Origin of the sequence: Proteiniphilum sp., from assembly GCF_040307845.1 — a bacterium.
In the GTDB taxonomy this organism is placed as follows: Bacteria; Bacteroidota; Bacteroidia; order Bacteroidales; family Dysgonomonadaceae; genus Proteiniphilum.
In genome coordinates this window covers 1-41,871 of the sequence record NZ_JAWRIS010000059.1, presented here as the reverse complement: position 1 = coordinate 41,871, position 41,871 = coordinate 1, and the positions used below count along the sequence as shown (strand labels likewise).

General features: G+C 45.5%; 31 protein-coding genes and 1 pseudogene. 15 read left to right on the top strand and 17 right to left on the bottom strand.

All coding sequences use genetic code 11. The features are described from left to right. Positions 1–51: 51 nt before the first annotated feature. The 13 genes from sov (at position 52) to ABV001_RS14280 (ending at position 19,586) form a co-directional block, all read left to right on the top strand. Positions 52–7,116 carry a T9SS outer membrane translocon Sov/SprA gene (gene sov / locus ABV001_RS14340; protein WP_502929899.1) on the top strand — a complete coding sequence of 2,355 codons (7,065 nt, stop codon included), beginning with the start codon at positions 52–54 and terminating at the stop codon, positions 7,114–7,116. Between the two features lie 384 nt (positions 7,117–7,500). After that, on the top strand, positions 7,501–9,063 hold the full coding sequence (locus tag ABV001_RS14335) for a sensor histidine kinase (protein WP_352423448.1): 1,563 nt from the start codon (positions 7,501–7,503) through the stop codon (positions 9,061–9,063). A 1-nt stretch (position 9,064) separates the two neighbouring features. Continuing rightward, complete coding sequence (rprY, locus tag ABV001_RS14330) at positions 9,065–9,781, top strand: response regulator transcription factor RprY (protein ID WP_323423503.1); 717 nt, start codon at positions 9,065–9,067, stop codon at positions 9,779–9,781. Positions 9,782–9,922: 141 nt separating this feature from the next. Continuing rightward, the gene (locus tag ABV001_RS14325) at positions 9,923–10,666 is read left to right on the top strand and encodes a CDP-alcohol phosphatidyltransferase family protein (protein ID WP_352423447.1); all 744 of its coding nucleotides are present in this window, start codon (positions 9,923–9,925) and stop codon (positions 10,664–10,666) included. Between the two features lie 72 nt (positions 10,667–10,738). Then, positions 10,739–11,611 carry a YicC/YloC family endoribonuclease gene (locus tag ABV001_RS14320; protein ID WP_352423446.1) on the top strand — a complete coding sequence of 291 codons (873 nt, stop codon included), beginning with the start codon at positions 10,739–10,741 and terminating at the stop codon, positions 11,609–11,611. A gap of 44 nt (positions 11,612–11,655) precedes the next feature. Beyond that, positions 11,656–12,216 carry a guanylate kinase gene (gene gmk, locus ABV001_RS14315; protein ID WP_352423445.1) on the top strand — a complete coding sequence of 187 codons (561 nt, stop codon included), beginning with the start codon at positions 11,656–11,658 and terminating at the stop codon, positions 12,214–12,216. Between the two features lie 245 nt (positions 12,217–12,461). Further along, on the top strand, positions 12,462–13,376 hold the full coding sequence (locus tag ABV001_RS14310) for an alpha/beta hydrolase (RefSeq protein WP_352423444.1): 915 nt from the start codon (positions 12,462–12,464) through the stop codon (positions 13,374–13,376). Positions 13,377–13,519: 143 nt separating this feature from the next. Beyond that, positions 13,520–14,413, top strand: a complete 894-nt coding sequence (locus tag ABV001_RS14305) for a transporter (protein WP_352423443.1) — start codon at positions 13,520–13,522, stop codon at positions 14,411–14,413. Positions 14,414–14,648: 235 nt separating this feature from the next. Continuing rightward, positions 14,649–15,884: an alginate export family protein gene (locus ABV001_RS14300; protein WP_352423442.1), complete on the top strand. Its 1,236-nt coding sequence runs from the start codon at positions 14,649–14,651 to the stop codon at positions 15,882–15,884. 343 nt (positions 15,885–16,227) lie between these two features. After that, the gene (locus ABV001_RS14295; protein WP_352423441.1) at positions 16,228–17,589 is read left to right on the top strand and encodes a PepSY-like domain-containing protein; all 1,362 of its coding nucleotides are present in this window, start codon (positions 16,228–16,230) and stop codon (positions 17,587–17,589) included. A gap of 93 nt (positions 17,590–17,682) precedes the next feature. Next, on the top strand, positions 17,683–18,540 hold the full coding sequence (locus ABV001_RS14290) for a hypothetical protein (protein WP_352423440.1): 858 nt from the start codon (positions 17,683–17,685) through the stop codon (positions 18,538–18,540). A 57-nt stretch (positions 18,541–18,597) separates the two neighbouring features. Next, the gene (locus ABV001_RS14285) at positions 18,598–19,413 is read left to right on the top strand and encodes a DUF4377 domain-containing protein (RefSeq protein ID WP_352423439.1); all 816 of its coding nucleotides are present in this window, start codon (positions 18,598–18,600) and stop codon (positions 19,411–19,413) included. Between the two features lie 23 nt (positions 19,414–19,436). Continuing rightward, entirely contained in the window at positions 19,437–19,586 is a 150-nt protein-coding gene (locus ABV001_RS14280; protein ID WP_352423438.1) for an HU family DNA-binding protein, read from the top strand. A 44-nt stretch (positions 19,587–19,630) separates the two neighbouring features. Here ABV001_RS14280 and ABV001_RS14275 read toward each other — a convergent pair whose 3' ends face one another. Beyond that, positions 19,631–22,273, bottom strand: a complete 2,643-nt coding sequence (locus ABV001_RS14275; protein ID WP_352423437.1) for a carboxypeptidase-like regulatory domain-containing protein — start codon at positions 22,271–22,273, stop codon at positions 19,631–19,633. Positions 22,274–22,382: 109 nt separating this feature from the next. Further along, on the bottom strand, positions 22,383–23,240 hold the full coding sequence (locus tag ABV001_RS14270) for a GLPGLI family protein (protein ID WP_352423436.1): 858 nt from the start codon (positions 23,238–23,240) through the stop codon (positions 22,383–22,385). 166 nt (positions 23,241–23,406) lie between these two features. Between ABV001_RS14270 and ABV001_RS14265 the strand changes: the two genes are divergently transcribed. After that, positions 23,407–24,978, top strand: a complete 1,572-nt coding sequence (locus tag ABV001_RS14265) for a sensor histidine kinase (protein WP_352423435.1) — start codon at positions 23,407–23,409, stop codon at positions 24,976–24,978. Positions 24,979–25,088: 110 nt separating this feature from the next. Then, a complete protein-coding gene (locus ABV001_RS14260) occupies positions 25,089–25,769 on the top strand; it encodes a response regulator transcription factor (RefSeq protein ID WP_352423450.1) in 681 nt (226 codons plus the stop codon). On the opposite strand, the gene ABV001_RS14255 is transcribed toward ABV001_RS14260, so the two are convergent. The 15 genes and pseudogenes from ABV001_RS14255 to ABV001_RS14185 form a co-directional block, all read right to left on the bottom strand. Continuing rightward, the gene (locus ABV001_RS14255; RefSeq protein ID WP_352423434.1) at positions 25,770–27,407 is read right to left on the bottom strand and encodes an ABC transporter ATP-binding protein; all 1,638 of its coding nucleotides are present in this window, start codon (positions 27,405–27,407) and stop codon (positions 25,770–25,772) included. A gap of 10 nt (positions 27,408–27,417) precedes the next feature. Next, on the bottom strand, positions 27,418–28,539 hold the full coding sequence (locus ABV001_RS14250; protein WP_352423433.1) for a nucleotidyltransferase domain-containing protein: 1,122 nt from the start codon (positions 28,537–28,539) through the stop codon (positions 27,418–27,420). Beyond that, positions 28,536–28,805 carry a PqqD family protein gene (locus ABV001_RS14245; RefSeq protein WP_352423432.1) on the bottom strand — a complete coding sequence of 90 codons (270 nt, stop codon included), beginning with the start codon at positions 28,803–28,805 and terminating at the stop codon, positions 28,536–28,538. The genes ABV001_RS14250 and ABV001_RS14245 overlap by 4 nt, the downstream gene beginning before the upstream one ends. Positions 28,806–28,859: 54 nt before the next feature. Further along, entirely contained in the window at positions 28,860–29,300 is a 441-nt protein-coding gene (locus ABV001_RS14240) for a S24/S26 family peptidase (protein ID WP_352423431.1), read from the bottom strand. A gap of 2 nt (positions 29,301–29,302) precedes the next feature. Next, positions 29,303–30,184, bottom strand: coding sequence for a hypothetical protein (locus tag ABV001_RS14235; protein WP_352423430.1), 882 nt, complete (start codon positions 30,182–30,184; stop codon positions 29,303–29,305). Between the two features lie 42 nt (positions 30,185–30,226). Further along, positions 30,227–31,285, bottom strand: a complete 1,059-nt coding sequence (locus ABV001_RS14230; RefSeq protein WP_352423429.1) for a hypothetical protein — start codon at positions 31,283–31,285, stop codon at positions 30,227–30,229. Positions 31,286–31,362: 77 nt separating this feature from the next. Next, the gene (locus ABV001_RS14225) at positions 31,363–31,500 is read right to left on the bottom strand and encodes a hypothetical protein (protein ID WP_352423428.1); all 138 of its coding nucleotides are present in this window, start codon (positions 31,498–31,500) and stop codon (positions 31,363–31,365) included. Positions 31,501–31,706: 206 nt separating this feature from the next. Next, on the bottom strand, positions 31,707–32,687 hold the full coding sequence (locus ABV001_RS14220) for a Gfo/Idh/MocA family protein (RefSeq protein ID WP_352423427.1): 981 nt from the start codon (positions 32,685–32,687) through the stop codon (positions 31,707–31,709). 68 nt (positions 32,688–32,755) lie between these two features. Beyond that, positions 32,756–35,221: a cytochrome c biogenesis protein CcsA gene (locus ABV001_RS14215; protein ID WP_352423426.1), complete on the bottom strand. Its 2,466-nt coding sequence runs from the start codon at positions 35,219–35,221 to the stop codon at positions 32,756–32,758. Positions 35,222–35,236: 15 nt separating this feature from the next. Further along, entirely contained in the window at positions 35,237–36,157 is a 921-nt protein-coding gene (locus ABV001_RS14210) for a TIM barrel protein (protein WP_352423425.1), read from the bottom strand. 13 nt (positions 36,158–36,170) lie between these two features. Further along, positions 36,171–37,550, bottom strand: a complete 1,380-nt coding sequence (locus ABV001_RS14205; protein WP_352423424.1) for a Gfo/Idh/MocA family oxidoreductase — start codon at positions 37,548–37,550, stop codon at positions 36,171–36,173. 271 nt (positions 37,551–37,821) lie between these two features. Further along, positions 37,822–39,384 (bottom strand): SUMF1/EgtB/PvdO family nonheme iron enzyme, encoded by a 1,563-nt coding sequence (locus ABV001_RS14200; RefSeq protein ID WP_352423423.1) that lies wholly within the window; start codon positions 39,382–39,384, stop codon positions 37,822–37,824. A gap of 134 nt (positions 39,385–39,518) precedes the next feature. After that, on the bottom strand, positions 39,519–40,685 hold the full coding sequence (locus tag ABV001_RS14195) for a Gfo/Idh/MocA family protein (RefSeq protein ID WP_352423422.1): 1,167 nt from the start codon (positions 40,683–40,685) through the stop codon (positions 39,519–39,521). Between the two features lie 65 nt (positions 40,686–40,750). Then, positions 40,751–41,662, bottom strand: a pseudogene (locus ABV001_RS14190) (MFS transporter). Positions 41,663–41,684: 22 nt separating this feature from the next. Then, positions 41,685–41,871: transposase (locus ABV001_RS14185; protein ID WP_352422292.1), on the bottom strand; the 187-nt coding region annotated here is incomplete at its 5' end.

Sequence of the window (41,871 nt, the reverse complement as noted above, 5' to 3'; positions counted from 1 at the left end):
CCCAATCCCTCTGTCTCCCCGTCTCCCAATCTCCCACTCCCTCCGTCTCCAATAGTCCGGACCACAGTACGATATGACCATCAGACAAACCTTTATATCATTGAACGGATGATTGGCGACATAGTGATCGACACACCCCTTGTTTTGACAACGACAGAGTATATGGAATACAGCCTGAAACAGATGCAAACCCACCATTTCAGGGAACTTAACGCTTCAGCCGATAACAGTCTCCCCCCCCTCCGCCCCACTCCACTTTCACGTCGACGTGCCGGAAATAACCAAGGTGTCAACATTTTTGGTCCCGGTGGAATACGGCTTACTACCCAAGGCTCCATGGAGATATCGACCGGGATAAAAAGGGATGTCACCGACAATCCCACCCTGCCGCAAAGGGCACGGAAACGCAACCGGTTCGATTTCGACCAGCAGATCCAACTCAATATGAACGCGCAGGTAGGCGATAAAATCAATTTCGATATCAACTACGACAGCGACGCCACTTTCGATATGGATGCCCGGCAGATAAAACTGGCCTATCAAGGCGATGAAGATGAGATCATCCGTAATATCGAGGCAGGGAATGTGAGTATGACCACCACCAATTCACTTATCAACGGCGGGACGGCACTCTTCGGTATAAAAGCAGACCTGCAGTTCGGCAAACTGCAGGTCAATACCCTGTTCTCCCAGCAACAATCGGAAACGCAGACGGTGAACAGCCGCGGTGGAGTACAGACCACGCCGTTCGAGTTCAATGCAGATCAATATGACGGGAACAGGCACTTTTTCCTGGGATACTACTTCAGGGAATCATACGACCATGCCTTGAGCAAGTTACCTTATATACAATCACCGGTATCGATTACCCGGATGGAGGTATGGGTCACTAATAAGCAAGGTAACTATGACCAGGTAAGAAATCTGGTGGCATTTGCCGACCTGGGGGAATACAACACCATACACAACCCATTTTGGACACCGCAGGGAGGGGAAGAGTACCCGCATAACCGGGTCAACACCTTATACGATCAACTTGTCACCGCTTATGCCGGTGCAAGGGATATCACCACCACCGATAATGTTTTACCGGGCAACATACTCCGTGGCGTCGATTACGAGAAACTCGAAAATGCACGTCTTCTTAATCCGTCGGAATACACATTCCAGCCGCAGCTAGGGTATATATCGCTTCAAATGCCGTTGCAGGCGGACGAAGTACTGGCAGTCGCTTTTGAATACACCCGCAACGGAGAGGTGTACCAGGTGGGTGAATTTTCGAACGACGTGGGGGGCGGGGCGCTCTTCGTAAAATTGCTGAAACCGGTTTCACTTTCTCCCAGGGCATATACATGGGACTTAATGATGAAAAATATTTACTCGGTGGGCTACAGTGCTTATGATTTGCAGAAAGAACATTTTAAGTTACAGATTACCTATCAGAGCGATACCACCGGTGTCTATCTGAACTATCTCCCCAACAGCGGTATCGAGGAGAAATTGTTGTTACAGGTGATGAACCTCGACAGGCTCAATTCACGCAATGATCCCTACCCCGACGGTATCTTCGATTTTCTGGACGGTTATACCATTGATAGCCGGAACGGGCGCATTATCTTCCCGGTTACGGAGCCATTCGGTTCGCACCTGCGGGAGAAGATCGGTAACGATGTCATAGCAGACCGGTTTGTCTACCAGGAGTTATATGACTCCACACTCACCGCTGCACGGCAGGTGCCGGAAAAGAACAAGTTTCGTATGAGTGGAGAATACAGAGGTTCATCAGGGGCGGAGATCAACCTCAACGCGATGAATGTACCGCGGGGATCGGTACGGGTGACCGCCGGCGGCATTCCCCTCACCGAAGGAGTGGATTACACCGTGGATTACCTCTCCGGTATAGTACGTATCATGAACCGGTCAATCATCGATGCGGGCACACCGGTAAGTGTTACACTCGAAAACAGAATGGCATCACAGATGCAACGCAAAACACTGATGGGGGTGAACCTGCTTTACAACTTCTCCAAAAATTTCTCCGCCGGTGCCACGCTGATGCATTATTACGAGAAACCAGTCGTGATGAAGACCGCTTTCGGTGATGAGTCGGCAAAAAATACCCTGTGGGGATTCAACCTGGATTATAAAAAAGAATCTATCGCGCTGACCAACCTCCTCAACATGCTGCCGTTCGTGGAAGCAACCGTCCCCTCTCAACTCTCGACCAGGCTGGAATTCGCCCATCTGATCGCCGGACATTATAAGAACAAATACACGGGTGGTTATTCCTATCTCGACGATTTCGAGTCTTCCGCCTCGGGAATCGACCTGCGCAACCCGTACGGATGGACACTTGCCGCCACACCCTATAACAACACCTCTACCGGATTATTTCCCGAAGCAGCCCTCTCCAACAATGTCGAATATGGCAAAAACAGGGCACAACTGGCGTGGTTCTACATCGACGGCATGTTTACCTACCGGAACTCCGGACTTACCCCTGCCCATATCAGGAACGATGTGGATCAACTTTCTGACCACCGTGTAAGGGAGATCTACGAGCGGGAGATCTTCCCCGGCAGGGACGCTTATTTCGGACAACCTGCCACTATTCCGGTACTCAACCTCTCCTTCTATCCCAACGAACGGGGACCCTACAATTTAGACACTCATGTGGACAGCGAGGGCAGATTACTCAACCCGCAGGGTCGCTGGGGCGGCATTACCCGCCGGATGGATGTCCGGGATTTTGAAATGGCCAATATCGAATACATAGAATTCTGGCTGATGGATCCTTTTGTGAACGATACATTGGGGACTTCACGCGGGGGCGACCTATATTTCAACCTCGGGGAGGTATCGGAAGATGTGTTGAAAGACGGCAAGAAATTCTTTGAAAACGGATTACCCGTCGACGGGGACACCACAGCCATAGGTTACACAGTATGGGGAAAGTATCCCAAACGCCAGTCCACCGTCTATGCCTTTGATAATTCCGGAGGCGACCAGTCCCGCCGGTTACAGGATGTGGGACTGAACGGGTTGAGCAGCGAGGAAGAGAAATCATACCCCACTTATATTGATTATCTGGAAACGCTGCGTACCCACTTGTCGGCTGAAACCCTTTCACTGATGCAGGACGACACCCACTCACCGCTCAACGACCCGGCGGGTGACAACTTCCGCCATTACAGGGGAGCGGAGCAGGACAGGCAACAGTTGGGCATCCTTGAACGATATAAGTATTTCAACGGTACGGAAGGAAATTCACTCTCGCCGGAAGATGGCAATTCTTACTCCACCGCTTCACGTGCCACACCCGATATCGAAGACATCGACAATGACAACACCCTCAATGAGAATGAGTCTTATTATCAGTATAAAGTCTCTCTCCGTCCCGATGCAATGGAAGTGGGCAGTAATTTCATCGTGGATAAACGGGAAACAAGCGTACGGTTGCGGAACGGTAGGGACGGAAAAGTCACCTGGTACCAGTTCAAAATACCTATCCGGGAATATCAGGTAAAGACAGGCAATATCGAAGGGTTCAATAACATCCGTTTTATGCGTATGTTTCTTACCGGATTCGAAGAACCACAGTTCCTGCGTTTTGCCACATTGGACCTGAAACGTAGCGAATGGCGGAACTACCGGAACGACCTCGCCTCAGGGGGAGCAGTTACCGGATCGGGCAATATGGATATTTCCACGGTCAATATTGAGGAGAACGGCCGCCGCACACCGGTCAACTATATCCTTCCACCCGGCGTCACCCGCATACTCGATCCGGGGCAACCCCAACTACGACAGGAAAATGAACAGTCGCTCTCGTTGAAAGTAACCGATCTCGATCCGGACGACTGTCGCGCGGTCTATAAAAACAGCCTATACGACCTGCGCCGGTACAAACGCCTGCAGATGTTCGTCCATGCGGAACGGATACCCGAAGATCCGGGCACGTTGCAGGATGGTGATCTCTCTATTTTCCTGCGGTTAGGGTCAGACTACAGGAACAATTACTACGAATATGAGATTCCGCTGCGGCTCACCCCGGAGGGACAATACAGTTCCAACAACGTGGCGGATCAGGAGAAAGTATGGCCGGGCGAGAACATGTTCAACTTCCCGCTTTCACTGCTAACCGACCTGAAATTAGCCCGTAACGCTGACAAAGAGCATGATGACAATGTCTCCTTTTTTGTTCCTTATTCCCGTCCCGATCCGGAGAAGCCGGAAAACAGGATCACTATCACCGGCAATCCGTCACTGGCCGAAGTGAAAGTGGTGATGATCGGTATCAGGAACAACGCGGACAATCCCCGATCGGCAGAAATATGGGTGAATGAACTGCGAATGAGCGAATTCGACGAGAAAGGGGGTTGGGCGGCACAGGGAAACGTGCAACTGGCACTTTCCGATATAGGAACGGTCAGCTTCTCCGGCCGGAAAGAAACAGCCGGTTTCGGCGCGCTCAACCAAAGCCTGTTGGAACGGCGCGATGACGATTATACATCGGTACAATGGGCATTAAACATGGAGATAGGACGCTTCCTGCCTAAACAGGCCAAACTGTCGGTGCCCCTCTATTTCTCCTACTCGAACCAGCTTACAACTCCCCTATATGACCCATTCAACCAGGACATCCTGCTCTCGGAATCCCTTGAACATTCCACTACAGCTCTTCTGCACGACTCAATACGGCGGATCGCTACTACCGGAATAAAAGACATAAGCCTTAGCCTCACCAATGTGAAGATGGATATCAAAAGTAAACAACCGATGCCCTATGATCCGGCTAATTTCAGTTTCACCTATGCACGCAACGAAACCCAGCGCCGGAGCCCCGATACCGAATATGCGAATCAAAGAGATTTCAGGCTACAGGCTAATTATGATTACACACCCCAGACAAAGACATGGGAGCCGTTCAGAAACAGCAATGCGAATTCCGCCTGGACAAAACCGCTCCGGGCATTCAACTTCAACTACCTGCCCAACAATATCAGGCTCAGTTCCGATCTGGTACACCACTATGAAGAGGTGCAGCTACGCGACCTGAATGCGTATACTGAAGGGGGCTCACAAGCGGAACAGAAACAGTTGTCGTTCAGCAGCAATTTCTTCTGGAATCGTGATATCTCCATCACCTGGGATCTGACACGTAACCTGAAGACTGCTTTCCGATCGGGAACCATCGCCGAGATCGAGGAACCCTATCTGCAGGTAAACAAAGAGATCAACAGAAGCGATTATGCCATATGGAAAGATTCGGTAATGCAGAGTATCCGGGAATTGGGAAAGCCATTGAATTATTCACAGACGACAGATGTAACATATATCCTTCCATTCGCCCATATTCCGGGGCTCGACTGGATAGGTTCCAGTGCGGCATACCACTCCCGTTACCGTTGGGAACGGGGCGCCATGATAGAGGACGAGAGAATAGGCAATTTCTTGCAGAATAACCTTTCTTTCACACTCAACAACCGCTTCAACCTGGTATCCCTCTATAATAAAATCCCCTATCTCCGGGAGACGAACAGCCGCTTTGCCGGTGGAGGGCATACACGCCAGTCCGACAACTCATCCGGTATATGGAACAGCACCCGGCAGGATATTCCCCGGTATGCAGCGCAGGCACTGATGATGCTCCGGAGTATAAGCATCAATTGGGGATACAGGACACGTAGCGACATTCCCGGATTTGAAGGAATGATTGGCGACTTTTTCGGGCAACGTCAAACGCCAAATGGGCTGTTACCCGGCCTGGGATTTGCCTTTGGCTTTGAGGGCGGTGAACGGTTCGTGGAGAAATTAAAAAACGATAATCTTCTTGTCCTGAACGAAAACAATATCAACCCGGCCATCTACAACAAAACCCATAACCTGCGGCTCGACGCTTCCATAGAGCCGTTACCGGGATTAAAAATCGACCTGAACGCGTTATATGAAAAAAATCACCGGACAGAGATCCAATACATGTTCGACGATATGCCCAAAAAGAGAGGCGGCAGTTTTGCCATGACCGTGCAGACCCTCTCATCGGCATTTGAAACTTCTAACGCAAAAAACAATTACCACTCACGGACATTCGAGAAATTCCTCAGGAACCGGCACATCATCGCTGAACGCACAAGACAACAATATAGCGGAACAAACTATCCTGACGGGGGATTTTTTGCCGGAAGCGGATATGAAGGAAAACCGTTCGACAGTACTGTCGGCGATGTGGGCCTCAACTCGGCCGACGTGCTTATCCCCGCTTTCCTGGCAGCATATACAGGCAAAGACCCGGCATCGGTGAAACTCACACCTTTCCCGGATATCTCCGCACTCCTACCCAACTGGCTTATTTCCTATGACCTGATGAGACTCCTGCCTCAATTGAAAGAGCAGATGCAATCGCTCACCCTCACCCATCAGTATCTCTCACAGTACAGGGTTGGATCATTCGAGTCATTTATGAGCTGGGTACCTTTGGGCGATGGGAGTGATTTGGGATATATACGCGATGCGGTCTCAGGTTCACCTATCCCCTCCACTCCTTTCAATATATCTTCAGCAAACATCCAGGAGAGTTTTAATCCATTGATCGAAGCACGGGGAGTATGGGACAACAACCTGAGCCTCCATTTCAGGATTAACAAAAGCAGGGCACTCAACCTCAATATCGCTTCCGCCCAGATCGTGGAGACGAGCGACCGCGATTTTGTGACCGGCCTGGGATACCGTATACAGCACTTCAACCGCGTCATCGGCTTCGGATCCAATTCCATGCAAAGAGAACGCCGCCGCTCCTCTCCACAGGTATTGACCGGCGAACAGCCCCAAACAGAGAGGACCTCATCGTTCAACAACGATTTGAATATCCGCCTCGATATTTCCCGGAAAATCACTCATGCACTGATCAGGAGGATCGAAGAAGAATTTACACAAGCCACAAGCGGCATACGAACCACTACCATCAGCTTTTCTGCCGATTACGCCTTGAGCAGGTTGGTCACTCTGCGTGCATTCTTCGACAGGATGGTGCATAGGCCCCTCGTTTCATCAGGCTCCTATCCCACTTCGACTACCAGCGCGGGAATAAGCCTCCGGTTCAGTATGGACCAGTAATCTGGAAGTGACTGAGTGGTTAAGTGCTCAGGTGCCTGAGTGGTTAGGTGCCCAAGTGCCTGAGTGGTTAGGTGCTCAAGTGGGAAGGTAGGAAGGTGAAACTGTCCCAAATCCTGGCTCTTGGTTCCTGGTTCTATAAGTCTTGGTTCCTGGTTCTACAAGTCTTGGTTTCTGGTTCAGAAGCCAGTTAAACAAATCCTAAAAAGGGAACTCTATCCTCGATATTCTATTAATTTATGTTGTAAAAGGCAGTCTCTTACGATTTTTTTTAATTTTAAGGACAAATGTTAAACAAAAAAGAGGTTTATTTGTTAAATTAATGACGAAGAGAAACGATCTTTGAAATAAGATTATCACTAAAACGGAGGTAAGTAAAAGAAGTGTATGAAAAAATCAACTATCTGGTTGCTTGCTATTGTGATGTTCACGGCGTTCTTAATATTGCTGTTCCTGCAGGTAAGATATATGAAAACTACTCTGGATATCCGTACCCAGCAGTTTGATGAGCAGGTAAACAGAAGCCTGTATAATGTGATGAAAGAACTGGAAAAGGACCAGACCCGAAGATATCTGGAACAGGACATGATTGATTCAGAAAACAGGTATTCACAATACAACGGCCCGCAGATTTCACAAAGCATCACGAGTGAAAGTAGTAGGACTACCACAATTACCCATCCCGACGGAAGTGAAACAAGAATCGAACTGAGCAGCACTCAGCAGTCGTTACGTCCGCAACAACAGCGGGAGAGCGTGTTCTTGTCCCCCAACCGGGGCTCCAGTACCATCTCCAGAACGCAGTACGACATGCAGCAAGCATTGAACAAGCGTTATTTGCACGAACGTTCGTTGCTGGATGAAGTAATTCTGGACATAATGAGCCGTGCCAGCGACGAGCCGATTGAAAAAAGGGTAGATTTCGACAAAGTGGAACGAGACATCCGATACCAACTGGCATACAACGGGTTGAATGTACCGTTCAGTTTTCAGATTGTGGATTTCAATAATAAAGTGGTCTACTCCTCGCCCGGGTTTTCCACAAAACAGAAAGACGCGGTCTATCAGCAAATTCTGTTTCCAAACGACCCATCGGCAAAGTTAAACAGGATGAGGGTCTATTTCCCGACGAGAAGCAATTATGTGTATGGAGAACTCACTTTCTTTATCCCATCGCTTATATTTACGATTATCCTGTTGATAACGTTTATATTTACGGTGGCATCGCTTTTCAGGCAGAAGCGTTTGTCTGAAATGAAGAATGATTTTATAAACAATATGACGCATGAACTGAAAACACCTGTCTCTACCATCTCATTGGCAGCACAGATGCTTAAGGATGAATCGATACTGAAATCACCAGAAGTGTTCAAACATGTCACCGGGGTGATTCACGACGAGACCAAAAGGCTCAGTTTTCAGGTAGAAAAAGTACTGCAGATGTCACTTTTCGACAAGCAGAAAGCCACCCTGAAAATGAAGGAAATAGATGCAAATGACCTGGTGGTGAGTGTGGCCAATACTCATGTGTTGAAAGTGGAAAAACTGGAGGGGACTCTCGATATCGATCTTCAGGCAGAAGAATCTACTATCAAAGTGGATGAGATGCATTTCACCAATGTGATTTTCAATATTCTCGACAATGCGCTGAAATATAAGAAGAAGGATGTCCCGCCGGAATTAATGATCCGGACACGGAATGAAGGGAACAAAATCATTATCACCATCGAAGATAATGGAATCGGAATGAGAAAGGAGGACTCAAAAAAAGTATTCGACCGGTTTTACCGTGTGCCCACCGGCAACCGTCACGATGTGAAGGGATTCGGCCTGGGTCTGGCATACGTAAAAAAAATCGTGACTGACATGAACGGCACTATCCGTGCCGATAGTGAATTAGGAAAAGGAACGAAATTTATAATAAGTTTACCCGTAATAACACAAAAATGATATGGAAGAGAAGTTAAAAATTTTTTTATGCGAAGATGACGAAAATCTTGGCATGCTACTGAGAGAATACCTCCAGGCAAAAGGGTTTGACACCGATCTGTTTCCCGATGGGGAAGCCGGTTTTAAAGGATTTGTAAAGACAAAATATGATCTTTGCATTGTGGATGTAATGATGCCTAAAAAGGACGGTATCACGCTTGTAAAAGAAATAAGAACCATCAATACGGAAATACCCGTCATCTTTCTGACCGCAAAGAACATGAAGGAAGATGTGTTGGAAGGATTCAAAGCAGGCGCTGACGACTACATCACCAAGCCATTCAGTATGGAAGAGCTGGTACTTCGTATCGAAGCCATCATCCGTCGTGTGAAAGGCAAAAAGAGCAAAGAACAACAGATTTACAACTTTGGGACAATGTCTTTTGACACGCAAAAGCAAATTCTTACTATTGGTGACACGCAGACAAAACTGACCACCAAAGAGTCTGAGTTGCTTTCACTCCTCTGTGCACATGCCAATGATATCCTCGAGAGGAATCATGCCCTGAAACAAATCTGGGAAGAGGACACCTATTTTAATGCACGCAGTATGGATGTGTATATCACCAAGTTACGCAAGTTACTGAAACCCGAACCCAATATTGAAATCATCAATATCCACGGTAAAGGTTACAAGTTGATTGTACCCACTGACGAAAATGAAGGTGGAGAACAATAACAACGTGATTATCTGAATAAAAACGACCGCCCCAAAAGGAACGGTCGTTTTTTATTCAATAAAAATACCCTTCACAAATTCGTAACATTAAATTTATTAACTACATTTGCATGACGTACGGAAGAGATTAAAATAAAAGTCATGAAAGAAAATAAAAAAGAGATGGCGAAATCACTCCGGTTAATTGCTACCGGACGCCAGAGGACAAATATACTTCGTGAGGGAGAACAAAAAACTATTGCCTATTTGGTACAAAAAGTCCCTTCGTGGATATCTTCCGACGGACTCACCATTTTTGGATTTTTCGGTAACATAACTGTCGCTGCCAGTTTTGTATTGGCTGCCTTCGTGAATCGCTATTGGCTGCTGCTATGCCTCCTGGGATTTGTCATCAACTGGGTGGGAGATTCACTCGACGGTAGGTTGGCTTATTACCGGAATAAACCCCGCAAATGGTATGGTTTCTCTCTGGATATAACGGTAGACTGGATCGGTACCATCCTGATCGGATTCGGTTTTATGATGTATATAAACCTTGTGGATTATATCAACAGCGCATGGTTGTATGTAGGCTTCTTCTTCGTTGTAATGTACGGATGGGAGATGGTTACCGCCCAGTTACGCTATAAGATTGGCGGGCAATATTCCATTGACTCCGGTATTTTTGGCCCGACTGAAGTACGGTTGATATTGGCAACCATTATCACCATTGAAGCATTTGTTCCCGGTACCATACAATACCTCGCTACTATCGCCTGTGTGATATTGCTTGTCTCAAACCTGGTGGAAATGCGCAAGCTCCTACGGCTCGCCGATGAACAGGACAAAGCCGATCGGCGCTTGAAGGAAAAAGAGTACAAAAAAAAACACATTGAGAATGCATAACCGGTTTGTCGCAACTTTCTCCGTGCAAACAGGACAGAATATGCCGGAAATCCCTACCTTTGTGTAAAAAAGATGACACATTCAATGACGGGATACGGCAAAGCCGTGGCTGAACTCCCGAATAAAAAAATAACTATTGAGATAAAGTCTTTAAACAGCAAGCAATTTGATTTGTTTACACGTCTCCCTTCCGCTTACCGTGAAAGGGAGATTTCCTTGCGAAATTCACTATCCCGCCGGCTGATACGGGGAAAAGTGGATCTCTCCATGAATATAGAGGTGATTGCCAAAGATGTGACATCAAAGATCGATCACCACGTATTAAGCCAGTACCACCGTGAAATCACGGAATTGGCAGGTGAATTGAATATACCTCAACCCCAGGAATGGTTCCCGGTACTGCTACGGCTCCCGGATGTAATGAAACAGGAACAGGAAGAGTTAAGCGATGAGGAATGGGACATCATTGAACAGGCTGTCAACCGGGCAGTGGATGATGCCATCGCTTTCCGCCGGCAGGAAGGGGAAATGCTGGCACAGGTATTGACAACGAAGATCAGCAATATCCGTTCCCTGCTGGAAGCCGTGGAACCTTTTGAAGAAGAACGGATCGAAAAAGTCAAGGACCGTATCCGTGAGGGATTAAACAGCCTGGAAGGTATTGACTACGATAAAAATCGTTTTGAACAGGAGATGATTTACTACATTGAGAAATTGGATGTGAATGAAGAAAAAAACCGGCTGGCCCATCACCTCGATTATTTCATCGCCACACTGAAAGAGAAAGATCCCCAGGGGAAAAAACTCGGATTCATCGCACAGGAGATTGGCCGTGAGATCAATACCCTGGGGTCGAAATCCAATCAATCGGGTATGCAACGGATCGTGGTACAAATGAAAGATGAATTGGAACAAATTAAAGAACAAATTTTAAATGTACTATAACTACCGGTAAGGCTTTGAAGCCAATACCGAAAAACGGAACGACAATGGCCAAACTGATCATTTTCTCGGCTCCTTCGGGTGCCGGGAAATCAACATTAATAAGATTCTTGCTGGAACAGGGGCTGAATATCCGGTTTTCTATCTCTGCTACCAGTCGCAAACCACGTGGGGAAGAGAAAAACGGTGTTGAATATTATTTCCTCACACCGGAAGAATTCCGCAAACGCATTGCCAATAACGAATTCCTCGAATACGAAGAAGTATACGAAGATAAATTCTACGGCACACTGAAGAGCGAAGTAGACCGTATTCTTTCCGAGGGGATAAATGTTATTTTTGATGTGGATTGCATTGGCGGATTAAACATCAAAAAGATATATGGCGACCGGGCCTTGACTATTTTTGTCATGCCCCCATCGGTGGAGACACTACGTGAACGGCTTGAAAAACGGGGAACCGATACTCCTGCCGTCATCGAGCACCGACTGTCCAAAGCAGAATACGAGATGGGGTTTGCCTCTCAATTCGATGTCACTGTCCGTAATGAAGATTATGATCAGGCAAAAACGGAAGTACTGGAACTGGTTACAAATTTTATTCAATAGTTATTCGGCTTCGCCGTTATTCTATTCTATTGTTATTCGGCTTCGCCGTTATTCACTCGCTTCGCTCGTGTTATTCAATAGTTATTCATGCTTCGCATGCAATGCGACCGAATAACAACTGAATTACAACTGAATTACAATTGAATAACAACTGAATTACAATTGAATAACAACTGAATTACAATTGAATAACAATTGAATAACAACTGAATAACAACTGAATTACAATTGAATAACAGCTAAAGATGAAGAAATTACTACCGATAGTCCTGTGTTTCCTGACCGTGACCCTCTTCGGTCAAACGGTACGGGTAGAGACTCGCCTCTATGCCGAAAAGGAAGGGCAGGAACTGAAAATGGATATTTATACATGCGATTCGGCCACTGTGCAGCCACAACCCTGTCTGGTATTTGTCTTTGGTGGCGGGTTTAAAAATGGGACCCGGGATGCGGAATTCTATCATCCTTTTTTCAACTATTTTGTAGAGAGAGGATTCACCGTGGCCTCCATCGACTACCGCTTGGGGATGAAGGACCAAAAAGCACCGGGCATATTCAATAACAAGCCCATACGAAACGCTATCGCTATAGCGGTGGAAGATCTTTATTCGGCCACCAACTACCTGTTGGAGAATGCGGAAGAGCTGCATATCGATCCATCGCTTATTATTATCAGTGGATCAAGTGCAGGTGCCATCACCGTCCTGCAGGCCGATTATGAGAATAGGGATAACCATCCCTCTGCCAGTGTGCTGCCGGACGATTTCCGTTATGCGGGGGTGATCTCCTTTGCCGGCGCCATTTTCAGTACAGAAGGAACTCCGTCATATACACAACCACCGGCTCCCACCCTTTTCTTCCATGGCAGTGCTGATAAGCTGGTTCCTTATAACAAGACACGCTTCTTCAATATTGGGATGTTCGGCTCAAAACCATTGGCAAAAAAATTCAGGAGGGAACGGTATCCTTACTTGTTTTATAGTATGGAAGATATTGGACATGAGGTGTCGGAATATCCCATGCAGGAATTCCTACCGGAGATCGACCGCTTTATCTCCGATTGGGTGTTCGATAAGAAACAGTGGATGAAGGATATCCATTTCAAGGATCTGCTCCGAACGTCGGATACCTCCACCACACCGGGGAACTATTATGAATAATTACCAACTACTAATTAGTTAAAACGGTTGATTGTGTAAAGAGGAAAGGCTGAAATGATGTGGTGATGTAATGATATGTTCCAATATGCCAATATGAATAATTACCAATCAGTCTTGACTCTTGGTTCTGAAATTAAAAATATATGCGAAAATATATAGAAAAATACCTGCTCCCCATTGCAATGGTGGTGGGAATTACATTTCACATGCAATTGGCGGTACTTTCTCCTGCTATTCCCTACCTGCTTGCAATGATGCTCTTCATCACCTATTGCCGGGTGAGGATGAGCGACATCAGGCCTACAAAATTCCACTATATCCTTCTTTCCATTCAATATGTGGGGAGTGCACTTATCTACCTGGTACTTCGTCCGTTCAATGAAATCCTGGCACAGGCAGCCATGATTTGCATGCTGACGGCTACGGCTACCTCAGCACCCGTCGTGACCGGAATATTGGGTGGAAACATCGCTGTGACCGCGGCCTACGCTCTTATCAGCAACCTGTCCTTAGCCTTTATCGCACCGATTTACCTGTCCCTTGTGGGTAAGGGGGGAGACACCATCTCTATGTCCGCCTCTTTCTGGTATATCTTCCGCAGTGTTATTCCCATCCTGGTTCTGCCATTCCTACTGGCATTGCTACTAAAAAAAATGGTACCACGGGCACATAAAAGGGTCCAATCGGCGCAGATAGTTTCCTTCTATCTATGGGCGGTAGCACTCACCATCGTGATCGGCAATATTACTTACTATGTACGGATGCAAGGCTCCGACCACTATCTGCTGGAGATAATTATCGGCGTTGTTTCACTGGTGATTTGTTTGCTACAATTCTATTTTGGCAGAAAAATCGGTCGCCGCTTCGGACAAACCGTAGCCGGAGGACAGGGCCTGGGACAGAAAAATACCGTACTCGCCATCTGGCTTACGCAAACCTATCTGAATCCGCTCGCTACACTCGGCCCCGGCATGTATGTGATCTGGCAAAACCTGGTCAATTCATGGCAGATATGGAAGGAGAAACGTAAAAATTGATGTGATGATTTACTGACCTGATGATTGAAGATACAACACTTCTCAACTTCTTCACTTCTTCACTTCTTCACTTCTTTAATTTTTCACTTTCCATTTTTAATTTTTAATTTTTCACTTTTAATTCACTATCTTTACCGCCAACAATAAAATCGATAAAAACAAACTCTCAACTCAAATTATCATGCAAAAAATCATCACTCTTGCACTTTTGCTAACTTTAGTCTTTCCTCTTCAAATGAATGCACAAGAGGAAGAAAAAGGAGGTGATTTCTCCATCGATATCAATCTCCGCCCCCGGTTTGAATACCGTAACGGATATGCGTATCCCCGTTTAGAAACCAACGAGCCATCAGCATTTATCTCCAATCGCGCACGCATCGGTCTTAACTTCGACAATGGATTCCTTTCGGCACGGGTAGCCGCGCAGGATATCTCTATCTGGGGACAGAAGCGGCAAAACGATAACGACGGTGCACGCACTACCATGCATGAAGCTTGGGCACAAATGCGGCATAACGGCTTCTTTGCCAAAATAGGGCGCCAGTCGCTCAGCTATGACGACGGACGCATCCTCTCTGAATCGAGCTGGACACCTACCAGTATCTGGCACGACGCGGTGAAACTGGGTTATGAGAACCCGATGAACACGCTGCATCTGGCATTCGCCTACAACCAGTCCCGTGAGCAAACCAACGAAGGTACTTTCTATGAACCGGTAGGACAACCCTATCAAAACATGCAAATGGCATGGTACCAACATCGCACACCTGCAGGATTCACAGCATCGGTGCTTTTTATCAATCTTGGCTTTGAAACCGGCGATCCGGCTACAACGGACACACCGGCAAACAGCGAGAAGGTCTATATGCAAACCATGGGAACCAATATCGGTTATAAAACCAAAATATGGAACGTCATGGGAACGTTCTATTACCAGACAGGGACCAACAGCAATGACGAAAAAGTAAGCGCCTACATGCTGGCTCTGAGAGGCCGTTACGCACTCCAGCCACGACTTGCCCTCTACGGTGGCACGGAATTCCACCCCGGTCAGGATCCCGACTCGAAAAAAATAACCCGCATGGACTTGTTATACCGTTCCAACCACGGCTTTATGGGTTCCATGGATTATTTCAAGGGCTATGACTACTACGGCGTATGGGATAAATATATTGGTGTGAACTGGAATGCCTGGAAGAAACTCGGTTTAGATCTAAGGTATCATCACTTCTCTTCAGAACGCTCCATCGATGTGAACGGAAAGGACAGGAAAGCGTTAGGCTCTGAAATAGATTTCACCTTCACCTACCCCATCCGCAAGTACATCATGCTGGAAGGAGGATATTCTTTCATGCTCGCCACCGATGCGATGCCCATCGCCAAAGACCGTTCCGGCACTCCCGACTCATGGCAGGACTGGGCCTATGTGAGCCTCACTATCAATCCCACCATTTTTAAAGGCAGGTTTTAAGAAGTAAATTTAAAGATCCATTATCATTCGAAATAAAAACTCCCGCTGGCGGATCGCTATTTGAGAGGAATAACTATTCAAGTTATATAAAATGAAAATGAAAATAGTGATCTCTAATAAGATTAAGTATAACCCGTTGGCGGAATTAAATTAGTGTATATTTAACTTCTTAATTCCGCCAACGGGTTACATTGGTAAATTTGTAGAAGATTATTTACTTGGGTAATAAATACGAAGTAAATTTTATTTGTTAAATACTAATTTTGGAGCAACGTTTTCTCACAATACCCATCTTACTTATATGCGCAAGAGTAAACAGTAATAAAAACAATAAATAATCATTATGAAAAAACCATCTTACATCCTACTATCGGTGCTGATGCTCATCGTGGTGGCATGCGACAGTGAGGACGCATTTACCCCCACCCCAATTGATCAGGGCAATTTGCCAAAGAAGGTACAGGAATTTCTGGGCAAACATTTTAATGGTAGTGAATTTATGTCGGCACAATTTCAAACGGCTTATGGTGTCAGCTATTATGATGTGAAACTAAAGACAACGCAAATTGGTTTTGACGTGGATGGGGAGTGGATGTGGATGATAACGCCCCTGGGGTTGCCGGAATCGGCACAGGGCATACTCGACAGCGATGTATTGAAGGAACTGAATCAGAAGGCGCCCAATTCGAATATTGTGCGATTGGATAATCGCTACAATAGGGAAATAGATCTTGTGATGGATGATGGCAAGTATTATATAGAGATGGAAGGAGATGAAGGAAAAGTATTGGCAGAATTGGCAAAAGATGACGAGCTACCAAAGGCAATGAGCGAGTATATTGAGCAGTACGCTTATGGTATCACACGCGGAGTTTATGTAGATGTTATGCCTGAATACACATACCCCAAAAAACTGAAGTTTACGATGCTTAAAGGGGATATTTACAGATATAAGTTTGGTTTAGACACTTTTGTGGATTTTGACAAAGATGGTAACTGGTTTTATTTGCAGGAAGAAGAAACAGCTGCGCAGCAAATAATTGCCGACCGATTGATTATGGCAGTGCCTGAGAGTGTATTAAACAAATTGAAGACAGTGGATCAGTGGATTGTTCCGCGAATCAGGAAAATCAATCTGTTTAATGACAATAAGGATTATGGCTTTAACAAGATATATGGCTTCACGCTCGATGATGGAAGATTTGTGGCGATCAACTCTGAAAATGAGGTGCTGGAGATTCCATATAATACCGTAAGAGACTATATCGACAAAGGATTTAATCCCGGAAGGGAATACAAAGTTTACGCACATGTTAATACCGGTGGTGCTTTCTTATTCAGATATTCTTTTGTGATTACGGGATGGAGCAGCGACCCCTATCTCGCCATCAATCTTACCACCAATGCACAGGGCGAGATGCGAAGAATCAGTTCAGGCGTTGTGTCTACCGATCATACCCGTGTGACGCCGCTGCCCCGTGCCGTAGTTGAGATGTTGTCCCATCCAATTGCCGATTATCTGGATGAGCATTATCCTGATTGGAAAGCTGTGTCGATTGATTGTGCATATTCAGAAGGATATGGTCCCGAAATTCCTCAGCAGACAATCAACGTGATGATGTCTGTGCCCAATAATCTCAAAACTGCGGTGTTTGATTATGCTACGGGTGAGTTTATTGAGGAGTATCTGGCGATTCAGAGATAGGGCTGAATAAGGTTGAGCAATTATATAGAAGACCATTACATATTTACGATGATAAATATAACCCTTCTGTATATTCGATTAAAAATGAATGTTATGAAAGTTAATTTTTACGTTTTAAGTGTTTTTGCGATTATTTTCATGTTTGCCTCATGTGGAAAAGATGACGCAGAGAAAACACCCTATGATTTGTCATTCGCCAGAACAAAATATGATATGACAACACGCGGGAACTCGGTTCCAATTATGTCTGGCAACGGAGATTATGAAATTATTTCATCCGATGAAAATACGATAACTGTAACATATGATCCATTTGGCGGTAGTGATTTTGGCAGCATATACGTTAAACCCCAAAAAACCGGAAAGGCTGACATAACAGTAACTGATAAATTGACCGGACAATCAGAAAAATTGAACATAACGATACATAATGCCTACTTGTCTCTTTCTGTATTAGGTATGGAAGCGAAGGCAATTATCAGTGATGTTGAACATAAAACGGCTATTGAGAATGATTTAAAGAACAAATTTTCTTTCTCTGACAACGAAATATACATTTTAGTTGACAATAGTTCTTCTACTTTATATAAATTCTCATCCTCTGAAAAAGCAAAAACTGGGGAGTATATTAATATGGGTAATTATTCATTAGAAGAAGAATCCGGCCAGTATTTTCTGTCCTTTGAATTTATGGATCATGTAAACAAATATATAGTGGACAGTAGGGCCTTTACGCCTCTTTTTCCTTTCTTTGATTTTAAGGTGGATAATGGAACTCGGTTGTTAAATTCACTCCCAATGGATAAAGAATATCCCTTATTTGAATACTTTACAGATGAATACAAAACTGAATATCCTGATTTGGTTTCTGCGAGAATAGCGTATATCTTTTTGATTGATTATCCGTGGGAAGTCGACGTACCGGTAAAACTACTATTGGAGGAACAATAGAAAACCCTATCTGCTTTTGAATATCAAATGTTTAATTTTTAATTCCGCCAACGTATTATGAATAAACTTATCATTCCATTTATTTTAATCGTCTCCCTCCTTGTCCCGGGTTGTAGCGATGATGAGACAAAAGACGTTGTCAAGGAAATCAACATGTCAATTTCTTCTGAAACAGGCGTAATGTATGATTTGTTCGATGAAAACAAAACATATCCCATGGAGTGTATGCTTGTTATGTCGGAAGACAATCCCGGAGTATGGGAAACTCTTGGTTTTAACACCATTGAAGGCTTCACATACGAAAAAAGCCACGAATATGAGCTGCGCATAAAGAGAACCATACTTGCCAATCCTCCTATGGACGGCTCCAGTCACAGATATTCACTTGTCCGCATTCTTCAGGATAAGCTTGTTGTAGAACCGGAAATTCCTGTTGACAAAGAAATCAAATCCGAGAAAGACATAGCGTATCATGACTTGTGTCCCATTGATAAATATGAGATAAACCAGGAATTTATTGTGGATGGGAATGGTCAAATATTCTATGCCGGCGGCTCACCTTTACCGTCTTACAATATGGCTCAAATTTATTTGGAAAATATTTTGGATAGGGCAAGTCCAGATTGGGTGAAATTCCAAAGTGTACCCTACATGGCAGTCTATTCTTTTGTTTTGTCGCCTTTGAGCGGTGAAATCCGATTAGTCCGCAATGAATCATCCAGTTTAATGTTTAAGAATGTCATTCCTGAAAGTGAGTTTACTCATATCACTCAATCCATAATGTCAGGCCAGGAACTTCAGTATGTGTTAGTACTCTCTAACGTCTATAAAAAGGGTCTTCAAAAATTAGAATTTACTATAAAAAAACAATAACATGCCATACATTGCTAATAGATATGAGAATTAAAAATCGACCAGTACGGATGGGAATGGATACTGCCGAAGAAGTAACGGCAGCCACCGTCAAGAAAGCGGGTGTCATCTTCACGCCCGGCAAGAAACTGCGTGAAATGCTCGATATGGCGAAATTTACAAAAGTACAGTAAACAATCTGAAAGGAGTAGCCACTCGTTGATTTTAGCAATCAAAATCACAAATTCATTATCATTCGAAATAAAAACTCCCGCGGGCGGATCGCTATTTGAGAGGAATAAACAGATAACGGCTGATAGACTGTATAACGGTAATTACGGTGATTCAACAGGTTATTCAATTGGAGTTGCAATGTCAGCCGGGGAAGTTTATAGGCAGCCGTCAAATCCACAAAAACAAGGTTTACGGAGTGGTCCGGAGTGATTTCATTACGGAAATACTCTGCCGAGGCCGACAGGTCGAATCGTCGATGCATATAATAGAAAGTCCCCTTGTGGCGCATATTCCACAAGCGATCTGATGACGCCGCTTCCGGTGAAACCCGGATATCTTGTCCCGCTTTGCCGGAATTATTTTCGAAAGAGGAAGATTGTCGTTGTAACTCTCCGGTATATGCCACTTCTATCTGTTGGATTGGAGATATGCTGAAAGAGGGTTTCAATATAAGCGTGCGGAATGAAAAAGGTATCCATACACCTTCCCTTATCTGTACGGAACGGTTGTACCAGTAGGATGCCTCGGCAGACACTTTGGTATTGAGATCAAAAAATCCTTTCGAAACTACCATATTGACGCCATAAGATGAGTCATGATGCGGTATATAGTGTCGTGTCCACCGGAATATATTGTCCGTGACACGTTGCTCCATCGTATGGTTTATCCGGCCACGTGATGCCGTGATATCCGCGGTCACGAAAAATTCCCTCAATGTATTTTTATACTCCGTCCGTAATGTGTAAAGTTGCTTGTTGGTAACCGGTATGCCCGTTTCATTCTTAAATGTGGTCCGATAGTCAGTGAAATAGAGTTGCGGGTAAAATGCCGCGATATCATTGAGTTCCTTGCCATATCGCACCGATAAACGGGCATTCCAGGCATAATTTAGCTTGTAGTCTGTCCTGAAAGTGAGTCCGGGAAGCCACAAGAGATCCTTATCTTCATCCCCGGGAAACAGTACTGCCTGCAAAGGCACCGACCATCTGAATGTAAGCGACCTGAACAGGTATTCATAGGCGGGAGTCACCCACAGGCGATGATGATCCTTCAGGCTGTTCCAATCGACAGATCCACCGACAGTATAGTGCTGTGCGATCTTTGTCCGCCGGATAATCCATCCCGATTCGGCAAGGGCATAAAATCCTTCCAACTGCATAGGCTGGTCGTACCCCTTAAAGGGTGCATTCCTCGAACTGTGTAAATTGGTAATTGAGGGGTTAGCGTCTGTAACTCCATCGCGATTATTGAATTGCAAACGTTGGTTCCGGCGCCAATACCCCACAACCGACTTCACCTGCCATATATCCTTGTTCTCCAATGTGCGGGTAATACTAAGATTATCCTGCACGGACAGCGACTCATCCCTCTGATGTTGTGTTAGATGATAACTCCCGGCAATTCCGGTGTTGGTCCTATTTTTTTCAAAATGAGTATCCAATTGATTACGTAAATAATGGGTTACAGCATTCTCTTCATAATCAGCCGAAATATTCAATTGTCGCCCTCTAAGATAGCTGCTTTTATTTTCTTCCACCGTCACTGTGTCGTCCGGATTAAAATAGGATGTGACGGCATTTGTTTGTTGTGTAATACGATCCTCTGTATAAAAGGCATTTATTTTCAGGCGGGAATCTTCGCCCAACCGGTACAAGCGGTTACCCGTGGCAAGTGCGGCGTCGTCAAAGAGCCATCGGTTTTCCTTTAAGGGAGCCGATACGTTACCGGATTGAAGTAACCGGTAATCGGGCAGTCCCGGCAGTTCATCCATTCCCTTGTCTCCTTCTTTGGTGATACCATTTCCGGTATTGGAGAACTTCAACGCATAGAGGGACTGACTTTTCCGGGCGATTTGCAATGCACTTGCTTCCGCTTCGTACAGAAAATCATCACTCGAAAAACCTGCCGACACTTTGGGTTTAAAACTCCATTTATCTTTAAAATTATCCTTGAGCTTTATATTGATATCGGCCACATCGGAGGGTATTTTTCCCGCCAGCGATTTGATCCGTTGATGGTTATCCAGCACCTCCACCTCTTTTACCGACTGAGCGGAAAGATTCCGGCTTACACTTTTGTAGCGGCTGTCCATCAGGTCCAATCCTTCCACATACATGGTACCAATATCCTTCCCCCTGTACCGGATCTTTCCATCGTCGTCCACCTGAATACCGGGCAGACGTTTCATCAGGTCTTCGACCGTCTTATCGTTTTCACGCAAGAACTTCGACGCATCATAGCGTATCGTATCGCTCCGACCCCATATCCTGCCCGGCCGAATAGTGACCTCTTTTAATTGTATAGACGACTGACCCAGTTTAATATCAAAATGAGCCCGACGGCCTATTCTCTCCGAGAAAGGGGCATAGCCCATCATGGAGACCGAGAGTGTAAGTGTATCCGGAGAGACATTGAGGGGAATAGAGAACGTTCCTTTTTCGTTGGTGATGGCAAACGCCACCGTCCGGTCTCCACGCAATACCACTACATTGGCAGCATCCAACAACTCACCGGTACCGGCATCGCTTACCTTACCGGAAAGCACCGTTTCCGAATGGGATGCTCCGGAATGGTTATGCTGCGCATTTCCCTGAAAGCAATTAAAAAGTACTGTCAAGGCAAGAAGGTAGAGTATTGGTTTGTGCATGAGATTAATGTGACTAATGTGATAATGTGACTAATGTGATAATGTGATAATGTGACTAATATGTCAATGCTGTAATTGGTAATTAGTAATTAGTAATTGGTAATTCTTCTCAATTTAATTCCATCGGATTATAAGGATTACTCATCTTCCTTATATCATTCCCCATCTCGTCTTTTACGGTTACTTTCACATTGGGCGCGTTCACCTTGATATATCCCTGAGGGTCGGCATTAAAGCGTTCATGCAACTTGTTCAACTCTTTTCGGGAGATTTTCCTGCGTGAAGTTTCCGGCATTTCGATCAGAGATAGGCCTTTCCTTTGTTCTATGCCTGAAGCGATAAAACAGTAATGCTTTTGGGAATCTTCGGCTTTCAGGATAAGTCCCGGTAGACCGTGGAGTTTCCAAGGCCCGTCGCTGCGAGCGATATCAGCAGTGAACCATGCTTCATAATCCCGCCCGTAAAGATGGGTGGTAGCCTTCTGGCAGGAATAACCACAAATTGTTGCCGTATCAGGATGAATAGTCCAACCAATTTTCAGCATCGGTTCTTCCACCACATAATTATCCATTGCAATGCGGTCCAATAATGTAAGCTGACCTTTGGGATAATTCTTATATATCCTGTGGGAAATCACCCCAAAACCATACTGCTGCAAATGTTCGTTGATGGTCTGTTGCGACGCACCCGACTGGATATCTGCCCGCAGCACCGAATCGGCCATAAAGGAAGTATAACTGTAATATTCCGAGACATCTTTTCCTACACGCAGTATCATCGTCTCTTTGGTAACATTGTCGGGATGTTCCGTATCTTCCAGAATGGAAACGTCATACTGCACTGTAAAAACAAGCGAATCAAGCGGGATCATTTTTTTGTACGAACCGAGATCGGCAATTGTGATCCGTTGTGCGAAGAGTGCCGGTCCCGATAAAATCAAAGCGGCTAAAAATAGCATTTTCTTCATATTGAATCGTTTTAACTGTTATCTGTCCGACAAAAGTAGCACTTCATCGTCGCCAATTGATTGTTTTGATATTACTGAAATATTACTCTTCCAAAAATCATATAAAAAAACCTGTTATATCTTCACCTTAAAAAGTACCTTTGTCTCAGAAACAGGATAATCCACTATGAGATCGGGAAAAATAAAATTAATCTGGTCATTGAGTATCACGGCAGCATTGTTGGTGATCGTTTTACAGGGATACTGGCTATACAATCAATACCGGTATACGCTCGAGGAAACGGCCAATGAAACAACAGCGCAGGTACTATCGGCCTGGGACGACTACAAGATATGGCAAAAAGCCAGATTAAAGACGCACCGCGACAATCTGAAATCCTATAATACCAATATGAACCAGACGTCAACCATCTATCTTTCCGAGACAGAAGAAAGCATTACCGATTGGACTATTTCTATCCATACAATAAAAAAATCTGGTCTAAAATCGTGGCAAATACCTGTCGACAGTATGGATAAATCAGTTGAAAAAGTACAAAATAAACATATTCTTGATGAAATAGAAAAGAACTTATCTTTGGCGCAATCCTCAAAAATGCCCCGGAAAGATTCCCTGAGAAAGTGGGATGAAAAAATAGTGGAAACCGACTCCCTCCTCGTGAACACTTTCCGGTTTAAGACGGCGGAAAATCAAAATCTCATCTACGATGCAGTGGATTTATTCCTTATCGACCTCAATTTTCCATTCAGAATGAACGCCATTGACAGTATCATACAACAAAAAACGGGCTATGTGCCAAGCCGGATCGACACATTATCCTTACCGGCCGATTCCGTCTTATGGCAACCCAGGGCAATGCACCATTTGTCGTTAGCCGGGCCTTCCGTTACTGTAGATATTCCATACAACGTACTGAAAAGGAAAGTGGCTACCATTGTGATTCCGGTAGCTCCATCCCACATCCTCAAAACGATGGCAGTGCAAATTGCCATAAGCATCCTGTTGGTTTTGGTACTTGTCGTCTGCCTGTTGCTGCAAATACAGATTATCTCGCGACAACAAAGGATCAATGAATTGAGGCAGAATTTCGTGAATACGACTATCCATGAATTGAAACGCCCTGTACAGACGCTCAAAACCATTGTTTCCTTCCTGCCGCGATCCTCTCCGGAAGAAAAGGCAATGTTGGACGATGCCCGTATCGAGACTGACAACCTGACCTCTTATCTGCAAAAATTGAGGGAAGTAAACCAGGCAGAGACAATTACGGGAAGCCTACATCTTTCCTATTTCGATTTCTCTGCTTTAGTAAAAGATTGCATTGAAACCATACAAAAAAATATGGAAAGAAAACTTCCTATCGAGACCGATTTTTCAGCCACACCCCTCCCTATCACCGCCGATAAAATGATCATGGGCAATATTGTGATCAACCTGCTGGAAAATGCGGTAAAGTATTCGGGAGAAGAGCCGTTCATCCAAATCTATGCCGGCATTGATGAAAACCGATTGTCTTTCAGCATTGCGGATAATGGGATCGGCATTGCGGCAGCAGATCAAAGCCACGTCTTCGAGCCGTTTTTCCGTTCAAAAAACGACTACGTGGCATCGCTCCCCGGCATGGGGCTCGGTTTGAGCTATGTGAAAATGGCAGTAGAAGCTCACCGGGGAACCATAGAGATCCAGTCCAAACCCAATCAGGGCACGACCGTCACCGTAAAAATTCCCCAACAATAAAACACATAAATGAAACAAAAAAGAGGCAAAGCATGTCTCCGAACATCTGCAGAACACTAAAAAAAGATGCATCCATAAAACCGACCCTAAAAATGAAGCCAACCCTGAAAATGAACCCGACCCTGAAAATACTTTTCGCCGACGACGACCTCAAATATGCGCTTTTGTTGAAAGATTTCCTTACGCGCAACGGTTATGATGTCACCTACGCCGGAAACGGACGCATCGCACTGGATCTTTTCGAAGAAATAAAACCCGATCTGGTCCTGCTGGACGTGAACATGCCGGAAATGAACGGATTTGAGGTTGCAAGGGAAATCCGCGGGAAAAACAGCAAAGTCCTTATCTTTTTCCTGACCGACCGAAGCGACAAGAGCGACCGGTTAAAAGGGTTCCAACTGAAAGGGAACGATTACCTTGCCAAGCCTTTTTACCCGGAGGAGTTACTGGCCCGGATAGAAGAGCGTTTGGGAATACCTTCCCAAACAACACAAAAAATTTACAAATTAGGGAATACCTCATTCCATTACACCGCCAATGAATTGATTACCGGGAACACAAAAACCATTATCACATCCCGTCAGGCCGATATATTACGCCTATTGGCAGAGAATATCAATGAGACCGTAAGCCGTGATCTCCTTCTCAATAAAGTCTGGGGTACCGACAATTACACCAACTCACTTGCGCTGAATGTGCAGGTAACTTACCTGCGTCGTGCGCTGCAATCGGACACATCCTTGAAAATCGTATCAGTAGTACGGAAAGGCTATATGTTATGCTCAGAGTAATTACCGATTATTGGATTCTAACTTGAGTGTTTGTCCGCAGTATTGCGCCACGATCTCCCTATGTGTAATAAATATCAGGGTTTTATCTTCAGCCTGTGAGATAAGGCGTTCCATAAGCAGACGTTCGGTCTCCCTATCCAGGGAAGAACTGAATTCGTCCAACAACAGTATATTTCCCGGCCGAAGCAGTCCCCGCGCGATGCAGATACGTTGCGCCTGCCCTTCGCTCAAGCCCGCGCCACGCTCCCCGCAAAGGGTATCCAACCCATCCGGCAAATCATATATGAAATCAGCCACCGCAGTCGTCAACACTTTCCGGAGCTCCCGGTTGGTAGCATCGGGATTACCCAGCAGCAGGTTATCACGTATCGTTCCGCTGAGCAATGTGTTTCCCTGCGGGACATACACCAGGTTGCACCGGGTAAGCGGACTTGCTTCCAATTCCTGTACGGAATTATACAAACAGACCTTCCCTTCGCAGGGATGCAACAAGGCAAGCATCAGACGGATAAGGGTGCTTTTACCTACTCCCGTCTCTCCCACGATGGCCGTACGGCTACCGGGAGCAAAGTCAACCGACAGATGCTCTATGATCTGTCGGTTACCATCAGGATAAGCAAATGAAATATTTTCGAGACGTATGCCCACCTGCCCGTCGAGCATCTGTTGTTCACCCTGCTCTTCAGTGGTCAGGCCATCCAGTTCGTTCAACCTTTCGGCTGAAGTAATTGTATGTACCAAAGAGGGTATATACTGGCTGAGCTCTACCAGTGGGCGCTGGATCTGCCCGACCAGTTGCAGGAAGGCCGTCATCATACCAAATGTGATGGCTCCTTCATAGATACCTTTTATCCCCCAGAGGAAAGCGATGAGATAACCCGTCGCAAATCCGGCCATGATCAGCGTACGTGAAAAGACGGTGAAGTTTGTGCGTTTCATCACCTTGTCATACAATGAAGACTGGATAAAATCCAGTTTGTCGGTTACCGGCGCATTTTGTTCCAGCGTTTGGATCAAGACCTTATATTGCAGTTTTTCCTGTATATGCGATTGTACATGGCCATCCAGGGTACGTATCTCTTCAGTAAAGCGACGCATCCGTTTTATATATACCTTGCTTAATATCAAAAAAACCGGCATAATGAAGATAACCGTCCACGCCAGTTGCATATTGAGTTTGCTCAGGAAAAGAAAGGCAGCCAGAAACTGGAAAGAGGTGATAATTACCGCGGGAAGCGATTTACAAACACCTTCGGCGACGACGCGCACATCTTCTTCAATGCGGTTGACAGCATCACCACTATGAAAACTATCTTTCCCATTCCACGTGCTAGCCATCAGATGGGAAAAAAGCTTAAACCGCCATTTATTTTTAAAATATATATCCGTCTCTGTTTCCAAACGGTTCTTCAATGCCGACAGTATAATTTGACCAGCCATAGTGGCTATCAGCAACACAATATAGTGGGTCATATCCCCTTCTATGGAGCGGGTGGCAATGTCGATCAGTTGTTTGGAGACCCATACAAAGAATAATCCGGCACACACACTCAATATGCCTGCCAGGCTATTGAGCAGAATACGAAAACGTATCCCCCACAAATATTTCCGAAGCGATTGTATGGCGTTGCGTATCACGGCTCAATATTTATTTAAGTTTATCATTTACTATTTGCCGTATGCCAATGACCAAATAATAGAGATAGTAAAAGCCCACACTGCTCCCAATTGTAGAAGACAATTGTATGAGTCTCCTGTTTTTCATCCTGAAGTTGTGGAATTTCCCCGATAGATATCCGGCTGGCCGGGTTGCCCATTTCTGGCCATAACGGCCAAAATTACCCGATAACAGGATATCCTTCAATATTACCGTTTGAGAGATATCCCTGAATTTATCCGTATAGAAAGGAAATCTTTCTTCTGAAAGACCCAGTTGATGCACAGCTATATAACCGAAAATTTGCCATGCCCGCAACAGCCCGAAAGCTTTAAGGTCTTTCATCAACTCCTGCCTGTCTATTTGATCGCAAAATCTATGGAGATACATTACCCAGTCACTCAACTGGCGACACCCTATTCCATCTGCAATAAAATGGTGGAAAGCATGATTAAAGATATACAAGGCATTAAAATTGGGTGGCGGAAGCAGTACATCTATATCATTCAGATTCCAGACTTGTAACTTCCCCCTTTGTAAATGATACTGGGTCCATTGCTGGAATATTTTATTTTTGAAGGGATCGGGGAATTTTTCAACGATACGGTGAAATTCGATTACCACCCCATCCCACTCGAAATAGAAATGCTTATGGCTTTCCAATGTGTCATTTGAAACAATCTCTTTCTCAACAGCCAGTTCACACGCCCTTCTGTAATCCTTTTTTCCAATGTATAAATCTATATCCCCGCATTGGCGGCGCATGGGATCCGGATAATTTTGCGCCACACCCTGCCCCTTAAGCAATATAGGATGTATGTTTTCAGACTGCAGTAAAGGTATTAGCCGGGTTAACCGTTCGTTGAACAGTGCATGGCTTTTTTCTATGCGGATAACCGTCTGGTAAAGTTGACGCAGGAGGGCTGTAGGCGGTTGGAGGTCTGCCTGCAAATAAGATATGCCATCAAAAATAATACCGCTGACAGTTTGCATGTGAGCCATTTTCAGGATTGTGGACCAATCCGGATCACCTGAAAAAAGAGATTGGTCCACAGGTTTTTTCCACAATCCCGATTGAAGCAAGGCAAAAAATTGTTGTTCCGTGCGGTTCATTCTTCCACAATTCCTGCGTCGATCCAACTCTTTGCGATATCGGCAGCATCGGTCAACGCCTCACCGGCGGGAATGTCGTATTTCGACACCAGCAAATCGGCGAGGGTTTGTACACCGAAGTCCCTTCCTTCCACTTTCTCCCACAGATAGGCGGCAGAGCCATTAAGCGAAATCAGCTTATTGAAATCTATTTGCGCCAGTCCCTCACCGGCTACAATGTATTCCTTGCCTACAGTGCGGAGTTTAAATCCTTGTTTTACTCTCATATTGTCATATTATATATTTTATGGTAAGACGTGCATATTACATTACCCCATTGATTATACAATTCGTCGATATATGGCTAATAAATATCTTCTTCCGGGAAGAAGGATTCTCCATAACCGGGCTTTGCGGCGCGCCCTTTTGCTATTGCAGTCAATCTGCTTTCCTTTATGGATAATGGATATGGCCCGACCGCAAATATTTTCCTTACGGCATTTTTCCATTCCGGAAATATTGCCATCTCCCATCAGGGTTACCTGTGCATCATCTATCTTCAGTATGCGGTGCAGTACAAATAGCTTCGGACTTATTTCCGCCAGTACTATGTCTCCCACAGCATAGGATTTTTTTCTTTCTAAAACCACACTATCCTGTCCTCCCACGATGAAAGGAAGCATACTGTTCCCTTTCGCCCTGATGGTAACCTGTGTACCTTCCGAAAGTATCTTCGCCACTTCCGGGAGCATTATTTCATTGGACAGTATGACACTCCGCATTGCTATTCCTTTATCGTGGAGGCTGACAGATCTGCCGCGGCTTTATCCGGCAGACAGTAGAGCCTATAACAAGCCACTGTGCTGACCAGCTTCTCTACCGTACGATGTATTCCCGCGGCAATCTCCTCTTCCCAGCGCATACTCGAACAGGCCGGAAGCACTATCGCATAAGCCTGCAACAAAGATAACGTTTTAATTTGATTCCGGGGAGCCTGATCCAATTTTACTATCCCTTTCAACAAGGCCTCTTCATTGCGGTAGCAGGGAGTTTTGCCACTCCATGGCGTACCATAGACAATGGCTTTTCCATCAATTATACGTACTACTGGATTGTCGTCGTTCAGGAGTTCACTTCCCTCTATATGTTCCAGCCAGAGGCGACTATGCGTACTCTTTCCCGTACCGCTTTTCCCCAGGAAAACAAAACCTTCATCACCGTTTCTGATAACGGAGGCATGCATCATCAATGTATCAAGGTTTGCTGTAGAAAATGCATAAAGCAGCATCAGGCAGTTGTTGAGACAGAAAAAACAAACTTTATCGCCTGCGGGCAATTTTACCCTTGCCTCCCGAAAAGCAGCATCGATATCCATCGTACAATAATCCGTGCTTCCCGGATAGGCAATGCGGAAACGAAAAGATCCGTCTTCGGATCTGGAAACACCAATCGCGGCGATATCATTATCGAACTGTCCCACCGGCTTGTAATCGATCTCATCGGGAAGATTGTCCACAATGGAGAGGTGAAAAAGATACTCTTCACCCTGCTTCCCTGAAACACGAAATGGGGTATAGTTGCTTAAAGCATCTACCCCAAAATATTTATCAGAAAAAGATAGCCGGAAACAATGTCCGGCTACCTGATAGAAAAGATCATCTTCCAAAATAAGAATATCTATATATTTTCGTAAAAATAAGCTACGGATCTACTCATTCAACTCCGGTGTTCCTATGTTGAAAAAGTAACTCTTACCCTGTTCAAAGGCAATGGGTTGTTCTCTGTCTATAGTCCTATAGATATATTTAGCAAATGTTTGAGTGCTTAATGCTTCATCATAAAACTTAGTAGCAAATGTCAAAGTTTTACTTTGTAACGCTCCAGTAGGGAGAATTGGAATAAATAAATCAAAATCAGTACCATTCAAACTCTCTAAAAGATCATCCGGAATTTGCACACCCACTGCATTCTGTTTATTGTCAGCTCTTATAGCCAAAGAAGAAGCATCGAGATTATCAAGAGAACCATCAAGAGGAACAAAAAAACTCTCAAATCCAAGAGGAAGCGGTATCACATCATCCAGCTTCACACCAAGACTAAATCTAAAAAGTTTTGCTAATTCAGGAACGTCTGGTTTTCCTACACGAACTCGGATCAAAGAGGTTAGGTGTTTAAAAGACAAATCTACCCTATTAGATCCTCCCTCTCCTATTGTCACACCTGCATCTGCTTTCATAAACATATACTGACCAGCGTGTTTAGACGTGCCATCAAGCAAATGTATGCGTTGCGAAAGTTGATCGTATATTTCCCTAAACGAAACACCCCATTTCCCTGTTGTAGCATTTTTCGTCCAACCATCAGCAGGATACAAGCCATAGACGTCATACACTCCGTCTTCAAGTGTAACACCGTTGTCAACGACGATAAAGTCGCAAGTATTCGATTTTTCTTCTCCGGGAACAACTGCCTGATATATCAATTCTGTTTCTGTACCACTTTCATCCACAAACAACACTTTCACACGATCCCCGTTATGCCAATAGAATCTTTCTCCTTGTGCGGAATTAAAGTCATCCCTATCTTCGATGACTCCCGCTCTGGTACCACTCTCCGGATTATTATCGGTGAATGTCCCAAAAGTCCCTCGTAACACAGGTATATATCCTTTCACTTTTGGCTCTAACTGGTTAACTTCTTCGTTATTACATGAGGTAATTAGAAATAACAGTGTGGAAATACCGATTAGATAAAATATTTTTTTCATTTTCAGTTGATTTTTGATTATTACTAATTTATTCTTCTCTTCACTGGGATTAACATGCAAATAGTAATAGATTAGTATTAGTCACCCCAACCACCGTTAGGTAAATTATCACCACTACTGGCCAGTATAGGGTGTTCCATTTCCATTTCAATTACTTCAATTGCCGGCTTTTTGTAAGCCTCTTTTACTTCTTGTTGATTTTGATTCGCTGTCATTGTTGTTTTTTTTAAGTTAAACACTTTAATTAATTGTCGCCTCTTATATCCCTTAAAAGGGCCAAATACAGAAACATCTGCTATGATTGGAATTAGAACAAAAAAGGCATTACTTTGTTCACAAAAATAAACAAATTAATTGAATAAAAAAGACAGAAAACAGACAAAAAATAGACTTCCGGATAAAATCGGGAAATATTTCCCCATCAAATTATTTTTCCCAGTATCTTATCCATTACCCAATTGGTGCGTGCAGCCGAGATACCAGTACTGACAGGTCCTGCACCGCGTCCATTCAGATAATTGGCAATACTTTCGACCAGATAATACTGGATATTCTCCGGATTCTCTTCTCGAAATTCCTGTATGCCTCCAGCTGTTTCCAATCGTATGGGCGAAAAATCGAAGGTGGCACAGGTCAGCTTTCCTTTTGTGCCGGTTATATCGATCAGGTCGGTACGACTGTTTTGCGGTGCGACAAAACTCCAACTTGCGCTGCCCACCATACCGGAGTTGAAGCGGAAAGCAGCGGCCAGACTATCTTCTACCTCATATAAGCCTGCTACGTTATTGGTAAACCCGGATACATCGGTGATTTCGCCGAAGAGATAATCGAGCAAATCCAATTGATGGGAAGCCAGATCGTAAAAGTAGCCGGCTCCGGCGATCTCTTTTTTCAACCGCCACGGCAATGATTCACGATTATAATCTTCCTTATAGGGAGGAATGGCGAAACGGATCTGCACCGTGGAGATGTCGCCTAAGAGTCCGTCATCAATCAGTTGTTTCACCCTCAGAAAATAGGGTAAGGTGCGGCGGTAGTAAGCTACAAAACAAGGAACTCCGGTCTCTTGGGAGATACGGTTGATTTGAAGGCATTCCTCATACGAAGCTGCCATCGGTTTCTCCAGATATACCGGCTTACCGGCTCTCATGGCAGCAACGGCATACTCCAAATGCGAGCCAGGTGGGGTCGCAACATACACCGCATTCACCGCCGGATCGTGGATCAGGTCGTCTGCATTATCATACCACTTCCCTATCCCATGCCGACGGGCATAGTCTTCCGCCTTTTGACCGTCGCGGCGCATTACCGCCACCACATCCGACCCTTCAACTTTACTGAAAGCCGGGCCGCTCTTCTTTTCGGTGACGGCACCACAACCGATAAATCCCCAATGAAGCATAATTTGATGTGATGATTTGATAATTTGATGATGTGACGATTATCACGCCTAACCACTTAGGCACCTTTTCACTTTCCCACTTTCTTCCTTGCAAGAACTCCCAACACGGCAATGGCAGCAAAGGCGATTCCGATATACAGGAAAACGGAGGACATCCCATCACTTTGGCCATAAGAGTGCATCCCGCTAAGGAAATAGTTAACCCCGAGGAAAGTCATCAGAACGGAAGCAAAAGCAAATACCGAGAGCAGATTAAAAAGCCACAGGCTATTCCATTTCTTCACCAAATGCAAATGGGTCACCATGGTATACACCACGATGGAGATCAGTGCCCAGGTCTCCTTGGGGTCCCATCCCCAATACCTGCCCCACGACTCGTTGGCCCAGACGGCCCCGAGGAATGTACCGGTTGTCATCAGTATAACCCCCACCAGCAACGACATATTATTGATGATGCTTAACTCCTGAATACGGGAGGATAGACGAGTACTATCTTTTGCGAAAGCCATTAAAGAGAGATTGGTGATACCCAGCAGAAAACTGATGCCGAAAAATCCGTAAGCACCCACGATCACTGCGACGTGAAACATCAGCCAGGGCGACTTCAACACAGGTACCAGTGTATTGATCTGGGGATCCATCCAGTTAAGCGCTGCCACAAAAAGGATAACTCCACCAAAAAGCGTTGCTAATGCACGGGTGAGGGTACTTCTCCGCCCGAAAATAAAACCGGCCAGTACTGTCGCCCATGACACATAGACCATGGTCTCGTACGAATTGCTCCAGGGTGCATACCCTGAGATATACCATCGCATTCCCATACCAGACATATGACAAAGAAATAACAGCACGATACCAACCGTAAGCACTGCAGCCACATAACGCTTCCACCGCTTTTCATGTAACAGTTGCATCAAGGCAATGACAAGCAGCACTCCCCCGCAGATAAAGTAACCGACCTTCACACGATTGAAGAGATCCATCTTGTTATAGCGGTACTCAGCCTCCAATTTCCCGGGATGGATCAGAGAGGCTCTGTCGTTAGTCAACTGGTATGACTCAATCACACCCAAAGCCTGGTCTGCTTTGGTCCAGTTGCCACTACTCAACGCTTGTCGTACTTCTGCAAGGTATTGTTCAAACGACTGTGTGATAAAAGTCGAATCCTTTTCCGAAAAGGCGGAAAGATCGTCACCCGGCGCATACCATGTATGGAAGGGATCATCCGGATCGGGATAGAGCCCAAACATAGTATAGTTCAACAACTGATAGAGAATATTCACCCGCTCATCGAGTTTGATCAGTTCTTTTTCGGAGGAACTCCTTTTATCCGCCGGCCGGTGGTAAATCTCCTGCAACTGAGGTAGCAACCTGTAATTCCCTTGTTGGTCGAAAAGATGATAATAGGGAACATATTCTTCGGGAAGATTATAACGCGTACTTATTCCTTTATCCGACAGGGAGATAAGAGGTACTTGCATCCACATTTGCGGCATAACAAGCATACCCAGCAGAAACTGATCGGGATTAAGATCGCCGAATGCCTGTTCTTTATGCACTTTGCGGAGAATTTCCGAAGAAAAGGTATTCATCGGCATCGTCCGCCCCCGGAATTGTACCGGCAACGCACCGAATTTGGCCGCATGTTCGGGTGGAATACTGTTTTCGAGTACCGCACCGGCCATTGAACCGACAGAAAACTCCGGCATTTCACCCGGCGCCCCTGATGCTGGCCGCTCGGTTGATTCGCCCTGCGTACCTTGCGCATATCCAACCGCGGTAATCATTAAAATTATCGGAACAAGTGCAGCTTTCCTGACTTCCTTTAATTGTTGTTGCAACTTACGTAAACGGGAATTGGGCATGAAAAAGATAAGGATAAAACCTATTAACAGCATGAGATAGCCTGTATAGGTAATGGTGCGTCCCGCCACATCCTTGTTCACTGAGAGGATGGTACCCATCTCATCCTGGTCGTACGAAGCCTGGAAGAAACGGTATCCCTTTACATCCAGCACGTTATTCATAAACACTTTCGCCTCGCGGACTTCCCCGTCGACATGTACCAGCAGGTCGCTTTCGTAGGAGGACGGACTCCGGGACCCCGGATAACGGATCAACCTGAAATCGACAAGTTCCAGCACAAAGGGTAACGTTTCTTTTTTTACACCTTTGGAGGTATGCATCACCATCTGATCCGCTTTTTCACCTTCACGAATATGCACCTGTCCTTCTTTTCCAAACACGAAAGTAGTCAATGCCCCCAAAAGGATAACAGCAAGGGCACAGTGAATTACCACCATGCCCCATTTTTTTCTTTGGATAAAATTACGGCTGAGAAGGATCAGGATAAAATTCACCACCAAGAGGAACTGCAGGAAGAAAAACAGGGGCGAATAATAGACCATCATCTTCGCGGCCTGCGTTCCCATCCATTTTTCGACAAAAGTGGCTGTTGCCAACCCAACTGCATAGATCAGCAACAGCACAATAGAAGCTTTATAGGATGAGAGAAAGCGTACTAATTTTTCCATTTGTGAATAATCGTATCACGCCTCTTCCCACTGTTTACGCAATAATTCGAGGGCCGCAGGTACTACTATGTTACGATCTCCCTGGGCTCCACACTCAAAGCTGACATACTTGTCGTATCCCATCATCTTGAGCCCCTTGAATCCGCTTACATAGTTATCCGCCTCGCCATCTTCGCCGGGCATGCTGCGCCGCTTGCGGCTGGCCATGTGCACATGCTGCAAATGCTCTCCTGCAGAAAGGAAGGCCGCCATATCGCAGGTCTCCTCCCAGGTCATGTGCCAGAAATCGCCCAAACATTTCACACCCGGGTTATTGATGTCACGGCAGATGGAAGCGGCATCGGCTACCTGGCGCAGGTAGAATGCCTCCTTACGGTTCAATGGTTCAAGAATAACGGTAGTCCCGTGTTGCTGTGCAAAAGTACCCATCTCATCGAACTGCTCACAGAGGAAATCACGCGTTTCCTGGGTATGGGGCATCACAGGAACCTGGTTATTGAATGCGGGAACAATGATCACACCTACGGATTCGAGTTCACCTGCACCAATCATCAGCGCTTCCATCGTATCGCGGCATCTCCTCCGGATTTCCGGGTCGGTAGAGAGGATAAAACCATCAAAACCGGCACAGATGGCACTCACTTTTATATTTCGTCCTTTGAGCGCATCTTTCATCTCCTGTAACCTCTCAAGCATAGGTTTTCCGTGAGGTTCAAAACCCACTACACCATGCTCCTCCATGAAATCGAACTTTTCATTCAGATTAGCTCCGGGAGCAGTGCCTTCCTGAAAAGAGATATTCAGTTTTGCCTTACTCTTGCAGCAAGAGGCATCATCCTTGCCGTCCGCCCTGGCAAAGGAGGTACATCCTCCAATGGCCATGGCTGCAGATCCGGCGAGGGTTGTTTTCAAAAAACTTCTCCTGTCGAATGTCATAATCGCTATTTTTTTATTTTCCGCTTCCCGGTACGGGTACTGTAAATCCGGACATATCCATTTTTCCGATATTCAAGTCGGCAGGAGTATAATCGAGAGGTGCCGCAGTCATCGCATCCCAGGTCACCTGCTGACCGGTATAGGCCGCTTCACGCCCCATAATACCGGCCATATTGGAAACTGCCGTTTCGGATGCCAGTTCGATCGGTTTGTTACTCCGTATACAGTTAATGAGGTTGACATGCTCCAGCGTATAAGGGTCAGTTTGTTGGAAACTGGCCTTTTCAGCCTCGCCATCATACTGCCAGATCACATTCCCGGCAAGATCTTTGATTACATGTCCACCGTTACTCGACCACGAACCTTTCGTTCCCTGGATAAACTCACTCACGTTGTTGGCACATCCGTCAATCTGACGGCACATACTGTGCATGTGAATACCATTTTCCATGGTGAAGTCAATACTGAAATTGTCATACTGGTCACCCGTCACACGGCGTTGGCGGGATCCGAATCCGACGGCATTTACAGGTTTCAAACCGGAAAACCACGTAAATACATCAATATTGTGTACATGCTGCTCTACGATATGATCGCCCGACAGCCATTTCCAGTTCACCCAATCGCGTACCATAAATTCAAAATCGTTCCATTGCGGTTGACGATCACGATACCACAACATACTTTGGTTCCAGTAAACTGTTCCTCCGGTAATTTCACCGATGGCACCATTCATGATCTGCTTATAGGATTCTACATAAGCACGTTGATGGTGGCGTTGCGTTCCCGTCACTACGGAGAGGTTCTTAGCTTGCGCCTGTCTGGCGGCAGCGACGATGGTACGGTAACCGGCCGAATCGACACAGATCGGTTTTTCCAGGAAACTATGCTTGTTTTTCTCTACTGCATATTTGAAATGTTCCGGACGGAAGAAAGGTGGTGTGCAATCGATCAGCACATCGATATCGCTATCGATTACCTGCTTGTAGGCATCCAAACCCACAAAGCGCTTGTCTGCAGGAATATCGATATTTTTCTCAGTCTTCAGTTTCTCGGCCAGATTGTCCACCCTGTCCTGAAATACATCGCCCAGAGCCACGATAGTAACGCCATTAGCAGCATTCAGGAAATTGATGGCGGCACCCGAACCACGCCCGCCGCAACCAACCACACCGGCTTTCAATTCTTTCCCGTCGGCTGCCAGGTCCGGAAGTTCGGGGATATAATAACTACCTGGTTCTTTCAAAGGCACATTGGCGCCTTTTCCTTTTTCTGCTCCACTACCGCAGGAGGTCAAAATCCCCGCGGAGCCGGTACCAATCACTCCGACTGCCCCTGCTATGGCGGAAGTCTTCAGGAATGACCTTCTGGTTAGATTGTTTTCTTTCTTCATCACTTTGATTTATTTTTAGATTGATATTCAGTTGTTATTCAATTGATATTCGGTTGTTATTCAATTGTTATTCAATTGTTATTCAATTGTTATTCGGTTGTTATTCAATTGTTATTCGGTTGTTATTCAATTGTTATTCAATTGTTATTCGGTTGTTATTCGGTTGTTATTCGGTTGTTATTCGGTTGTTATTCAGTTGTTATTCGGTTGTTATTCAGTTGTTGCTCGGTCGCATTACCCCGCAAAGCGGGAAATAACGCGAAGCGAATAACTATTGAACCTCACATACCACGCGGAATCCGATCCCCTTTATATCAGAATACCACCAGATACTCTTCGGTTGTTGCGGGTCAGTCCGCATCCATGCGTCATGTTGCGTATAACTACGGCTTGCACTGCGCACATCAGCCGCATCAGAAGAATAGAGTCCTCCACGTACCACCCATTCGTCACCCTCGGTCACACGCGGATTATGGGTAACTCCCGATCGCTTGGCATATGCATTCGGATCATATTTATCGGATGTATATTCCAACACATTACCCAGCATATTCTTTAATCCGTACGGATTGGATGTGACTGTCGAAGGCGGCTGTGTACGGCCATCACTATTTTTGTCATAGATCACATGCGACGTGATACCTTCGGTTTTCGGCTTGAAGACATTTCTCATAAATCCCTGTTCTGAAAAATCTTTGGGACTTCCGGGGAAGAAATAAGGTGTTTCGGTTCCTCCACGCGCAGCATATTCCCATTCGGCTTCGGTGGGAAGGCGGTATTTCTTGCCCGTCTTTTCCGACAGCCACTGGCAGAATGTTTCGGCAGCATAATGGGTCATGGTGATTGCGGGGCGGTCGCCTTGTCCCCAACCCTGGTCGGGATATCCAAACGGCGGTGTGGGACCCGATATGGCGTCTACATCCATCGCATTCAGGTTATTCGCATAGACCGTCTCGGGAGGGGTACGTCCTTCACTCATTGTCTCCGCGTAGAATGCCCAGTACATATCCCAGGTAGTTTCTACTTCAGCCATGAAGAACGGATCCAACGTAACCTCATGCTGCGGCGATTCGTCCGGATTGCGGAAAGGCTCTTTCTCGGGACTTCCCATCTTGAAAGTTCCTCCCGGGATTGCGATCATCCCGAACGAAACGGCTGTGCCGGGAATCTGCTCCGTATAATTGGCAAAGGTAGCGACGGCAGCCGGCTCTTTATAAAACAGGCTGGTATCCACTGCCGCTGCTCCGGTCATGCCGGGAATGCCGACCATCTGCCCATGGGAGTAATTCGGGTTGTAATGTCCTGCATCCAGGTGACAACTGATGCACTGGAGATTGAGTTTTTCCGCATTCTCCTCGTAGTAGAGGTGCGCCGTAATACCATCATCACTAATCCCCTGGGGAAAAAGGTTTTGATGACATTTCACACAGGATTCGTTGGGGATATATTTCACGGCATGTTCCAACTCCGATTTTCTGTCCCAATCGATCTCTGCCGGATCCTTGGTGAGGTACCCCCACAAATCCCGGACCCCCAGCGATATTTTTGCCGTATAATGCGCCCATGTATCGTCTTTGGGAGGAAGATGGCAATCCACACAGTTCACCATTACCCCACTTGAGTTGTTCACATGCGACGACAGCATCCAACTCTCTTCTGCATGAGGATGCACATGGCACATCATACACGACTCATTCGAGGAAAAATAGACCGAAGTCTGGTACAGGGCTGCTACAAAAACAATTCCGATGAATATCCCCACGAGGAGGAAAAAACCTTTCCGTTGATGCAGTTTTTTACCAGTTCCCCGTTCCCTTTTAGCGCGCTTCGACATTGTAATTTATTATAAAAAGTTTTAAGTTATAGCTTTTATCTATATATTATCTTTATTGGCCTATAAAAGTACGAATTTTTATTTTATCAAAAAAAATGAATCTATAAAATATACTTTTTTGACAAAAATCATCTTTATCCGATCCATTTAAACCATTTTGTATTATTATCCCTGCTCGCTTCTACCATCGTTTCCACGAATTGCATTCCCCTCACACCATCATACACGGTGGGAAAGTCGGTAATCAGTTCCCGGGGAATTTCGCCGTTCCTCTTGGCCATTACGGTCAGGGCAAAATTCCGGTAGATATTCGCAAATGCTTCTATAAAACCTTCCGGATGTCCGGCAGGCGTTCTGGTATTCCATTTGGCGAGATCGGTCAGGAATTCATTATTGCCCATATACAACTCCTGTGTGGGCTTATCACCCCACCTCAGGATCAACCGGTTCGGTTCCATCTGCCTCCATTCCAAGCCGCCTTTATCGCCATACACACGTATGCGGATATTGTTAGCCTCACCCGTAGCTATCTGGGTAGCCATCAACACACCGGTAACACCATTTTCCAAACGGAGTAACGACGCACCGTCGTCATCTACCGGACGTCCCTCCACATACGTCTGCAGATCGGCGCATACTTCCTGCACCTTCAGCCCCGTCATATATTCGGCCAGGTGCCAGGCATGCGTACCGATATCTCCCATACATCCCGCTTTACCGGTGGTCTTGGGATTTGTCCTCCAACCGGCATTATTGCCGCCCTGCAGTTCAATACGTTGCGATAGCCATCCCTGTGTATATTCCACGTACACTTTGCGGAGTTTGCCCAACTCACCGTTGGCTATACGTGCTTTCGCCTCTTTCACAGCAGGGTAGCCCGAATAGACATGAGTGAGTGCCAGCACCAGGCCGGTCTCCTCTACTTTTTTCTTAAGTTCCACCGCTTCCTCCAGGGAGAAGGTGATCGGTTTGTCGAGTACCACGTGAATGCCTCTCTCCAGTGCCATCATGGCCGGTTCAAAATGCCATTTGTTGGGGGTCACGATGGTAACAAAGTCCATCCGTTCTTCTTCAGGCAATTCCATCTCCCGTTCGAACATTTCATGGTAGTTGTCATAAATCCTGTGGTCCGGTAGAAAATATTCTTTCCCCGAACTTCTGGATATTTCCGGGTTGGCACTAAAGCAACCGCAAACCAGTTCGATCAGGTTATCCATGAATGCCGCGCGACGGTGTATGGCTCCGATAAAGGCATCGCTCCCGCCACCGACCATGCCCATTTTTAATTTTTTATGCTTCATATCGATTCGATTTAATTTATAATATATAATTTGTCTAAAGCTTACAAAATTAATGAATATTTTAGTTAGGCCTTATCAGGCAAGGCAGTATTTAAATCATCTCTCTTCTTCAGATTTTCCTTAAAGAGAAATAGGAATCCGATCAGGAAAGCCAAAGCCATAATAAAGGGAACCATCCATATCGATTCCCACCGGTAGAGTCCCTCCACAGTATAATGGTGCACGACATTTCCTGCAATCAATGTCCCGAAATACTTTCCCACACCATAGGTGGCAAAGGAGATCAATCCCTGGGCTGAATTTCGTAATGATAAAGGCGCCTTCTCATCCACAAACAGTTGTCCTGCCACAAAGAAGAACGTAAAACAGAATCCGTGGAGTGGCAGAACGGCATAAATGAAGCCAGTTTCTCCAGTTCGTGCACCCAACGCAAAAAATCCATACATCAGCACCCATGCCACAATGGCTACGGTGATACTTCCCTTATATTTCAACTTCAGGAAAAAGAACGGGAACGAAAACAAAAAGATCACTTCCGCAATCTGCCCCATGCTCATGGCCGCAGCAGCATTCTTAATCCCGACATCGGTTATGAAAAGATTGGTAAACGAATCATAGAATGCCAATGGAATGCAAATTAACGCTGAAAAGATGAGTAAAACAAGAAATGAAAGGTCTTTTGTCAGTTTAAACGCGTCAAATCCGAGAATTTGCCCTATTTTCACTTTCCCTCCCGTCTTCATCGGAACGCTATATGGCAAAACAAGGGCGTATTATAGGCCTGCCATCAGTGAAACTCCCGCACCGATGAGGAATGGCGTTGAATAGGCTTCAATACCCAGTGCGCTGATCAGGAAACCCGATCCGATCCATCCGAAGGAACCGAACAGGCGTATCCTTGAAAACTCCTTCGCCGGATTCTCCAGGTTTGCCATGGAGATTGAAGTAGTCAGTGACATGGTAGGCATAAAACAGATACTGTAAGAACCTGCTTTGAATTTATTTCCTAATTTTTCTAAGCATGATCTGGCAAAATGTTATTTGTAGCATAGCTTCTGCCGACTCTGTTTTATACTCGTAATCAGTTGTCATCCTCCTGTAATTCTCGATCCAGGAGAATGTTCTCTCTACAATCCATCGCAGGGGAAGAACCTGGAATTTCTTTGATGATTCATCCGGACGAAGT

Bases quoted from the DNA above. Each gene is read 5' to 3' on its own strand.
- gmk (WP_352423445.1), top strand. From the start codon at position 11,656: ATGGCCAAACTGATCATTTTCTCGGCTCCTTCGGGTGCCGGGAAATCA.
- ABV001_RS14310 (WP_352423444.1), top strand. From the start codon at position 12,462: ATGAAGAAATTACTACCGATAGTCCTGTGTTTCCTGACCGTGACCCTC.
- ABV001_RS14240 (WP_352423431.1), bottom strand. From the start codon at position 29,300: ATGCGGAGTGTCATACTGTCCAATGAAATAATGCTCCCGGAAGTGGCG.
- ABV001_RS14205 (WP_352423424.1), bottom strand. From the start codon at position 37,550: ATGAAGAAAGAAAACAATCTAACCAGAAGGTCATTCCTGAAGACTTCC.
- ABV001_RS14320 (WP_352423446.1), top strand. From the start codon at position 10,739: ATGACACATTCAATGACGGGATACGGCAAAGCCGTGGCTGAACTCCCG.
- ABV001_RS14325 (WP_352423447.1), top strand. From the start codon at position 9,923: ATGAAAGAAAATAAAAAAGAGATGGCGAAATCACTCCGGTTAATTGCT.
- ABV001_RS14275 (WP_352423437.1), bottom strand. From the start codon at position 22,273: ATGCACAAACCAATACTCTACCTTCTTGCCTTGACAGTACTTTTTAAT.
- ABV001_RS14245 (WP_352423432.1), bottom strand. From the start codon at position 28,805: ATGAGAGTAAAACAAGGATTTAAACTCCGCACTGTAGGCAAGGAATAC.
- ABV001_RS14230 (WP_352423429.1), bottom strand. From the start codon at position 31,285: ATGAAAAAAATATTTTATCTAATCGGTATTTCCACACTGTTATTTCTA.
- ABV001_RS14300 (WP_352423442.1), top strand. From the start codon at position 14,649: ATGAATGCACAAGAGGAAGAAAAAGGAGGTGATTTCTCCATCGATATC.
- ABV001_RS14195 (WP_352423422.1), bottom strand. From the start codon at position 40,685: ATGAAGCATAAAAAATTAAAAATGGGCATGGTCGGTGGCGGGAGCGAT.
- ABV001_RS14285 (WP_352423439.1), top strand. From the start codon at position 18,598: ATGAATAAACTTATCATTCCATTTATTTTAATCGTCTCCCTCCTTGTC.
- ABV001_RS14265 (WP_352423435.1), top strand. From the start codon at position 23,407: ATGAGATCGGGAAAAATAAAATTAATCTGGTCATTGAGTATCACGGCA.
- ABV001_RS14200 (WP_352423423.1), bottom strand. From the start codon at position 39,384: ATGTCGAAGCGCGCTAAAAGGGAACGGGGAACTGGTAAAAAACTGCAT.
- ABV001_RS14305 (WP_352423443.1), top strand. From the start codon at position 13,520: ATGCGAAAATATATAGAAAAATACCTGCTCCCCATTGCAATGGTGGTG.
- rprY (WP_323423503.1), top strand. From the start codon at position 9,065: ATGGAAGAGAAGTTAAAAATTTTTTTATGCGAAGATGACGAAAATCTT.
- ABV001_RS14290 (WP_352423440.1), top strand. From the start codon at position 17,683: ATGAAAGTTAATTTTTACGTTTTAAGTGTTTTTGCGATTATTTTCATG.
- ABV001_RS14280 (WP_352423438.1), top strand. From the start codon at position 19,437: ATGAGAATTAAAAATCGACCAGTACGGATGGGAATGGATACTGCCGAA.
- ABV001_RS14250 (WP_352423433.1), bottom strand. From the start codon at position 28,539: ATGAACCGCACGGAACAACAATTTTTTGCCTTGCTTCAATCGGGATTG.
- ABV001_RS14220 (WP_352423427.1), bottom strand. From the start codon at position 32,687: ATGCTTCATTGGGGATTTATCGGTTGTGGTGCCGTCACCGAAAAGAAG.
- ABV001_RS14215 (WP_352423426.1), bottom strand. From the start codon at position 35,221: ATGGAAAAATTAGTACGCTTTCTCTCATCCTATAAAGCTTCTATTGTG.
- ABV001_RS14335 (WP_352423448.1), top strand. From the start codon at position 7,501: ATGAAAAAATCAACTATCTGGTTGCTTGCTATTGTGATGTTCACGGCG.
- ABV001_RS14260 (WP_352423450.1), top strand. From the start codon at position 25,089: ATGAACCCGACCCTGAAAATACTTTTCGCCGACGACGACCTCAAATAT.
- ABV001_RS14210 (WP_352423425.1), bottom strand. From the start codon at position 36,157: ATGACATTCGACAGGAGAAGTTTTTTGAAAACAACCCTCGCCGGATCT.
- ABV001_RS14225 (WP_352423428.1), bottom strand. From the start codon at position 31,500: ATGACAGCGAATCAAAATCAACAAGAAGTAAAAGAGGCTTACAAAAAG.
- ABV001_RS14295 (WP_352423441.1), top strand. From the start codon at position 16,228: ATGAAAAAACCATCTTACATCCTACTATCGGTGCTGATGCTCATCGTG.
- ABV001_RS14270 (WP_352423436.1), bottom strand. From the start codon at position 23,240: ATGAAGAAAATGCTATTTTTAGCCGCTTTGATTTTATCGGGACCGGCA.